The following is a 42,716-nucleotide window of genomic DNA, read 5'->3' as shown; positions in this document are numbered from 1 at the left end:
AGCTCGAGGAGCAGGATTACCGTGGCAAACGCTTCGCCGACTGGCCGAGCGACGTCAAGGGCAACAACGACCTGCTGGTGCTGACCCGCCCGGACGTGATTGGCGGCATCGAGAAAGCCTACCTGGATGCTGGCGCCGACATTCTGGAAACCAACACCTTCAACGCCACCCGGATTTCCATGGCCGATTACGGCATGGAAGAACTGGCCTACGAATTGAACGTAGAAGGCGCACGCCTGGCCCGCAAGGTCGCCGATGCGAAAACCCTCGAGAACCCGGACAAGCCGCGCTTCGTCGCTGGCGTGCTCGGCCCGACCAGCCGCACCTGCTCGCTGTCACCGGACGTCAACAATCCCGGCTACCGCAACGTGACGTTCGATGAGCTGGTGGAGAACTACACCGAAGCCACCAAAGGCCTGATCGAAGGCGGCGCCGACCTGATCCTGATCGAAACCATCTTCGACACCCTCAACGCCAAAGCGGCGATTTTCGCCGTGCAAGGTGTGTTCGAAGAGCTGGGCATCGAGTTGCCGATCATGATTTCCGGCACCATCACCGACGCCTCCGGCCGTACCCTGTCCGGCCAGACCACCGAGGCGTTCTGGAACTCCGTGGCCCACGCCAAACCGATTTCGGTCGGCCTTAACTGCGCCTTGGGCGCCAGCGAACTGCGCCCGTACCTGGAAGAACTGTCGAACAAAGCCAACACCCACGTGTCCGCGCACCCGAACGCCGGTTTGCCAAACGAATTCGGCGAGTACGATGAACTACCGGCGCAAACCGCCAAGGTCATCGAAGAGTTCGCTCAAAGCGGCTTCCTGAATATCGTCGGTGGTTGCTGCGGGACCACGCCGGGCCACATCGAAGCCATCGCCAAAGCCGTGGCCGGTTATGCCCCGCGCGAAATTCCGGACATTCCCAAGGCCTGCCGCCTCTCGGGCCTGGAACCGTTCACCATCGATCGCAACTCGCTGTTCGTCAACGTCGGCGAGCGCACCAACATCACCGGTTCCGCCAAGTTCGCCCGCCTGATCCGTGAAGACAATTACACCGAAGCCCTGGAAGTCGCCCTGCAGCAGGTCGAGGCCGGCGCCCAGGTGATCGACATCAACATGGACGAAGGGATGCTCGATTCGAAGAAGGCCATGGTGACCTTCCTCAATCTGATTGCCGGCGAGCCGGACATCTCCCGCGTACCGATCATGATCGACTCCTCGAAGTGGGAAGTGATCGAAGCCGGCCTCAAGTGCATTCAGGGCAAGGGCATCGTCAACTCGATCAGCATGAAAGAAGGCGTCGAGCAATTCATTCATCACGCCAAACTGTGCAAGCGCTACGGCGCCGCAGTCGTCGTGATGGCCTTTGATGAAGCCGGCCAGGCCGACACCGAAGCGCGCAAGAAAGAAATCTGCAAACGCTCCTACGACATCCTGGTCAACGAAGTCGGCTTCCCGCCGGAAGACATCATCTTCGACCCGAACATCTTCGCCGTGGCCACCGGCATCGAAGAACACAACAACTACGCTGTGGACTTCATCAATGCCTGCGCCTACATCCGCGACGAACTGCCGTATGCGCTGACCTCGGGCGGCGTGTCCAACGTGTCGTTCTCGTTCCGGGGCAACAACCCGGTGCGCGAGGCGATCCACTCGGTGTTCCTGCTGTACGCAATCCGCGCCGGCCTGACCATGGGCATCGTCAACGCCGGTCAACTGGAGATCTACGACCAGATCCCGGTGGAACTGCGCGACGCCGTCGAAGACGTGATCCTCAACCGCACCCCGGATGGCACCGACGCCCTCCTCGCCATCGCCGACAAGTACAAGGGCGACGGTAGCGTCAAGGAAGCCGAGACCGAAGAGTGGCGCAACTGGGACGTCAACAAGCGCCTGGAACATGCACTGGTCAAAGGCATCACCACGCACATCGTTGAAGATACCGAAGAGTCGCGCCAGTCGTTCGCCCGCCCGATCGAAGTGATCGAAGGTCCGCTGATGTCGGGCATGAATATCGTCGGCGACTTGTTCGGGGCCGGCAAAATGTTCCTGCCGCAGGTGGTGAAATCCGCTCGGGTGATGAAGCAGGCCGTGGCCCACTTGATCCCGTTCATCGAACTGGAGAAAGGCGACAAGCCGGAAGCCAAGGGCAAGATCCTCATGGCCACGGTCAAGGGCGACGTGCACGACATCGGCAAGAACATCGTCGGCGTGGTGCTGGGTTGCAACGGCTACGACATCGTCGACCTCGGCGTGATGGTGCCGGCGGAGAAAATCCTCCAGGTGGCCAAGGAAGAAATGTGCGACATCATCGGTCTGTCCGGGCTGATCACGCCGTCACTGGATGAAATGGTCCACGTCGCTCGCGAGATGCAGCGCCAGGACTTCCATCTGCCGTTGATGATCGGTGGCGCTACCACCTCCAAAGCGCACACCGCGGTGAAGATCGAGCCCAAGTACAGCAACGATGCGGTGATCTACGTCACCGACGCCTCCCGTGCGGTGGGCGTGGCGACCCAGTTGCTGTCCAAGGAACTCAAGGCCGGTTTCGTCGAGAAAACCCGCCAGGATTACATCGAAGTCCGCGAACGCACGGCCAACCGCAGCGCCCGCACCGAACGCCTGAGTTATGCCGCAGCAATCGCGAAAAAGCCACAGTTCGACTGGAGCACCTACACGCCGGTCAAACCGACGTTCACCGGCACCAAGGTGCTGGATAACATCGATTTGAAAGTGCTGGCCGAGTACATCGACTGGACGCCGTTCTTCATTTCCTGGGACCTGGCCGGCAAGTTCCCGCGCATCCTGCAGGACGAAGTGGTCGGTGAAGCCGCCACCGCGCTGTACGCCGATGCCCAGGAAATGCTCGCCAAACTGATCGACGAAAAGCTGATCAGCGCCCGTGCGGTGTTCGGCTTCTGGCCGGCCAACCAGGTGCGTGACGATGACATCGAACTCTACGGCGATGACGGCAAGCCGTTGGCCAAGCTGCATCACCTGCGCCAGCAGATCATCAAGACTGACGGCAAGCCAAACTTCTCCCTGGCTGATTTCGTTGCACCCAAGGACAGCGAATTAACCGACTATGTGGGTGGCTTCATCACCACCGCCGGTATCGGCGCCGAAGAAGTGGCCAAGGCTTATCAGGACGCTGGCGACGACTACAACTCGATCATGGTCAAGGCCCTGGCCGATCGTCTGGCCGAGGCCTGCGCCGAATGGCTGCACCAGCAGGTGCGTAAAGAACACTGGGGTTATGCCAAGGACGAAACCCTCGACAACGAGGCGCTGATCAAAGAGCAATACACCGGCATCCGCCCTGCCCCGGGTTACCCGGCGTGCCCGGATCACACCGAGAAAGCCACGCTGTTCGCCCTGCTCGACCCCGAGGCTGCCGAAATGCGCGCTGGGCGCAGCGGAGTGTTCCTCACCGAGCACTATGCGATGTTCCCGGCCGCCGCGGTCAGCGGATGGTATTTCGCTCACCCGCAGGCGCAGTACTTTGCCGTGGGCAAGATCGACAAGGATCAGGTCCAGAGCTATACGTCGCGTAAAGGCCAGGAGCTGAGCGTGACCGAGCGGTGGTTGGCGCCTAACCTGGGTTACGACAACTGAGGCTGATCCCGGGAGTCGACTCGTGCGACTCCCGGGGTTGTTTCAACGCTGCGGGTTTACGTTACAACCCCACCAGCGTCCGCTCTATTTCAGACAGTTCGCGCAACAGCTTTCCTTGCTCGAAGACAAGGTCTGCCTCGATCGCCTGCATGGCGATCTTGTACTGCTCCTGCGCGCCTTCGCCGTAATTCGGAAACTGCTCATCCACATCGTGCTCTCTTCCTGCGAAACCCTCACGCAACAGGGCAAACCGTTCAGGGTATTTTTCTTTCAAATAATCGCTCCAATATTGGCGGCCGACCAACTCATCAATCAATGCCGGTGATTGTTCTGCCGCGATCACTTCAGCATGGGCCGCCTCCAGCATGGCAGACGAAACGTTGCCGCTGTAGCGCATGCCTCTGGGTTGTCCCGGCAGTTCAAGTCGCTCGGCAAGGCCGATACGATAAGCCAGACGCACTTCAGCCGGATCAGTCGAGCGGCGCTGTGCCCGGCGCTGGGCAATATCGCGGTTGGCGATCTCCTCGACCTTGCCAAGTCGAAACAGATTCCTGCCGAGCCGGAACAAGACTTGGCCATGCTGCCCCGGTGCAATTGACTTCGAGGTTTCGAACTCGAAAACCTTGACCTCTATATTGCTGAACAGCAGGATTTGGCCATCGACGCAGGTTGCGCCGGCTCTCGCCAATTCGAAAATCGTATCCCTCAGACCTGCGTCGCTATCGGCCACCCTCAATACGGTGTGGACCCGCCGCACAAGATCAGCACGTCCTGTCATGAAGTCTGTCGTACCTTCCAGCCGGGTCAGCAGATTGAAAAAGAACTGATTGTTTTGCGCTTGCTCAAAATCATTCCAGATCCGTATCAACTCCTCGGCATCTGCAGCTGACGAATCGATCCAACGTTCACGAGCCTCGGCACCCGTCACCTCATCCATATCCACTTCAACGTCACTCACGATCGAGTCATCGCTATCGCTGTCGTCAACGCTGCTGCTTTCGCTACTGCTGTCAAACCGCTCCAGTGCCTCGTCAATCTCTGTTGAACGCCATCCCACTATCTGCTCGCCTTCCTGCACTTGATTATGCAGCATCAGCAAGCTTGTACCATCGAGCGTCTCGTTGCCGGCCAGATTGGTGCCCGCACGCAATACCCTGTGCGCGTCGGCCATCAGGGCTGGCGGAATGAACTCGATCATGTTGTCGCGCATATCCAGGGTGCTGAGTGAAGGAAGCTCAAGTGCACCCTGCGGCCAGATGACCAGACGATTGCCACTCAGATCGAGGGTTTGCAAACTTCCAAGGCCGCTGACATCCAGTGACTCGAGCCAGTTTTCTGAGAGGCTCAAAGACTCCAGGTTGCTCAATCCGGCAAGCTGGCGCTCAAGCTCAGCTGCATTGGAGAAACGGTTATTGGCCGCCGAAAGTCGCTTGAGGCGGCGCAAAGAGGTCACTGACGCTGGCAAGGCATCCATCGCGTTGGCATCCAGCGCCAGGGTATGAAGGTGAGTAAACGCGCCAAGAAATTCGCTTAGCCCGTCTTCACTCAGATACACATTGTTGAGGTTCAACTCACCGACATGAGCGAAGTCGGCAGTTAGCGTCGGGAGATGGCCCAATGGGATATCGGACAAATCAAGGGTAATGCCTGCCGATGTACCACGCAGGTTCTGCCTCCAGCACGCCATTATCCGGTCAGCTGCCTGGCGGCGTTCGGTGGCGGCGATCCACACAGGAGGTGACGATTCAACGCGGTGCTGTGGCGGGGTATCGATCCATGTGTTCAGGGACTTCGTCAATGCCTGGTGTTGGCTGTCCCACTTGGCCAATTGCTCGTACAGAGGGCCAGCCCCGCCATGGCGCGTGGCGAGCACATCGATGATCCGTATCGCCTCGGCCGCCGGCAAATCCGGATCAAGCCTTTGCAGGCGGGCTTGCGGGGTCAAGCGTGTCAGGTCATTGCCGGGTACAACGGGCAGCGGCAACAACAACTCCGGATTCTGCGCGACCAGCACCGGAAAATACTCGGGTTCGCCCTCTGTCATGCCTGTCTGCAAGCTGGCCCTGGAAATGCCCATGGGGTTTTCCGACGAACTGCTTGCCAGCAAATCGCTGCGGGCCTTTGCCGTCAATCGGCAACCCTGCAAATCGATTTTTGAAACGTGTTGAGCGGTCAGAGCCGTCTCGGGAATCGTCGTGATAGCGCTGTTGTTCAGCTCGATCCTGTCGAGGCTGGACAAGCCCCACAAACCCGATGGCCAGTCTTTGATGGCGGTATGCCCCACACGCAAAGTCTGTAAGCGGGACATGGCACTCACGTCCAGCGAATCGACCCGGTTATAGCGCAAGTCCAGGCTTTCCAGGGCAGATAACCGGTTCAGGCGCTGCTGCATGCTCGGGGTGATGGTCAGGTGATTGCGGCTCAGATTCAGCTCACTGAGTTTTGTCAGGTTGCCCAGTGTCGTCGGCAGACTCTGCAGCTGATTGCTACTCAGGTCCAACCGCCGAATGTCGGTGAAACCGCGCAAAAATCCACTGACATCTTCGGATGAGGCCATGACCCCCGACATTTGCAAGGTTTGCACATGAGCAAAATCTGTTGCCGACAACGTCGGCAGTTCAGGCAGGTCGCCCAGCGCCCAGCCTGACAAATCCAGATTCGATGAAATGATTTGTCCGGGCATGAGGGGCCATGAGCGCACCGTCGAAGGGCCGACCTCAGGTTGCGAAACCGGTACCTCCTGCGCGCCGCCATAACGTTTACGCAGGCCATCACGCCAGCACTCGCGGATTCGCCGGGCAATGACCTCCCGCTCCCGAAGGTTGACTTGCCGGCCATTGGCTTTTGTCGTTTGCTGCTGCCACCGCTCCAGTTGCAGGCGCAGCGCCTGTCCATCCTCGCGCAGCCCATTGATCCGTGCCAGCAATGCCCGCCCTGCCAACCCTTCTGCCTTCATTCGCCCAAGGGCAGCCTTTGAAAGCTCTTCGCTGGTTTCCAAGGCATCACTCAGCGTGCCTCGGCAATATCGATCGAGCATGTGCCCGCTATCCTGCAAATGCGCAGGATGCTCGTGCACATACTCATACGCCCTCACGAAGTCCTCGGTACTCAGCCTGGCCCAATTGAGTTTCATGCCGGGCCACAGTGCTTCGTGACCGGTAAGCCATTGAGCGGGGAGTGTCTTGACGCTTGAGTGAGTGAGGTCCAGCGCTCTGAGCTGAGGCAATTGCTGGGCGCCCTTGGGCCAAACCTCTGTCGTTCCGTACACACTCAACGAATGCAGGCGAGTCAGACCACTGACATCCAGTTCGCCCGCCATGCCGATCACGTCCAATTGTTGCAGTTGCGGCATGGCGTCTATCGCCGCTTGGACAGTTGCGCTGTACTCCTGCCCCAGCGGCCCGGCGATTCGCAAGTCATGTATGCCTGGCAATGCCTTCAGCTTCGCGGCCAACTGAACTCTGTCGACGCCATCCCGGACGCCCAACTTCAACGACCGGGCGTTGGGGAACTGACGTAAAAAGGCTTGCGGTGTCTGACTCAACATTGCACCCGCACTCATATGCAGTCGACTGACGTGAGGAAAGTTGCCAGCCAGTTCCGGCAAGCTGTCTGCAACACCGATATCCAGGTAAACACTGGCAGCGCCATCATAAATTCCCCGCTGCTGCCAGACGCCTTTGATGTTGCGCGCGACCTGATGACGGAGAGTATGCGGACCGCCGCTTTCAACCCACTGGTCCAGTTGCGCCGACAGCGTCTCGTACTCCTGGGCGCGCAAGTTCAGTAAATGGGCAATTTGCGTTTCGGTCATACCATCAAGCGCAAGCTGAATGACCATCGATTCCGCCATCTCATCGGAGACGTTCGGATAGACATCCCGCAACCTGGAGACCAACGACGGATTGACCATTGCGCCGGCACCTCGCCCGCTCATCGGGTAGCCGACCCTGCCGTCCGCCAGGCGTCGCGGCGCACGGAATCGTGAAGTGCTGGCGCCAGGTGCGAGGGTTTGCATCATCTGCTCACGGTGGCCCATGGCATAGGTGGTCACTGCCTCCTGCAACCTGGCACCCTGCGCGACATTGGGCATGCCCAACCGGGCGCGGGCATCGTCTGGTAACGCATGCATGAGCGAAGAAAAAAAGTTGTCGCCTGCTTTCGGTACGCTGTTCAACGAATTCTGGTGCTGGTCAAAGGCCTGGTACTGGTTGGCTTGATGATGCTGAGAGCCGTCCCTCACCAGGTATTTGACCTGTTCGGCGGTTTCGCTACCGATGCTGTCGAGCAGTTTTCCGTCGCAATGACCCAGACGCACTTCCAGACGCAGGTTGTTCGGCCAGCCGGGGAGCCGTTCCAGGCTGTGCAGAGCCAAACGCTGGCTGTCCAATGACGCCATGCTTTCCAGATGCAGTCCGGCCAAGGCTTTGTTCAGCCGAGTCACCCGGGCGCGCGCCCTCCCCTTGAGTAACAGGCTTGTGGGGAGCCGGCCGGTTTGATTGATGTGCAGCCGCTCCTTGGCTGTGGCATTGGCCAGGACTTCTTGCGCCGCGTCCGTCGACAGGCTCGGGAAAGTGCTGCGCAGTGCCTGAGTTTCACGGTCCGTCGACTTGGCGCTCTGGCTGAGTGTGTCGAACAACGCGGTTTTGTTGCCTGCAAGGTGATCGCCCAGCTGTTGTCGAAATACTGCTTCGCGCTCTGCCTCGACTCGCGCACCTTCACTCCCCAGCAAGCGAACAATTTCGCCCTCATCCAGTGCTGCAAGCACGCGTTCAGGGAGTTTCCCGGCAGACACATCCTCGCGGGAAATCCTGATGCCCGGCTTCGCCGGTAATGACGCCTTACCATAGCGGGACGAAGCTCCCGTCAGGCCTGGATTGTCGAACACGTCGATTACACGTCCATGGGGCCAACGGGGCATTGTGATCACTTGCGGCAAAACGTCGTTGTAACGGCTGTCCGGCACCGGCTGATCGATACGAATCTGTTCAATCAGTTCATTGAGCTGCCGGTCAGTCTGAAACTGCCGCAACGTATCGGACAACGCAGAGGGCAAGCTCAGGTGATCCATATGGATTTTGCGCAACGCGTCGTCGTCAACGCCGCTGATATCGGCAATTTTCTCCAGCGTCGCTGCATCGATACCTTCGGTGACCGGGCCCAGACGTCGCAGTAATGTCGCTCGATCCCACTCCAGCGGTCGCTCGAAACGATGGCGCCACGCGCCTCCTGCGTAGTGTTCAAGCACCGGGGAGTAAGCATCCGAGACTCTCGGATTTTTTAGTCGCCATTTGTTCAGCACGGGATCGAAGGTCTTTTCGTAGACGTTACCGTCAAGCCTGATATAGGTTTTGCCATCCACTTGATATTGCCCACGCTCGTTGGGCTTGAGGCCCACCGGCAAGACCCTGTCGCTCAAGTAAGGCCTCAAGCCAGGCCGCCACAACTGTTCGCTGCCAAACGGCAATTTGACTTTGACCAGGCCATCGGTGATGGGCGTCGACAGCACTTTCGGCACTTTACCGGCTACCGTACCTACCGCCGCCATGAAGGCAACGTTCACAGCCACCGACTTCAAGTAACTCCAGGCCTGATCCGTGTCGCCAATGCTCCACGCTTCAACGCCGTGATAAACATCCATGGTCAGTTGCACGGCCATCACGGCCATCATGACCTCGCCCAGGCCAGGGACGAAAAATGCTGCTGCGTTGAGTACGCTCAGCCCCCATTCGGCATACCGGGCGAGTCGTTCATACCAGGCCTCATGATCAACTTTGGCGGTCGGCACCGCCAATTGCTCGGCAGTCTCTTTCAGGCGCTTCTGATGCCGCCTGTACAGCTCGCCGAACAGTTCGGCATCAAAAAATTCTTCACTGATATCCAGAACCGGCTCGTCCCGATACACGTGTTCGTAAATGCCGTCGATGTGCCCCAGCACGGTTTGTTTGCGGTAAGGAAAATCCGGGTTCCATTTGAGCGTTTGCAGGGCGGTCTTGATCTTGCCGAGGAACTTCCCCGCATCACCGTGGGGAATCAGTCTGAGAAATGAGCGCTGATAATTGACATCGCGCAGCCTGTAGCACAGGTCATTTTCAAAGGACTTGAGCGAGGCATATTCCATGACCGGCGCCAATGGATCACCGGGAATACAGACGATGATCCGCGAGTCCTGATAACCCAGCACGTCAAACAGATTGACTCCCGGATTGCTCCAACCGAAATCGATCTTTTTACCTTTGCGCCGACGTGCACCGATGACAAACAGCTCACTGACAGGCGACCCCAACACATGCAACTGACTGCAAGTGACGCGCTCGCCGTCCAGTGTTGGCGAGGGCTCGCCATTGAGCACGGCCAGCAAAGTACGGTAGGCCGAAGGCGTGATCAGCGACTTGAGGTGAGCGATATCGGCGTGCACTCGCAGACTGGCCTTCCATGCATTGATGGTCTGGGTGCGCACGGTGGCCGCCCGGTCCCCCGCGTCAAACATCGCCGTCAGGTGTTCCTGATACTGTTTGCCGATATCCAGCTCCCGGCATAACGATGCAAAATCGGCAGGTTTTAGCGCTAGCGGCTTGATCCTGTAGCGCGTTGAAGGCCCCGTTTCCGGATAGTCCCAACCGTAAGGTCCTCCTTGAGTTTCCAGGTGGGCTGCGCGCAGTCCCCGCTCAGCAATGACGTCACCGGCATTGAATACCTGGTCTTCTTCAAAATTGCGCAATGCCAGCTGCAGGAGTGTCTGGTGCGTGATCAGAGAGCCTGCGAAAGGCTCGTAGAGCCATGTCTGCGTCACATCGACTTTGAGCCCGAACTTTTTTTGCAACGCCGCCTCAAGCAACGGTTGTGCGAATTCGGTGACGCCCTTGAGCCCGGTGAGGGTTTTTGCCAGGGTTTCGTTGCACGTTCGACTGCGCTTCTGCTGGTCTCGCACAGTGAGTCGTTGGTCACTGGTGGCCTTCTGAAACCATTGCGGCATGGCATCTTCGGCCAGCCCTCCGGGTGTTCTTGCCCGATCCAGAGCCCGGATGTTTGCCGGGGTCAAATGTCGTATGCGTTCGTGCAGCTTTTTTTTGATGAAATGGTTATGAAGGCCCTTTTCCTGGGCTTTTGGAATTCCACTCATGTGGCACTACCTGATGCTGTTGTATGAAGCATCAGTCAATCAGCGGGCCTGTCGTCCAGGGCGGTACATATTTATACCGGGGTAGCTCCCGACCGATCTTCTTTGGCGCGGGTTGTCTATGCTTGTTTTACTCAAACGGGAGACAAGGGTTTATGGACGATCCAGCCGATAACAAGCCGCCCACTTTCTGGCAGATGTTGCACAGCGTCATGGCGGCAGCGTTCGGGGTGCAGAGCGGCAAGAACCGGGCGCGGGACTTCACCCATGGCAAACCGAGTCATTTCGTGATCCTGGGGATTTTGTTCACCACGGTGTTTGCCCTGACGCTGTTCGGCATCGTCAAACTGGTGCTGCTGCTGGCAGGGATCTGAAACGGGTCAGTGCATCAGGGTTTGCAGGCTGAACGGATAGCGGTATGACGCGGGTCGTCCCTTGGCCGAAAGCTTGTGGAAATCCACCCCGTAGTCCTGCGTGCGACTCATTGCCAACAGTCGTTTGGCTTGCGAACGGTTGATCAGTTGCAACAGTGGAATCTGTCGGTCGCGACCGCCGTACTGGCTGATGTCGATCCCTTCGTCATAATCATGCAGTTCAACCAACGCCCAGCCGCCCAGGCTGAAATGCCCGCCAAGCAATACGCTCAAGCGATTGTCGAGCAGAGCCTGCAATGCCTCGGGTGAATTGTTGATGGCGCCGAACAACGCGTCCTTGCCCGGGACTCCCCCTGATTCGACATACGCCTGCATGACGCCAAACGCCATTTCGTCGTTGGCCGCCCACACCAGTGAAGTCTGCGGATAGCGCTTGAACAACAGCTTGGCTTGCTCGTAGGCGCGCTGACGGGTCCAGCCGCCATACACCAGCTGGCGCAAACGCACTTGCGGGTGTTCCGCCAGCGCCCGACGCATGCCTTTTTCCCGCAACTGCGCCGAGGGCGTCACTTTCAGCCCGGAAAAAGCCAGCAGATCAATCATTTCGCCCGGCGCTACCGGAGGATGCGAGCGGATCAGTTCCTTGAGCATCAGGTAACCGCCCTCCTCGTCATTGGGCACCAGGCTGCCGATCCAGTCGGGATACTTGTTCGGTCGGGCGCCGAGCAGTTTTATCTGATCCACCGTCAGGGCATTGTTGACCATGAATAATTTCACCCCGCTGCCTTGAGCCAGGCGCAGTACTTCGGGGGCGACCGATTGCTCGTTGACGAACACCAGATAGTCGGGGCGATCGCTGCCCTGCAGGGCTTCGCGTGCCTGCTTGATAATGTTTTCAGGAACCCGGTCGGAATACTGGATGCGCAGGTCCATGCCCAGATCAGCGGCGGCCGCCTGCATGAACTGCGAATAGCTGACCCAAAAGGCTTCCCTGGTGGTCCCCGGGTTGAGGAACAGCACTGACGCCGCTTGAGCACACGGTCCCGCGACCATGCCCAGCGCCAGCAATGCACCCCTTAGAAACTTCAACATGTGTCGTCCGAGCCCCCGGAAATTCGCCACGCATTATAGCCAGCGAACGTCCGCAAAACGGCGTTTATTGCGGTTTTTGTCCGACAATCGTCGGAACGAGGCTCGGTCGGGTCGGTTATTGATGACTTACCCAGAATACGGCGGTGCCGACCACAAGAATGATCAGGAACAGAATCGCCCAGGCATCGACTGTGCTGTCGCTTTTCCTTGCTTTGGTTGGGTTGCTCATTGCATCGCCTCTTGTCGGTTTTATCGGTGATTGCATAAGGACTCGACCACAGTTAAGACGATGATTGCCCGCACGACAAATGTGGGTTATCTAACAACCCTTCTCGTTAGGCGATTTGGTTCTTTATATATACTCAAACATCACTTTTGCGCATAACTGCAAACTGGTATCTTGCCCCGGCTCCATTAGGAGTGCGCGGCCGTGCGCGCAGAATTGCAGAGGCTCTTGGACTGCGGCAAGCAAAAAACGCAGCTGAATCCGAGCGACCCAAGCCTGAGAACAGGACTTATATGTACGTATACGACGAATACGATCAGCGGATCATCGAGGACCGCGTCAAGCAGTTCCGTGATCAGACCCGACGCTATCTGGCAGGTGAGCTGAGCGAAGAAGAATTCCGCCCCCTGCGCCTGCAAAATGGCCTTTACATCCAGCGTTTCGCACCGATGTTGCGAGTCGCGGTGCCTTACGGCCAGCTGACTTCGCGGCAAATGCGAATGATGGCCAAGATCGCCCGGGACTACGACAAGGGCTACGCCCATATCAGTACCCGGCAGAACGTGCAGTTCAACTGGCCGGCCGTGGAAGATATTCCGGACATCCTCGCTGAACTGGCCACCGTGCAGATGCACGCGATCCAGACCAGCGGCAACTGCCTGCGCAACGTCACCACCGACCAGTTCGCCGGTGTCGCCGCCGACGAACTCATCGACCCGCGCCCATGGTGCGAGATCGTCCGCCAGTGGACCACGTTCCACCCGGAATTCGCCTACCTGCCACGCAAATTCAAGATCGCCGTGAACGGTTCGACCTCCGACCGTGCCGCCATCGAAGTCCACGACATCGGCCTTGAGCCGGTGCACAACGCCGCTGGCGAACTGGGCTTCCGTGTGCTGGTCGGCGGTGGTTTGGGGCGTACCCCTGTGGTGGGCGCATTCATCAATGAATTCCTGCCATGGCAAGACCTGTTGAGCTATCTCGACGCCATCCTGCGTGTCTACAACCGCTATGGCCGTCGCGACAACAAGTACAAGGCGCGGATCAAGATCCTGGTGAAAGCGCTGACGCCTGAAGTTTTCGCGCAGAAAGTCGATGCGGAAATGGAGCACCTGCGCGGTGGCCAGACCACGCTGACCGAAGCCGAGGTACATCGCGTCGCCAAACATTTCGTCGATCCAGACTACAAGTCCCTCGACAACCAGAACGCTGCCCTGGCCGAACTCGACCAGCAACACCCGGGCTTCGCCCGCTGGCGCGCGCGCAACACCCTGGCCCACAAGAAGCCGGGTTATGTTGCCGTGACCCTGTCGTTGAAGCCGACCGGCGTAGCACCGGGCGACATCACTGACAAGCAGCTGGACGCCGTGGCCGACCTGGCCGACCGCTATAGCTTCGGTCAACTGCGCACCTCCCACGAACAGAACATCATTCTGGCCGACGTTGAACAGGACAAATTGTTCACGCTGTGGGGCGAGTTGCGCGAGAAAGGTTTCGCCACGCCGAACATCGGCCTGCTGACTGACATCATCTGCTGCCCGGGCGGCGATTTCTGCTCCCTGGCCAACGCCAAGTCGATCCCGATCGCCGAATCGATCCAGCGCCGTTTCGACGACCTGGACTACCTGTTCGATATCGGCGAACTGGACCTGAACATCTCCGGTTGCATGAACGCCTGCGGTCACCACCACGTCGGCCACATCGGCATTCTCGGGGTGGACAAGAAAGGCGAAGAGTTCTATCAGGTTTCCCTCGGCGGCAGCGCCAGTCGCGACGCCAGCCTGGGCAAGATCCTTGGCCCGTCCTTCGCTCAGGAAGACATGCCTGACGTGATCGAGAAGCTGATCGACGTGTACATCGAACAACGTACCGAAGACGAGCGCTTCATCGACACCTATCAGCGTATTGGCATCGACCTCTTCAAGGAACGCGTCTATGCAGCGAATCATTAAGAACAACGCCGTCGTCGACGAAACCTGGCACCTGCTGCCCAAGGATTTCAACATCGACGAGATCACCAACTGCGACGACTACATCGTCCCGCTGCAATTGTGGCGCGAACACAGCCGTATGCTCCTGGCCCGCGACGGCGGCCTGGGTATCTGGCTGGATGCCGATGAAGAAGCCGAGGAAATCGGAGAGGACGTCGAGAGTTTCCAGGTCATCGCCTTGAACTTCCCGGCCTTCACCGATGGCCGCAACTACTCCAACGCCCGTCTGCTGCGTGACCGCTACGGTTTCAAAGGCGAATTGCGGGCGATTGGCGACGTGCTGCGCGATCAATTGTTCTACATGCACCGCTGCGGATTCGATGCATTCGCGATCCGTGCCGATAAAGACCCGTACGAAGCCCTGGAAGGTCTCAAGGACTTCTCGGTGACCTATCAGGCCGCCACCGACGAACCGCTGCCGCTGTTCCGTCGCCGTTGACCGCTGTAGCCCTGCTCCCCATCGGGAGCAGGGCTATTGGCTACCCGCCCTTGAAATCCTTATTGCTGGATGGGAATCGGTTGCCCCAACGCCGCCCAGTCCCGGTATAACTGCGCACGGCTTTCCAATGCCGTGAACACCGCGACAGGGTTATCCAGAGCGCCCGCCGGAATCGGCGAATTGCGGGTCAAGCGCTCCAGCAGTTCATCCGATGCATCCGCATCGACCAGCAGTCGCCAGACCCGCGTCTGAAGATCCAGGTAATTGACCCGGAAATCCGCGGTGAGGGTCAGGGTATTCATCGTTCCTAAAAATCGCCCACCTCCCGGCCTGAGCGCCAGGCGCTGCCAGACCTCAAGCCGAGCGTTTCGCTGCGTTCCTTCAATCCCGTTCAACCAGGCCAGCGGATCCGAATACGCGGGGCCAGGCGCACCCAGCCACAAGTTGATGCCTGTTTGCTCCCGATGCGTGACCAACCGCCGCAAGGTGTCCTCATCATCCAGCGGGTTATTCCACAGCAGCACCCGATCCCTGGCGATGGCTTGATTCAGTACGGCCTGCGGCACTCGGCGAATGCCGTTGTTGCGCAGATCCAGGGTCGTCAGGTAGGGCTGATCCATGACCCCGATGGGGCACGTGGTAATGCGGGTGTTGTTCAAATTGAGCGAACGTAGCTTGTCCATTCCCAGTATCACCGGTGGAACGCGCAACGGGTTTTCGCTCAAGTCCAGCGATTGCAGATTGGTCAGCGAGCTCAACTGCGCTGCCGTGGTTTCCTCAAAGGTCAGTTGGGTGGCACGCAGATTCAAGGTTGTCAGATGCTGCAACTGGGCAACGGCCGGTGGCAACACAGATTCCAGTTCACCATCGAGGTTGAATAACCGCAGGTCAGTGTCTTGCAGATTGAGTGTCCGCAGGTTCGCAAAACACTCCAGAAAGCCATTGAGCGTCTCTCCTTCCGTCAACTGCAACTGCTGCAGATTCAGCCCGATGACATCATTGAAACGCACGTTGAGCGCCGGCAGCCGATGGTAGTCTTCGTGGCTCATGTCCATCACGAAACCATCGACATGATTGCCTGAATAGTGGCTATGTTCCTGCGGTGCGCGTTTTTTCCAGATGGCGATCAACTCTTCGGCCAACTCGTCACGAGTCGCCGTTTCCTGGCGCATGGTGTCCTGGATCATCTGTGCATTGCGCAAAGCAAGTTGCGCGTGGGTCAATCCTTCTGTTCCAGGATCGCCCATGTTCAGGAACGGGATATCCATTTCGTCGATATCCACTCCCACCTGATCGATCCAGGTATCGATGTCCATATGCAGTTGATGCATTTGCTGGCGTAACGTGTCGATGTGGCGTTGCGCACCACTGCCCAGAGGTAGCAGAACTGCATCGGCCTCACTGTCGGTGAATTCAGGATAGATCTCCCTGAGCTGCAACCTCATGATTTCGTGGGTCAATTGCGCGGCGTGGGGCGTATCCGGAAAACCTCCGCCTTTCAAGCCCTGTGCTTCGAAGGGCAAACCGGAGTCCATCCTGCCCAACCCCAGCATGAGCTCTGAACGGGGCAACGGTTGGTCACCGATCTTGAGTTTAAGTTGTTTGCCCGGGTCACTGGACATCAGCCCTAAAGCCGAGCGCTCATCCTCCGACAACAGCTCTGCAACCGCTGAGTAGACATCGGTGGTTGAAGCGGCTTGCGTGGACGGCAGATATCCCGCCTCCACCCTGATCAGGATCCGGCAATCCGGCGCTTCGAGCGGTCCGCTGCGATCCAGCAGGCGTCCGCCGATGGAAGCGTCGCGCACTTCGATGCGCAAACCTTTGGGCCAACCTGGCAGACGGCTCATTGAATGCAGGGCCAGGGTGTCCGACGCAGGATTGGCGATTGAGTGCAGATAAAGACCTTCATAGGCCCGGTTCAGGCGCACATGCTGCTGGTATTGACGAGCCTTGCCATCGAGTTGTCTGAACAGCCACCGGGCCTGGGAAGCGTCCGGTGCCGCCGTCAAATCAACCCCATAGCGATCGAGCATTTGTTCCACAGCCGTTCTCGGCATTTCGGGATATTGGCGCTGGAACAGCTTCACCCATTCGTATTCGGACTGCTGCAGCGCCTGATACCGCTGATAGAAAAGGTCAGCTGGCGCGGTGGATGAACGGGTTTGTGCCATGACTTCCTGATCGATGCTGAAGCGCTCAATGGTGTCCGCCAGCAACGGGGTCGGCGGCCGGCCAGACTGCATCAGGCGCAGCATGTCATTGTCGACCGCACTGACCTTGCCGATCTGTGCCAGCACCTCGTCACTGAATGTGCCCGCAGGCGCGCCGACGCCCCGCAGCAGATCCACCCGTGAGGGCATTGGCCCAGGTGGCGGTGCAGGCAATGCGGTGGGTTCGGGATGGGGTCCGGCTGCGGGTTCGCGCGGTAAGTCTTGCGACGGGATCAGCTTGCCAGCCTGAGCCTCTTCGCCAATGGCCGACGTGGCATCCGCAACCAGAGGCAACGCGTTGAGCAACCCGAAGACCGTGCGGGTCACACCCTCGGAACGCTGTTCGGCCGTTTCAGCACTTACTGCCTGATCCAGGCCATAGGCCGCATCGAGCAGCCCGGCCAGGGCCAGAAAACCCTCACCGCCCGGGACGAACAATGCCAGCGGACCGAATCGGTTGACCCATTGCACAATGGGTTCGATGACCGCGTTCAAATTATCGCGGTTGACCTGGGCGTCATCACGAATAGTATCGACGCTGGCCTGAGCGGCCTGTTTCATGCTCGATACCAGTTGCGCGAAAGGGTCGGTTCTCGGGGAAGCCAGGTCGAAGGCAATGTAATCATCGGGGTTCCAATAGCCATCGTCATTGAAGAAGCCGGCCTGCTTCGTCAACCGATGCTCCCTGGGGTATTGCGCCATGCCCTCCAGCGCGGTAAGTACACCGGCGTGAAAGGTGCCGTCGCTGCGATCCTCTTTGGCGAAGTGCGCAGCCAGCGCCTGCCTCGTTTCGGCGTCCCGCGCCTGGTCAACGACCCACCGGCGCAGCTGGGAGGTATCGGTAAACTCGTGCAAGGGTGAAGAGTTGCCCGGGACAAACATCAACACTCTGTCGCTGGACCGCTCGCGGTAACACCAGATATCCGTTGCGGTGTATCGGTAAAGCCTGAGACGGTTTGCCTGCACATTCGAAGGCATTCGCGTCACGGCTTGCAGCTGCTCGATCGTCAATGTCCCCCAGGTTTGGCCGACAGGCAAACCCGCCGCCTGCATCGCCAGCTCCAGGCCCTCTGGAGACAGGCTGTTTTCTTGCCGTTGCAGCCAGGAGGACATGACAAACGCGGCTTTGGTGGATGTTCTCAGGGCAACAGGTTCGGCAGCCGCAATCACCTCGTCGGTGGGCCACGCTTTGTCGACATAGTCCCTGTACAAATCCTTGAAAGACAGCTGCCAGACCCATTTCTTGAAATCTGCGGGCCGCACATTGATTTGGGTCTGCGGCCCGAAGGTTTGCGGCACTGTCTGCCGATAAATACCTTCATAGGTTTTGTGATTACCGCTGCCGTCCTCGGCGAATTCATCGACATGCTCAACGACGCGAACGGCCGGCCCGATATCCGGCGGCGTATACAGTCCGAAAGCCGTTTCACCGAAATGCCCGTCGCCGACGGTCTGGTAATTGCTGAGCAGCACCTGAACCAGGCTTTGCGAATTCGCGACCTGTCCCTGGTAAATGCCGTCCTGTGCAGGATGGCCGCGGTAATCGTAATCGAGGGTGACAAGCAGGGCATCCTGCGGGTCGATAGCCCATTTTTGCTTGATCAGATACTCGGCAAACTGGGTCGGGGTTTGTGGCAGCGTAGTGTCGACAGCGACCTTCAGCGCCTCGTACAGGGGTTGGAGAGGATACTCGTTCATTGCGCAGTCCGTTGCAGTGGAAGGATTTCACTCTAACCAATGTGAACGTTTTGCAATGTGGGAAGAAGCAGATAGCACTTGTAGGAGCGGGCTCGCCTTGTCCACCGTCACCCATAAATAAGTCTTGATGATGTTGATCATCAAGACCTTACTTGAACTTCGCTTCTAAAGAAGGGTTAAAACGCGACTTGCTGCAGTCCTCTTTTCTGAATGGCATATGCCAATGCAGCGACATCTTCAAATAACGTACCGTTCAAACTTCCCCAGTTTGCACCTACGATGAAAACCTTGAAGTCCGGCTTCGACGGACTGGGCTGATGGCGCCTGATAAGGGTGAACAGGATTTCACCATAGGATCGATGGACAACCTTGTGATCCTTTTTGGGCCGTAGATCGATAAGAAACATGGACTCTTCGGGCAATAGCTTTACAAAAAGAGCTAAGTCATCCGGATTACCATTGTATTGAGTGCTTATTTCCATTGTGCAACTTCCTTGCTGCTGATTAGGGAAAGCCGATTCTAATCAATGCACCTGACAAGTAAACGCCATTAATAAGCACAAAATATTTATTGGACTAGAGATTCTAATACTTAACTAACGCACTCAACTTTCCGCCCAAAATAAAACCGCAGCTAACGCTGCGGTTTTATTGAGTGCCGGTGTAGCTCATGCATTACCAGAATCGATTTTGTGTCAGGCGTCCCCACACGTTCATCAGCACACGCTCCACCGAACCACTGGCCGCCATGCCAATGCGTTCCTGCAGGCTTTTGCGTTCGGCATAGTGCAGGTGATAGAGCTCGGACTGCTTGGCACGCTCGGCCAGGTATTCGTCGCTGGTCTTGAGTTCGTCCACCAGTTGCTTGTCGAGCGCCGCGACACCCAGCCAGATTTCGCCAGTGGCGACTTCGTCGATGGCCAGTTGCGGGCGGTAGCGTGATACGAAGTTCTTGAACAGTTGGTGAGTAATGTCCAGGTCTTCCTGGAACTTCTCCCGGCCCTTCTCGGTGTTTTCGCCGAACACCGTCAAGGTGCGCTTGTATTCACCGGCCGTCAGCACTTCGAAGTCGATGTCGTGTTTTTTCAGCAGGCGATTGACGTTGGGCAATTGTGCCACCACGCCGATCGAACCGAGAATCGCGAACGGTGCGCTGATGATCTTCTCGCCTATGCACGCCATCATGTAGCCGCCGCTGGCTGCCACTTTGTCGATGCACACGGTCAATGGCACGCCGGCTTCACGGATACGCGCCAGCTGCGAAGATGCCAGTCCGTAGCTATGGACCATACCGCCACCGCTTTCCAGACGCAGCACCACTTCGTCTTTCGGGGTGGCGAGGGTCAGCAGTGCGGTGATTTCATGGCGCAGGCTTTCCGTGGCCGACGCCTTGATGTCACCGTCGAAATCCAGCACGAACACCCGTGGTTTGGCCTCGGGCTTTTTCTTCTGTTTTTTCTCGGTCTTGGCTTCGACCTTGCGCAAGGCTTTGAGCTGATCCTTGTCGAGCAAGGTTTGCTCCAGGCGTTCACGCAGCCCTTTGTAGAAATCATTGAGCTTGCTGACCTGTAACTGCCCGGCCGATTTACGTCGACCTTTGCTGCGCAAGGCCGCAAAACTGGCCAGGACCACCAGAATGGCGATCACCAGGGTCACAGTCTTGGCCAGAAAAATGGCGTACTCGGAAAAAAACTCCACAGGGACTCCTCAAACGATGCGCGACATCTACGCGCGCGGGATGCCTCCAGCATACCCATGCGCCAGCCTTGCGACCAGCCGTGAAACCTCTGGCAACACGGCTGGAACGAGCATTTCAAACAAGCGTATGTTTTTTCATTGACAGCTCACCGCCATCCTCATAACCTCGCCAAACCTTCAACGTACCGGGATGACGCGGACGTGGGCAGCATCTATTTGATTCGACATGGCCAGGCCTCCTTTGGTGCAGACGACTATGACGTCCTGTCGCCGACCGGTATCCGTCAGGCAGAAATCCTCGGCCAACACCTGGCCGAACTCGGTATCAGCTTCGATCGCTGCATTGCAGGCGACCTGCGTCGCCAGCAGCACACGGCCAACAGCGCCCTGGAGCAATTTGCCGCCGTAGGGCTGCCGGTTCCCATACTCGAAACCGATTCCGCATTTAATGAATTCGATGCCGACGCAGTGATTCGCGCGTTGTTGCCCGCCATGCTGCCGGACGAACCCGAAGCCCTGAACATTTTGCGCAACGCGGCGCAAAACCGCGGCGAATTTCAGCGCATTTTCGCCCTGATCATCGAGCGCTGGCTGGCGGGCACCTACGACACGGCGGGGCTGGAAAGCTGGCTGGGTTTTGTCGAGCGTGTACAGGCCGGCCTGCACCGGATCCTCGAACAGGCCGACAACACACAGAAAATCGCCGTGTTCACCTCCGGCGGCACCATCACTGCCCTGCTCCATCTCATTACGCAAATGCCTGCCAAACAGGCTTTTGAATTGAACTGGCAAATCGTCAACACCTCGCTCAACCATTTGAAGTTTCGTGGTCGCGAGGTGGCTCTGGCTTCCTTCAACAGTCATGCGCACCTGCAACTGCTGAAGGCCCCGGAACTCATCACGTTTCGCTGAGTCCGGACTATTGTGACCCTGGCTGTAATCACCCAGCTCTAATTACCCTGCTCTATCTATCAGAAAAAAGGATCAAACCATGACCTCCGTAGCAGATGCAGTACAAGCAATGAAAGCCAAGTTCAACCCAGCCGCTGCTGCCGGTCTGGACCTGGTCTTCGGTTTCCGCATCGACGACACCAAGAACTTCTCCCTGATCGTCAAGGACCAGACCTGTGAACTGCAGGAAGGCGAGAACCCGGACGCCCAGGTCACTCTGGTGATGGACGGCGAAACCCTGGAAGGCATCGTCAGCGGTGAAACCGACGGCATGCAAGCGTTCATGGGCGGCAAACTGCGCGCTGAAGGCGACATGATGCTGGCGATGAAACTGTCCGAGCTGTTCCCAAGCTAAGCATGTCGCTCCCGGCTTTTCGGGAGCACGCCTGGCTACAAACGAATCCCGCCCTGGTGGCGGGATTTGTCGTTTTCGGTGCCTGTAGCCTGCGCACAATTACGCTCTTACAATGCCTGCACTCTTCGCACCGGCCGCCCCATGGACATCGACCTAGCCCGCACCTTCCTGGAAATCGTCCGCCACGGCAGCCTTGCCGCAGCCGCCGAAAAACTTCACGTCACCCAGACCGCAATCACCGCCCGAGTGCAGAAACTCGAAAGCCAATTGGGCAGCACCCTGTTCGTGCGCAATCGCGCCGGCGCCCGGTTGACGCCCAATGGCGAAGCCTTCGTGGTGTACGCCAACCAGTTGGTGGAAACCTGGGCAGCGGCGCGGCGCGATCTACCATTGCCCGAGGGTTACCACGATGTGTTGCATATCGGCGGAGAGGTCAGCCTGTGCAACCCGCTGATGCTCAGTTGGGCCGCTGAACTGCGGGAAAAAATCCCCGGCCACGCCCTGCGCATGGAGATTCGTGACGGCGAAAACCTGCTGCGGCAGCTGGAACTCGGTGTGCTGGATGCGGCGCTGGTCTACCAACCCGAGTACTGGCCGCGTCTGCAAGTCGAGCAGATTCTCGAAGAAAAACTCATCCTCGTCCGCCATCCTGCGCGTCCTGACCCTTACGTGTATATCGATTGGGGTCCGGACTTCCGGCGCCAGCACGATGCGGCGTTACCGGAGAAAGCCAAGGCTGCGCTGAGCTTCAATCTTGGCCCGCTGGCCTTGCAATACATTCTGGAAAACGGCGGCAGTGGCTATTTCCGCACCCGCGTCGTGCAGAGCTATCTGGAAAGCGGCGTGCTGGAGTCCGTCGCGAAAGCCCCGGAATTCAGTTATCCCACCTACCTGGTCTACTCCCGTGATCGCGACTCGGAAACCCTGCAACAGGCTTTCGATCTACTGCGCGAAGTGATCAAGTCCGATGACGACTGGTCGCAACGCTGGAACCCGCTGACGTGAGTCCGGTTTGCACCGGATCATGGCCGTTGTGTCCTCAAGGTTCGGCGGGACAACCTGTCGAAATCGTCTAATCTGCTGGAGATAATAAAAACGACAGGTGATTGCAGTGAGGCAGACCACCGAAGCATTCCGCAGCCGCTACCGCGCCGACATCCACCCCCGCTACAACCCTTGGTTACATGGCATTTTTGTATTGTTGTTCGGCATGCTGGCCATCGCCATGTTCTGGACTAGCGTGCACCAGGTGCGCCCGCTGCAATGGCTGGCGGTGCCGTTGACCCTGCTGGCGTTCAGCTTTGGCGTTTACATCGTGCATCGGCATCTGGGGCATCACAAAAAAGCCTTCGCACGGATGTTCTATGCCCGCCATGCCGGCGACCATCACAGCTTCTTCGCCCCCGGGCACATGACTTACGACAACGCCCGCGACTGGCGGGTGATCCTGTTTCCCGCATGGCTGATCGTGTTACACACACTGGTGATCACCCTGCCCCTCTGGTGGCTGCTCAAGCAATTTGACGCCAACGTCGCCGGCCTAGTGGGCGGGTGCATGGTCCTCGGTTATCTCACCTATGAAGTGTTTCATGCCTGCGAACATTTGCCGCCGCACAATCCGCTGACACGCCTGCCGTGGATTCGTCAGATGCGTCGCCTGCATGAACTGCACCATCGCCGCGAGATGATGCAGGAGCGAAATTTCAACATTGTTTTTCCGTTGATGGATTACCTGTTCGGCACCCTTTACTGGGAACCGGAGCAGGCCTCCCCGTACCTGACGAGAACAGCCATGACCCGCATGCAGCACCAGATCGAAATTGCCGGCAACCCCATCGAGGTTCTCGCCTACGCCAGCACCGTGAGCCTCTGGCCGCAGTGGCATCCATCATCGTTGAAGATCAATGGCCAGAAAGGTTCGTTGCATGCCGGCGCCCGGTTCGAAGAAGACATCCGTGCCGGTGGCCGCGACGGGCATTTGCGTTGGGTGGTCGACGAGTATCTGCCGGGACGGCGTTGGATTGCCCGGGCTGATGGCGACAATGGACTGTCGCTGGTGGTGACTTACGAATGCGAGGCCCAAGGCGACAGCACGCGGTTTATCCGCACGCTGGAGTATCAATTCAGTGGTCTGGCGATGCGCATTGCCAATCGGTTGCTGCTCAAGCGGCGAATAGATCACGAGTCGGCGGCGTCGATGCTGGCTTTGCGCGAGATGGCACAAAAGCACCTGGCACAATCAGGAGTCGGCGCGTGAGTCGATCGATCAGGTTCCACCATTGGGTGTTGCTGCTGATCGTTGCCATTGGCGGGTTCCTGCTGCTGATGCCGACCAAGGTGCAACCGGTGGCCTGGACGCCGTCACCTGCTCCGCCCCTCACCACAGGTGTCTACGCCGACAATCAGCGCCTCAAAGGCATCGAGCGCGTGGGCGCAGTGGACATCGACGGCCCGGAAGCACTGCTGCTGGAAAATGATGCACTGATCAGCGGTTTGCATGACGGCCGCGTCATCCGCACCAGCCTGGATGGCAAGATCACCAAAATGCTCGCCGATACCGGTGGCCGACCATTGGGGCTGGCCCGCCATCCAAATGGCTTGCTGGTCATCGCTGATGCGGTCAAAGGCTTGCTGTCGCTCGATGCGCAAGGTCGACTGGTGGCGTTGACCACCGAGGCCAACGGTGTGCCCTTTGGTTTCACTGACGACGTGGTCATCGACAAACCGGGGCACTTTGCTTATTTCAGCGATGCTTCCAGCCGCTTTGGCTATGGCAAGGATGGCGAGGCAATCATCGAGCATGGTGGCGACGGTCGATTGCTGCGTTATGACTTTCAGACCGGTAAAACTTCGGTCCTGTTGGACAAACTGGAGTTCGCCAACGGCGTGACGTTGGGTCCGGAAGATGCCTACGTTCTGGTCAATGAAACGGGCGCCTATCGCATCAGCCGCTATTGGTTGACCGGACCGAACGCCGGTACCCACGAGATATTCATCGACAACCTGCCGGGCTTGCCGGACAACCTGTCATTCAATGGCCACGATCGCTTCTGGGTGGCGCTGTATGCACCGCGCAACGCTCTGCTCGATGCCACCGCACCTCACCCGTATCTGCGCAAGATGATCGTGCGAGCCATGACGATACTGCCCAAACCCGTGGAAAAACGTGGTTTTGTGCTGGGTCTGGATCTGCAAGGCAAGGTCATCGCCAACCTGCAGGACGGCAGCAGCGGCAACTACTCCCCGATTACCACAGTGCGCGAGTATGGAGACTGGTTGTATTTCGGTTCGCTGAAGGCCAGGAACATGGCGCGTTTGCCCTTGAGCAGCGCACTGCAATAACGCCGGAACAATGCGGGAGCGAGCAACCTCGCTCCTGCAACTCTTAAATCGTGATCAGGTCCGCGACTGCAGCTGTCTGACGATTTTGTCCTTGACCTCCAGGCGCTTGGCCTTGAGCTTCGTCACCGCATCATCGCTGGATTTGGCTTGCTCGGCCTTCACCACCTCGGCGTCTGCCAGGGAATACTTGTTGATCAGTGAATCCAGTAACGGATCCTTGGTGCGTTTCTGCTGGATTTCTTCCTTTGTGCAACTCAGATCCTGAAAAAGGTCGTGTGGCACCGGCATGGAACACCTCCGTTTGTTAATCGGCAGCGAACGCGACTGATTGCGCTCGCCAACTATCAGAATGGCCTCGGTTGGACGGTTCTGTCGACCACCTGTCAGACCAGCGGCGTCCGTTCGTCGTCCTGTCGCAAATGCGATAAAACCTTTGCCGGTAAATCCGCCTCCACAGCTTAACGATCACTGCGGATCGCCCATCAAACCTGACCTTGAAACCTGACCTTGAAACCAAGCGGAGAAAACCAATGGACGGATTCAAAATGCGCCACCTCGCCTTGGTCGTAGCCCTGAGCACCAGCATGGGCGCGGCATTCGCTGCCACTTCCAATGATTTCGTCGACAAAGCCGCAGCGGGTGGTATTGCCGAAATCGAAACCAGCCGGCTGGCGCTGGAAAAAAGCCAATCGGCGGACGTCAAGGCATTCGCCAACATGATGATCACCGATCATGGCAAGGCCAATGACGAACTGGCGGCCATCGCGAAGAAAAACGACATTGAAGTGCCAGACGAAACCACCTTGGTAAAGCAGGCCAAGGAAAAAATCCTCGACATGCGCGATGAATCGTTCGATGCGGCCTACGCAAACAATCAGGTCAAAGCCCACGAAGAAACCATCGAACTATTCAAGAAAGAAGCAAATACGGTAACGGATGACAAAACCAAAGGCGCCGTCGAACTCAAAGGCTTCGCCCAGAAAATGTTGCCGGGACTGCAAAAACACCTGGATATGGCGAAGAAACTGCAAGCTGCGCATGCCAAGTAAATGATCGCAGCGCAAAAAAGAAAGCCGCACGTTAGATGCGGCTTTCTTTATTTGCGGATTTCAGCCGCCATCGGTGTCGATATCGGCATCGGTGTCATCGCTGGGTTTTGGGCGGTCCGGGTTGGGTTTGAAGCCCGGGCTGAACTCATTGTCGTTATCGGTATGGCGGTTTTTCTGGTCAACCGCGTCATCGCCGCTTTGCGGCTGCGGGGTGTTTTCCACGGGTTCGCCAAGGTTGTCGCTTTGCGGTCGATCCTTTTGCGGCGTTATCGATTGGTCTTTCATGGTTACGTCCTCGTCACTGCATCCGCGCGGCCTGACTCAATAGCCGAGCCTTGAAGTTTCGAAGTCGGCTGAGCTTCAGGGTTCCTTCGGAGCACTGATTCTCCGTGAAAAACTACCGAAACGGCCTTCGCCGACTAAAGTCCATGTGCCGAAATGAAAAAAAGCCTTGGAAAACCAACAACTATTTCATCCGGCAAAGGTCATTCAACTGCGCCGGTCATTTTTTGGGGAGTCGGCGCTTAAACTCAAGGAGTAAAGTCTCATGGCGGCACTGCAATCCACCACGCTCGATGCAATGAAAAAGAACTCGGCACAATTGCTTGCCCAATGGACAAACGACCTCGAAACCAGTGGTGCCACACGCAATATCAAAGTCCAGGACCTGCAGCAGCAAACGTCGCAGTTCCTCGAGCTGATCATCTCGGGCCTGCAGAGTGGCAACACCCAGAATATCGCCGCCCCGGGCTGGGACGACATTCGCCAGTTTCTCGAAAAACTCTCCCATAGCCGTGCCCTGCTGGGCCACGACTCTCAGCAGACCGCCAGTTTCATCTTCGCCTTGAAAGGGCCGTTGTTTGCCCTGCTGCAAAATCACTATCAGGACAGTCCGGCGCTATTGGCCGAACAGCTTCTGGAAGTCTCCGAACTGCTCGACGCCCTGGGCCTGCACACTATCCGCACCTTCCAGAAATCCCGCGAGGCGGTGATCAAGCGTCAGCAGGAAGAACTGCTGGAACTGTCGACGCCGGTGGTCAAACTCTGGGATGGCGTATTGGCGCTGCCGATGATCGGCACCCTGGATTCGCAACGCACTCAGGTGGTCATGGAATCGCTGTTGCAGCGAATCGTCGACACCGGTTCGGAAATTGCCATTATCGACATCACGGGTGTGCCCACCGTCGATACGCTGGTGGCGCAACACCTGCTCAAAACTGTCACGGCGATTCGCCTGATGGGCGCCGATTGCATCATCAGTGGTGTGCGTCCGCAGATTGCCCAGACCATCGTGCACCTGGGCCTGGACCTGCAAGGCGTGGTGACCAAAGCCAATCTGGCCGATGCCCTGAAACTGGCACTGACCCGGTTGGGAATGACCATCAGCAAGGCGGTGTGAGCTTATGGAGCGCATCCCGATATTACAGATGGGCGACTTCTTGCTGGTGACCATTCAGGTCGACATGCACGACCAGTTGGCGCTGACGCTTCAGGACGACTTGTCCGAGCGGATCAGCCGCACTTCCGCCCGGGGCGTACTGATCGACATCTCCGCCCTGGACATGGTCGATTCCTTTATCGGCCGGATGATCGGGACGATTTCCGGTCTCTCGAAAATCATGGATGCCCAGACCGTGCTGGTCGGCATGCAACCGGCGGTGGCGATCACCCTGGTGGAACTGGGCCTGACCTTGCCCGGCGTCAGCACCGCGCTGAATGTCGAACGCGGGATGAAACTGCTTCAGGAACGAGTACGTGAACAATGATCGTACGCAGCAGCGGCACTCATCCGATTCACATCGAGCAGGACGTGGTCCTGGCTCGGCAACTGACACGCAAGCTGGCCCAGGAATGCGGCATGCGCCTTATCGACCTGACCAAACTGGTGACCGCTGTCAGCGAACTGGCGCGTAACACCATGGTGTACGGCGGAGGCGGCGACATGGACTGGCAGATCCTCGACGACCAGGCCCGTTGCGGCCTGCGCCTGGTTTTTCGCGATGAAGGCCCCGGCATTCCCGACATCAAGCTGGCAATGACCGATGGCTGGACCTCCGGCAGTGGTCTTGGACTGGGCCTGACCGGCGCCAAGCGGCTGGTCAACGAGTTCGAACTCGACACCGCGCCTGGTCAGGGCACTCGCGTGACGATCACGCGATGGACTTGAATATTGGCGGATCGATGACCCAGGTGCTGGTGATCGAAGACAGCAGTCAGATCGGGCACGCACGGCGCACCGCCCAACAACTCGCCGAAAAACATGACTTCGACAGTACCGATGCAGGTCGTGTAGCACTGGTGGCGACCGAGCTTGCCAGCAACATTCTCAAACATGCCACCCATGGCGAACTGCACCTGCGGGTATTACCCCGCGGGAAGAGTACCGGCATTGAAATGATCGCAATAGACCGCGCCAGAGGCTTTGACCTGCAAGCGTGCCTGGCCGATGGTTTCTCCACCGGCGGCACTCAGGGCATCGGGCTGGGCGCCGTTTCGCGTCAGACAGAAGTCTTCGACGTGTATGCAGACTCACGCGGCACCGTGCTGCTGACGCGCTTGTATCCACGCCAGGACAAGACGGCTGATCGCCGCGTCGGCATCAGCCAGCACTCGTTGCACAACGATCCGGCCTGCGGCGATGTCTGGCACCTGGCCTTCGACGGGCCACGCATCAGCGCGCTGGTGATCGATGGCCTGGGCCATGGCGAAGAAGCCGAACGAGCCGCCCGCGCCGGCGAAAAAACCTTCGCACTGGCGCCATTTGCTTCGCCGGTACTGGCGCTGCAAGAAATGCATCTGGCCATGGTCGGTACTCGCGGCGGTGCAATGGCCATTGCGCAGTTCGATGCTGGCAACGATGCGTTGAAATTCGTCGGCATCGGCAATATCGGCGCCTGCCTGATTGCAGCGGACAAGTCTCGCGGACTGGCCTCTCATCCCGGCATCGTCGGCGGCCAGTATCGAAAGGCACAAGCCTTTGACTATGCTCAGGTCAACGGACAGTTGCTGATCATGTACAGCGACGGCCTGCAGTCGCGCTGGAACCTGCAGGATTACCCCGGCCTGGTGCATCGCCATCCCGCCGTGATTGCCGCGATTTTGCACCGCGACTTCTGCCGTGGACGGGACGACGTCACGGTATTGGTCATTGCTCTGGAGGCCGCTCATGCCTGACGCACCTGCGACTCAGATTGACGAACAAGCAGCACTGATCGCCCAGTTGCAGGGGGAAGCCGATGCCCTGCGCGCCGAACTCGATGAAACCAACCAGGGTGTATTGGCGCTGTACGCGGAACTCGACACCCAGGCCGAACAATTACGCCAGGCCTCGGACTTGAAAAGTCGCTTTCTGTCGTACATGAGCCATGAGTTTCGCACCCCATTGGGCTCGATCCTGAGCATCGCCAGTCTGTTGACCGATGAGCTTGATGGCCCTTTGAGCGCCGAGCAACACAAGCAAGTGGCATTCGTCAGCAATTCTGCGCGCGAGCTGAGCGATATGGTCGACGACCTGCTGGATCTAGCGAAGATAGAAGCCGGGCGCATCACCATATCGCCGGCCTGGTTCGATATGTTCGACCTGTTCGCCGCGCTGCGCGGCATGTTTCGACCGATTGTCGACGCGACCGCCGTGGACCTGATATTCGAAGAACCGGTGGGACTGCCGCGCCTGTACACCGATGACAAGAAACTCGCGCAGATCCTGCGCAATTTCATCGCCAACTCGCTGAAATTCACCACCCATGGCGAAGTCCGGGTCTCGGCACGCCTTGAAAACAGCTCCCACGTGCGTTTTGCCGTCAGCGACACCGGAATAGGTATCGCTCCGGAGCTACATGGCGCATTGTTCGAAGACTTTTCCCAGGTCGATTCACCGCTGCAAAAGCGCCTGCGCGGAACCGGGCTCGGGCTGTCCCTGTGCAAACGCTTCGCCGGTTTGCTGGGCGGCGAAGTCGGCGTCCAGAGTACGCCAGGCACGGGCTCGACCTTTTACGTGATCATCCCGCTGGCGATCGCCACGGAGTACACCGATGAAACGTGACCTTCGCTTATTGATTGTCGACGACAATGTCGCCACCCGCTACGCCCTGCGTCGACGCCTTGAGCGCCATGGCTATGAAGTGCTCGAAGCCGGCACCGGCAACGAGGGCCTGGAGTTGATCGACAGCGTCAACTTCGATGCATTGATTCTCGACGTCAATCTGCCGGACATGAGCGGGTTCGACATCGTGCGCAAACTGCGCTCCGATCCCGCGACCGCCCTGCTTCCGGTGATCCACGTATCAGCCGCCTCGATCCAGACCGGGGACATCATCACCGGCCTCGACGCGGGCGCCGATGCCTACCTGATCCATCCAGTAGACCCGGACGTGCTGCTGGCGACGCTGCGCACCTTGTTGCGGGTGCGCGAAACCGAGAATGCGCTACGCGAAAGCGAGGCGCGTTTTCGCGAGATCTTCGTCAACGTGTCGGCGCCTATCGCGGTGCTGGATGCCGGGCTGAAGATCCATGAGTGCAACCATGCCTTCGCCCAACTGACCGTGGACAACCTCGCGTCCGATACACTTCACGAGTGTTTCGCCGACGATCAGGCCTCGATCATCAACGAACTGCGTTTGCGGCTGTCATACGGCGAACGCTGGAAAGGCACCCTGAACATGCGCGTGCAGGGCCAGATCCGTGAAACCGAGTGGCAGATTTCGCCGTATCGCACGCCGCAACTGAGCCTGGTGTTTGTCGAGGATGTCACCGAGCACCGCCATCGCGAGCGCTCACATCTGGCACGACTGGACGACGCCACCACCCAGTTGGCCAAGGAAGTGGCGGAACGCGTGCGCACCGAGGCGCAGTTGTTGCAGGTGCAAAAAATGGATGCGCTGGGCAAATTGACCGGCGGTATTGCCCACGACTTCAACAACTTGCTCACCGGCATCATCACCAGTCTGGAACTGATCCAGAAGCGTGTGGCCGATTCACGCACCGACAAGGTCCAGTTCTACACCGAAGCGGCGTTGAACTCGGCGATGAGTGCAGCTTCCCTGACCCATCGCCTGCTGGCATTTGCCCGGCAGCAACCGCTCGATACAAGGCCAGTGGACATCAACGAGCACATCCGCTCCCTTGAGGAACTGCTGGTGCGCACCATCGGCGAACGCATTGCCCTGAAGCTTGAGCTGACGAGCAAAGCGGCGATTGCCCTGGTCGACCCGATCCAGCTGGAAAGTGCCGTCCTCAATCTGGTGATCAACGCGCGCGACGCTCTGCCACAGGGTGGCAACATTTGGGTCAATACGTATGCCGCGTATTCCCACGGAGATCCCAACCTCGCCGATGGCGCTTATGTCGCCTTGTCCGTGCGTGACGACGGCACCGGTATTGACCACAGCGTGATCGACAAGGTGTTCGATCCGTTCTTCACCACCAAACCGCTGGGCCAGGGGACCGGGCTCGGATTGTCGACCATCTACGGTTTCGCCAGGCAATCCGGTGGCGATGCACACATTCGCAGCGTGGCCCGGCGCGGCACCGAAGTGACCATCATGCTGCCGGCCAGCTCCGACCCTACCTCCAATGAAATCCTGCCCACTACCGTCGACCCGCAAGGGGCGGGCGAACACATATTGATCGTCGAAGACACTCCGTCGGTGCGCATGTTCGTCGCCGAGGTTTTGGTGGACGCCGGTTATCGCTGCACGCAGGTCGCCGAGATCGAGGAAGCCCTGGAGCGCTTGCAGAATGATCAATCCATTGACTTGTTGCTCACCGACGTCGGCCTGCCACGCATGACCGGTCGGGAGTTGGCCGATGTTGCCCGTGGATGGCGCAGTACCTTGCCGATCCTGTTCATGACCGGCTACGCCGAAACCGCAATCAACCGCCAGGTGTTCCTCGGTGACGGCATGGACATGCTGATCAAGCCGTTCCAGATCAAGGAACTGCTGGACAAGGTGCGGCGTACGATCGACGGCACCTGATACGCCTCAATTTAGGAGACCACGGATCTCCTGTAGGAGCCGGCTTGCTGGCGATGGACTCGAGAACAGCGCGGGGAATCAGGCTTGCCGCGTAATCGTTGACGACCATCGCCAGCAAGCCGGCTCCTACAGGGGTAGAGCTCGGGCCAAAAACGGCGCTGTCCGGCTCTTTTTGTTCTTCGCGACTTTCTGCGGCGTCCCTGCCACGACAATCTTGCCGCCCTGATCTCCGGCTCCCGGTCCGATATCGATCACCCAGTCACTCTGCGCGACCACACGCATTTCATGTTCGACAACGATCACCGTATGCCCGGCCGTCACCAGGTTGTTCAACTGTTCCAGCAGGCGATCGACGTCCCGCGGGTGCAGGCCGGTGGTCGGTTCATCGAGCACGTACAGCGTCGCCCCGCGTTGATTGCGCTGCAACTCTGTGGCCAGTTTGATCCGCTGCGCTTCGCCGCCTGACAGTTCGGTGGCCGGTTGGCCGAGACGCAGATAACCGAGGCCGATGTCGCGCAGCACTTCCAGTGAGCGTCGAATTGCAGCTTGCTCGGCGAATACTTCCACCGCCTCGTCCACGGTCAATTGCAGCACCTGGGCAATATTGCGGCCCTGCCAACCGATCGCCAGCGTTTGCGGGTTGTAGCGCGCACCGTGGCACGTCGGGCAAGGCGCATAGACGCTGGGCATGAACAGCAACTCAACGCTGACAAAACCTTCGCCTTCACAGGTTGGGCAACGGCCCTTGGCGACGTTGAACGAAAACTGCCCGGCGTCGTAACCCGCCGCCTGAGCCTCAGGTGTGGCGGCAAAGAGCTTGCGCACGTTGTCGAACAGCCCGGTGTAGGTCGCAAGGTTGGAGCGTGGTGTGCGGCCAATGGGTTTCTGATCGACTTGCACCAGTCGCTTGATCGAATCCAGGCCTGCGCTGACCTGCCCGCCACTGACTTGCGGCGCGTCGTCTTCCAGGCTCAGTTCTTGCGGATCATGGTCGACCGTTGGGCGTCCCAGGTGCGCGCCGACCAGTTCCAGCAGCGCCTGGCTGACCAGACTGGATTTGCCAGACCCTGAGACACCGGTGACCGCGGTGAAGCAACCCAATGGAAACTCAACACTGAGGTCGTTGAGGTTATTGCGCGTGATGCCCTCCAGGCGCAGCCAGTCGCTGGGCTTGCGGCTGGCTTGCGATTGGCGGGTTTTGTCGGCGAACAGATACGCACGGGTTTGCGAGTCAGCAACGTCGGCCAAGCCGGCCGGCGCGCCGCTGTACAGCACGCGACCGCCAAGCTCACCCGCGGCCGGGCCGACGTCGATCAACCAGTCGGCGCGACGCATGGTTTCCAGATCGTGCTCGACCACAAATAACGTATTGCCCGCCGCTTTCAAGCGTTGCAGCGCCTCGAACAGCGCCTCGCCATCCGCTGGATGCAGGCCCGCAGAGGGCTCATCCAGCACGTAGATCACGCCGAACAGTTGTGAGCCCAGTTGCGTCGCCAGGCGCAGACGCTGCAATTCACCCGAAGACAGCGTCGGCGTACTGCGCTCCAGCGCCAGATAACCAAGCCCCAGATCGGTCAGGGTGCTGACCCGTTCCAGCAGATCCTGGGCGATCCTTTGTGCAGCCAGGCGTTTCTCCACCGACAGGTTTGGCGTGTGGCGCACATCCGGGGCGTTGGCATGACCGCTGGCCCCGTGGGCCACGCGTTGTTCCCGGGCCTGGCGGGTCTGGTCGTGAGTCAGCACTTCCCCTGCCTCCTCGCCTTCTTCCAGGTAGTGTTGGGCCGCCACGGGCTTGAGCACTTCAGCGACTTGCAACAAGGGCATCTGCGACAGTTCGCCGATGTCGTAGCCGGCGAAGGTCACCGACAACGCCTCGCGCTTAAGGCGTTTGCCTTCACACAAAGGGCAAGGGCTGCCGAGCATGAATTGCGAAACACGCTTCTTCATCAGCGCACTTTGCGAGTGGGTAAACGTGTGCAGGATGTAGCGCCGCGCGCCGGTGAAGGTGCCCTGGTAACTCGGCTCCATTTTGCGCTTGAGGGCGACCCGGGTTTCTTCCGGCGTAAGCCCGGCATACACCGGCACCGTAGGCGTTTCTTCAGTGAAGAGAATCCAGTCGCGCTGTTTTTTCGGCAGCTTGCGCCAGGGAATATCGACGTCATAGCCCATGGTCACCAGAATGTCCCGCAGGTTCTGGCCCTGCCATGCCAACGGCCAGGACGCCACGGCACGCTGGCGGATGGTCAGGTTCGGGTCCGGCACCATCAGCGCTTCGGTGACTTCATAGACCCGGCCCAGCCCATGGCACTCAGGGCAGGCGCCTTGCGGTGTATTCGGGGAAAAGTCTTCGGCATACAGCATCGGTTGCCCCGCCGGGTAGCTGCCGGCACGGGAATACAACATGCGGATCAGGCTCGACAGTGTCGTTACGCTGCCCACAGAAGAACGTGTACTCGGCGTGCCCCGTTGCTGCTGCAAGGCGACGGCGGGCGGCAAGCCTTCGATAGAGTCCACGTCGGGCACGCCGACCTGATCGATCAACCGCCGCGCATAAGGCGCCACCGATTCGAAATAGCGCCGTTGCGCTTCCGCATACAGTGTCGAAAACGCCAGAGATGACTTGCCCGACCCGGATACCCCGGTGAACACGACCAAGGCATCGCGCGGGATATCGACGTCGACGTTCTTGAGATTGTGTTCCCGGGCGCCGCGCACCCTGACCATGCCGGAGGTTGGGTTGGAGGTGCGCGTTGAAGTCATCGGGTAGCCTTGAAAAGTAAGGTCGCGAAAAAATCCGGTGTCAGCCGTTGAGGACCGTGCGAATCATCCGGGTCAGCGCATCCGGGCTGTAGGGTTTGCTCAGCAGATGGGTATCGGGGCTGAGCTGGTGATTACGCGAGATGATGTCACGGGTATGCCCTGAGGTGAACAGCACCGCCACCGGAGGATTTTGCACCTTGGCCCAGGCGGCCAGGTCCGAGCTCTTGATCAGGCCAGGCATGACCACATCAGTGAAAATCAGGTCAACCGATACCCCTTCCAACAGCATTTGCATGGCGACATCGGCGTTCGCGGCGGTCAGCACCTCATAGCCCTCCTCTCGCAGCAACTCCACCGACGAAGCACGCACCGCGTCGTTGTCTTCCACCACCAGCACCCGCTCGTGTCCGCCACGCTGCTGCACGTCCGGCGTGCTGCTTTCGCTGTCCATCGGACGCAGGCTGCGCGGAAAATAAAGGGCCACCCGCGTGCCCTGGCCGACGACGCTGGACATCTCGATATGGCCGCCACTCTGCTTGACGAAACCGAACACCATGCTCAGCCCCAACCCCGTTCCCTGTCCGTCGGGCTTGGTGGTGAAAAACGGTTCAAATGCCTGGGCGAGCACCTGCGGCGCCATGCCGCCCCCGGTGTCGGCCACGCTGACTTGTACATAGTCACCGGGCACGATGCCTTTGCCGGTACAGAACTCATGGTCCAGGCGAATGTTGTCGGCGCTCAACTCGATCGTCCCCTCGCCTTTCATTGCGTCGCGGGCATTGATCACCAGGTTGAGAATGGCGTTTTCCAACTGATTGCGGTCGACAAAAACCCGCCAGGGCTCAGCGGGCGCGGTCATATGCACCAGGATGGTTTCGCCCAACGCACGCTGCAACAATTCGCCGAGGCCGTCAAAAATCTGCTGCGGCGTACAAATCGCCGGGGAAAGCGGTTGACGACGGGCGAAGGCCAACAGCTGCGAAGACAATTTTGCACCGCGCTCGACAGCGGCAAGCGAGGAATTGACCCGACGTTGCACGTTGACGTTGTCCGGTTCGTGGCGCGCCAGTAAATGCAGGTTGCCGGCGATCACCTGCAACAGGTTATTGAAGTCGTGGGCCACGCCACCGGTGAGACCGCCAATGGCTTCGAGCTTCTGCGACTGGCGCAACTGCTCCTCCGCCACCAGCCGCGCTTCGACTTCATAGGCCACGCGCTGCTCCAGATCCCGGGTGAACTTGAGCAAGGATTCTTCGGCGATCTTGCGTTCGTGAATGTCGATCAGCACACCGGGAAAACGCAAGGGCTGATCCTGTTCATCGAACTCGCAACAACCGCTGGCCAACACCCACAGGAAACTGCCGTCAGGACGCAACACCCGGTATTCGGCGTTGAAAGGCGAGCCGGTCTGCATCGATTGTTTGACTTGTTCCTGAACCCAGGCGAGATCGTCGGGATGGATGCGCGCTTCGGCAATTTCCTGCGGCAGGTTGTCCAGGCTCTGCCCGGCAGGATAGGAAAAGGTGCGGGCAAAGCGATCATCGCCACTCAACACGTTGGACTTGATGTCCCAGACAAATGAGCCGAGCAAGGCTCCGGCATTGAGTGCCAGACGTACCCGTTCGTTGTCGGCGCGATAGGCATTTTCCGCGGCTTGGCGCAGACGCTCGGAAATCACCAACTCGGTGGTTTCCACCACCATGGCCATGACCCCGCCGGGGTAACCGTCATCGTTGGCGACCGGGCTGTAATAGAGATCCAGCCAGACGTCTTCCGGCACACCGTCGCGCAGCAATACCAGTTCCTTGTTGCGATAGGACAAGGTGCCGCCCGCCAGGCAGGTATCGACCACGTGCCGATTGAATTCGGCAACTTCCGGCCAGCCCAGCTCAACCGGTGACCCCAACAGATACGGATGACGCCCGCCGGCAAACTGCGAATAGGCGTCGTTGTAGATCATGTAGCCTGGCCGGCCCCAGAGCATCACCATCGGCAACGGCGAAGCAAGCATCAACTGCACCGTGCCGCTCAGGCTTTTGGACCAGTTTTCGATCGCGCCCAACTCGGTCCCGCTCCAGTCGAACGTACGAATGCGCTCGGCCATTTCGCCGTTCCAGCCAGAACACCCATGGCTATCTTCTAGAAATTGCATAGGCTGACTCTACGCCCCGGTTACTGCACCCGATTGTTTCGAGCATCGTGCGCGCCATTCGTTTCATAGAGGTATAGCTGATTCTCACGGGCCAACCTCCGGCCCGCAAACGCCTCAATCCCTGTAGGAGCCAGCCTGCTGGCGAAAAATCTCAAGACACTGCGATCAATCAGTCAGGGAACGTTATCGTTGACGTCCATCGCGAGCAGGCTCGCTCCTGCATCGATCTGCGTTGAATTCAAACCTCTATTAAATGCTTGAGCGGGTTGTAGCTGCTCTTCAAGGTCGCGGCCACGTCGAGGATCGCTTTCTCGATGCCATTCAAATGCATGCAGGTCAGTTCGATAGCGGCGCTCTGGTTGCCGGCTTCGATGTATTCGATCAGTCGCAGATGTTCATCGTCGCGGCAGGCTTCATGACTGTCGTCGTCCAGCGCTGCGGCGTACAGAGAAGCGCGGGATATCAGCTTCTGGAACCAATCGAGCAGCACCGGGTTGTTCAGGCTGCGAGCCAGTTTGATGTGGAACTCGCCGAGCAGATGAATCAGCCGTTCGTGATCGCCGCTCAGGTGCGCTTCATCTTCCAGCAACAAGTGATCGCGCAGGTCCTGTGTCACCGCTGTATCGCGCCGCCGACACAGTTCACTGACGATGCCGATTTCGATCAAGCGCCGGGTCTCGAACAGCGAACGGATCTCTTCGTCACTGGGCAGCGACACCGATGCACCTTTATTGGGTTCGGTGGTGACCAATCCGTCAGCCTCCAATTGCTTGAGCGCGGCTCGGACTGACGTACGGCTGACATTAAAAAGCTCGGCCAAGGAAGCCTCGCCGAGTTTCATTCCCGGACGCAACGAACGCTTGCTGATCGCTTCGTAAACCCCTTGGTAGACGCGGTCGACCGTGGTTTCCAGTTTCTTTTCAGTCATTCATCAACTCCTAGCGCCCTGTGCAAACAGCCCTGGCGAAATAACCAGCCATTGAAAAAGGGGCTTGCACCGGCAGGTTAATCCGGGTATTTCTAAATTGCATCCAGATTTTGCATACAATAATTAGAGGAATGCACCATTATGGGTCATCCAGTTGCAATTGAAGTGCGAAACGTCTCCAAACGCTATTCCGACGATCCCGGTCTGGCTCCAGCCCTGGACAACGTCTCGGTCGATATCGCCGACAACGAATTCTTTACCCTGCTTGGCCCTTCTGGCTGCGGCAAAACCACCTTGCTGCGCACCATTGCCGGTTTCGAGCACGTCAGCGACGGTGAAATCCGCCTGGCCGGCGAACCGGTGAATGACCTGCCGCCGTTCAAGCGTCGGGTCAACACGGTATTCCAGAGCTACGCGCTGTTTCCACACATGAGTGTTGCGCAGAATATCGCCTTCGGCCTGGAGATGCAGGGCCTTGATCGCAAACTGATCCCGCAACGCGTCGATGAGATGCTGGCGCTGGTGCAAATGCAGCACCTGGCCAAACGCAAACCGGCCGAACTGTCCGGCGGCCAGCAGCAACGGGTGGCTCTGGCCCGCGCTCTGGCGCCAAAACCCAAAGTGCTGTTGCTGGATGAACCGCTGTCGGCGCTGGATCTCAAACTGCGCAAGGAAATGCAGGTCGAACTCAAGCGCGTGCAAAAAGAAGCCGGGATCACCTTCATTTTCGTCACCCACGATCAGGAAGAAGCACTGACCCTGTCCGATCGCATTGCGGTGATGTCGGCCGGGAAGATCTTGCAGATCGGCACACCGAATGACATCTACGAGCGTCCGCAGCACCAGTTCGTCGCGCAATTCATCGGCGACATCAACTTCCTTCCCGGCCACCTCAAGCGTGGCCAGCAAAATGAAAAACTCTTCGTGCCCAACGGCATGCCGGTTGAGATCCCCTGCCCGGCCCAAGGCTTCGACGGCTCCAGGGTGCAACTGGCGTTTCGCCCCGAGCGCTCGCAACTGGTCGATCCGGCGCAACCGCATCACCTGCGCGGCGTGATCGAGGCCGTGTTGTATGTCGGCACTGCAACCCTCTATCAGTGCCGCCTGAACAATGACATTAAAGTCATGCTGCGCGAGAACAACGAAGGCCTGAACCATGGCCGAGTGGTCGGCGATCGCGTCGCGGTCAACCTGCCGCCCCACGCCTGTCTGTTGATGGAGGCCTGAGATGAGCGTCAGCAGTACTTCTCCCGCCCTCAACCGTGCGTTATTGCTCAGCCCGGTGGTCCTGACCCTGCTGGCGCTGATCGCCATCCCGCTGGGCATCATGGGTTACATCAGCCTGTTGCCGCGCAACGTCTACGGTGGCGTTGACTGGCAGGCCGACTGGCAATTGCAAAGTTACGTGCAGCTGTTTTTCCAGGAGGGTTTCGATGGCGAACTGGAGCTGAACTGGGTCTATGCCCAGGCGCTGATCCGTTCGGTGTTCCAGGCCGGTGGCACCACCATCCTGTGTTTCCTGTTCGGCTTTCCGGTGGCGTTGTGGATGTCGAGCCTGACCCCGCGTCGACGCAACCTGATGGTGTTGCTGATCACCATCCCGTTCTGGACCAACCTGCTGATCCGCAACTACGCCTGGCTGATCATCCTGCGCGAACACGGCTGGGTCGCCCAAGGCCTCAACGCGCTGTTGCCCCAGGCCGGTGGCATCACCCTGCTCTACAACGACTTCGCGGTCAGCGTCGGGCTGGTCTACAGCTTCCTGCCGTTCATGATTCTGCCGATCTACTCGACTCTGGAAAAACTCGACTGGCGCCTGGTGGAAGCCGCTTACGACCTTGGCGCCAATCGCTGGCACGCGTTGCGGCGGATCATCTTGCCACTGTCGATGCCGGGCGTGATAGCCGGCTCCCTGCTGGTGTTCGTGCCGAGCCTGGGCGCATTTATCACCCCAGCGATTCTCGGCGGTGGCAAGACCTTGATGATCGGCAACCTGATCCAGCAGCAATTCGGCACCGCGCGCAATTGGCCGCTGGGCAGTTCGCTGTCGTTCCTGTTGCTGGGAATTCTGCTGCTGTCGCTGGTGCTCTACGCCTTGTATAGCCGCAGCGCCGCCAAAACCCTTCGTCGGGGAGCTACCGCATGATTGCCTTGCACCTGAAAAAACTGCCGCTGACCCGCGAAGTCAGCCTGTTGATCCTGGCCTACCTGTACCTGCCGATTTTCGTGTTGATCGCCTACAGCTTCAACGCCAATCGCTCGGCCACGGTCTGGACCGAATTTTCCTTCGCCTGGTACGGGCGCATCCTGGCCAACCCGTCGATCCAGACGGCGGCGCTGAACTCGATCATCGTCGCCAGCATCGCCACGGTCTGCGCCACCGCGATTGCGCTGCTCGCGGCACTGGCGACTTACCGGCCGTTCTACGGACAGAAAATGGTCGAGGGCGGGATCAACCTGCCGTTGATCCTGCCGGAGATCGTCACCGCGGTCGCCACGCTGCTGCTGTTCATGGCCCTGGGGATCAAGCTCGGTTTGCTGACGGTGATCGTCGCGCACATCGGCTTCTGCATTCCCTTCGCCTATTTACCGATCCGCGCACGCCTGAATGACCTGGACAAGAGTCTGCTGGAAGCGGCCAACGACCTCTACGCCAACCCATGGCAGGTCTTTCGCCGGGTCACGTTGCCGCTGTTGTGGCCGGCGGTGTTGTCCGGAGCGGTGCTGGCGTTCGTGGTCAGCCTTGACGATTTCATCATGACCTTCTTCGTCGCAGGCCCCGGATCGACGACGCTGCCGGTGTACATCTTCTCGGCGATCAAGTCCGGGGTAACGCCGGAGATCAATGCGATCTCGACCCTGATGCTGGTGATTTCCATCGTGCTGGTGGTTCTGGCTTTCTGGCTGGGACAGCGCGGCAAACAACAATGAGCCTGGAGCCTTCTGATATGAACAAGAAAGTCAAAAGCATGCGTTTCGCCGTTGCCGGTCTGGCCTTGAGTTGCTTCACTGCTTTCAGCGTCCAGGCTGCCGAGCCCAAGGAGCTGTTCTTCTACAACTGGACCGATTACTACCCGGTCGAGTTGCTGGCCAAGTTCGAAAAGGAGACCGGCATCAAAGTGACCATGGACGGCTACGACAGCAACGAAACCCTGCTGGCCAAACTGCAGGCCGGTGGCGCGGCCTATGACGTGATCGTGCCGTCGCAATCGATCATGCGCACCCTGATCAACCAGGACTTGCTGCTGGAAATCGACGCCTCGACCCTGCCCAACTTCCAGTACGTCAAACCGGCGTTCCGTGACCCGAGCTTCGACCCTGGCCGCAAGTTCTCCGCGCCTTACCTGTGGGGCACCACCGGGTTTTCCTATGACAGCGCCCGGGTGCCTGGCGGCAAACTCGACGACTCGTGGAAAGAGTTCTTCGAACCGCGCAAGGAATTGCAAGGCCAACTCGCCGCCCTCGACACCTCCAGCAGCGTGATCAACGCCGCCAGCCACTACCTGAACGTCGACGAGTGCAGCGAAAACCCGCAGGACGCCAAACGCATCCTCGAACTGCTGCAAAAGCAGAAACCCTTCCTGAAAATGTACAGCTCGGACAACACCGTCGACCGCATGGCCTCCGGTGAAGTGATCATGATGCAAAACTGGAACGGCTCCACCGCCCGGGCCACCTTGCAGAAGAGCACGATCAAGTACGTCTATCCGAAGGAAGGCCTGGCGATGTTCCAGGACAACTTCGCCGTGCCGAAAAGCGCACCGCATCCCGGCAACGCGAAAATCTTCATCGACTGGATGATGAAGCCGGAAAACGCCGCCGCCGTGTCCAACGCCATCGCCTACGCCAACGGCATTCAGAGCGACAAGTTGATCGACGCCAAATGGCGGGTCATGGACGCCATCAACATGCCCGACGAATTCGCCTCGCGCCTGCGTCCCGAGAAGGAATGCAGCAACAAGGCGCGGGAACTGCAGGACCGGATCTGGGCCAAGCTCAAGGGCTGATCGCCCGGTTTGAAACCGAGTCGCGGCCATCGCTGGCAAGCCAGCTCCCACAGGGTTTGAAGGTGTTCACACGTTTTGTGATCAATGCAAATCACTGTGGGAGCTGGTTTGCCAGCGATGAGGCCCGCGCAAACACCAAAAATTTTGAGGTACGCAATGACCCAACCTCGCTGGCTGCGCAACGTGCGGCCCTACGGTTCGACCGCCTTGGACCTGCTGATCGAAAACGGCCGGTTCAGCCAACGCCGCCCGGCCTCCTCCAGCGAACTGCTGGCGACCGACATCGATGGCCAGAACCAACTCCTGACCCCGGCACTGGTGGAAAGCCATGTGCACCTGGACAAAACCCTTTGGGGCCAACCCTGGCGTCCAAACAGCGCCGGTCCGACACTCAAGGACTACATCGCCAACGAACGGCGCATTCTGCGCGAGGTCACGACACCCATCGCGCAACGGGCCGGCGCGCTGCTGGAAAACTGCATCGCCCGTGGCTCGCTGACGATGCGCTGCCACGTCGACATCGACCCGGAGTTCGGTTTGCGTCACGTCGAGGCCATGCAGCAATTGCGCGAAAAATACCGTGACCTGATCGACCTGCAACTGGTGGTATTCCCGCAAACCGGGCTGATCAGCCGCCCCGGTACGGCCGAACTGATGCGCGAAGCCATGGCCCTCGGCGTGGAAAACGTCGGCGGGCTCGACCCGTGTGGCATTGACAATGATCCCGTCGCGCAA

General features: G+C 58.8%; 30 protein-coding genes and 1 pseudogene. 21 read left to right on the top strand and 10 right to left on the bottom strand.

The features are described from left to right. A partial coding sequence (gene metH / locus D8U69_RS13805; protein WP_130907502.1) for a methionine synthase occupies positions 1 to 3,611 on the top strand: 3,611 nt, incomplete at its 5' end. A 61-nt stretch (positions 3,612 to 3,672) separates the two neighbouring features. Here metH and D8U69_RS13800 read toward each other — a convergent pair. Then, on the bottom strand, positions 3,673 to 10,734 hold the full coding sequence (locus D8U69_RS13800) for an NEL-type E3 ubiquitin ligase domain-containing protein (protein WP_130907501.1): 7,062 nt from the start codon (positions 10,732 to 10,734) through the stop codon (positions 3,673 to 3,675). Between the two features lie 152 nt (positions 10,735 to 10,886). Between D8U69_RS13800 and D8U69_RS13795 the strand changes: the two genes are divergently transcribed. Beyond that, positions 10,887 to 11,105: a DUF2970 domain-containing protein gene (locus D8U69_RS13795; RefSeq protein ID WP_056852822.1), complete on the top strand. Its 219-nt coding sequence runs from the start codon at positions 10,887 to 10,889 to the stop codon at positions 11,103 to 11,105. A 6-nt stretch (positions 11,106 to 11,111) separates the two neighbouring features. On the opposite strand, the gene D8U69_RS13790 is transcribed toward D8U69_RS13795, so the two are convergent. After that, entirely contained in the window at positions 11,112 to 12,197 is a 1,086-nt protein-coding gene (locus tag D8U69_RS13790; protein ID WP_056852823.1) for an ABC transporter substrate-binding protein, read from the bottom strand. A 519-nt stretch (positions 12,198 to 12,716) separates the two neighbouring features. Between D8U69_RS13790 and D8U69_RS13785 the strand changes: the two genes are divergently transcribed. Then, positions 12,717 to 14,375: a nitrite/sulfite reductase gene (locus tag D8U69_RS13785; protein ID WP_130903437.1), complete on the top strand. Its 1,659-nt coding sequence runs from the start codon at positions 12,717 to 12,719 to the stop codon at positions 14,373 to 14,375. After that, positions 14,359 to 14,853, top strand: a complete 495-nt coding sequence (locus D8U69_RS13780; protein WP_056852825.1) for a DUF934 domain-containing protein — start codon at positions 14,359 to 14,361, stop codon at positions 14,851 to 14,853. Before D8U69_RS13785 ends, D8U69_RS13780 begins: the two co-directional genes overlap by 17 nt. 59 nt (positions 14,854 to 14,912) lie before the next feature. Here D8U69_RS13780 and D8U69_RS13775 read toward each other — a convergent pair whose 3' ends face one another. The 3 genes from D8U69_RS13775 to sohB form a co-directional block, all read right to left on the bottom strand. Then, entirely contained in the window at positions 14,913 to 18,764 is a 3,852-nt protein-coding gene (locus D8U69_RS13775; RefSeq protein ID WP_130907500.1) for a DUF6543 domain-containing protein, read from the bottom strand. A gap of 176 nt (positions 18,765 to 18,940) precedes the next feature. Then, on the bottom strand, positions 18,941 to 19,246 hold the full coding sequence (locus D8U69_RS13770) for a hypothetical protein (RefSeq protein ID WP_130907499.1): 306 nt from the start codon (positions 19,244 to 19,246) through the stop codon (positions 18,941 to 18,943). Positions 19,247 to 19,439: 193 nt separating this feature from the next. Further along, positions 19,440 to 20,462 carry a protease SohB gene (gene sohB / locus D8U69_RS13765; protein ID WP_130903439.1) on the bottom strand — a complete coding sequence of 341 codons (1,023 nt, stop codon included), beginning with the start codon at positions 20,460 to 20,462 and terminating at the stop codon, positions 19,440 to 19,442. 201 nt (positions 20,463 to 20,663) lie between these two features. Here sohB and D8U69_RS13760 point away from each other — a divergent pair, with 201 nt between their 5' ends. The 5 genes from D8U69_RS13760 (at position 20,664) to D8U69_RS13740 (ending at position 25,110) form a co-directional block, all read left to right on the top strand. Continuing rightward, positions 20,664 to 21,374 carry a histidine phosphatase family protein gene (locus D8U69_RS13760; protein ID WP_130907498.1) on the top strand — a complete coding sequence of 237 codons (711 nt, stop codon included), beginning with the start codon at positions 20,664 to 20,666 and terminating at the stop codon, positions 21,372 to 21,374. Positions 21,375 to 21,453: 79 nt separating this feature from the next. Continuing rightward, positions 21,454 to 21,768: an SCP2 sterol-binding domain-containing protein gene (locus D8U69_RS13755; RefSeq protein ID WP_007987439.1), complete on the top strand. Its 315-nt coding sequence runs from the start codon at positions 21,454 to 21,456 to the stop codon at positions 21,766 to 21,768. A gap of 141 nt (positions 21,769 to 21,909) precedes the next feature. Then, entirely contained in the window at positions 21,910 to 22,773 is an 864-nt protein-coding gene (locus D8U69_RS13750) for a LysR family transcriptional regulator (RefSeq protein ID WP_056852830.1), read from the top strand. 106 nt (positions 22,774 to 22,879) lie between these two features. Further along, a complete protein-coding gene (locus D8U69_RS13745; RefSeq protein WP_130907497.1) occupies positions 22,880 to 24,025 on the top strand; it encodes an SRPBCC family protein in 1,146 nt (381 codons plus the stop codon). After that, a complete protein-coding gene (locus D8U69_RS13740; protein ID WP_130907496.1) occupies positions 24,022 to 25,110 on the top strand; it encodes an SMP-30/gluconolactonase/LRE family protein in 1,089 nt (362 codons plus the stop codon). Before D8U69_RS13745 ends, D8U69_RS13740 begins: the two co-directional genes overlap by 4 nt. Positions 25,111 to 25,164: 54 nt before the next feature. Here the strand turns inward: D8U69_RS13740 and D8U69_RS13735 are convergent, their stop codons facing one another. Further along, positions 25,165 to 25,398, bottom strand: coding sequence for a DUF465 domain-containing protein (locus D8U69_RS13735; RefSeq protein ID WP_056852833.1), 234 nt, complete (start codon positions 25,396 to 25,398; stop codon positions 25,165 to 25,167). A gap of 242 nt (positions 25,399 to 25,640) precedes the next feature. On the opposite strand from D8U69_RS13735, the gene D8U69_RS13730 reads away from it, so the two are divergent. Further along, the gene (locus D8U69_RS13730) at positions 25,641 to 26,159 is read left to right on the top strand and encodes a DUF4142 domain-containing protein (RefSeq protein ID WP_056852834.1); all 519 of its coding nucleotides are present in this window, start codon (positions 25,641 to 25,643) and stop codon (positions 26,157 to 26,159) included. A gap of 60 nt (positions 26,160 to 26,219) precedes the next feature. Here the strand turns inward: D8U69_RS13730 and D8U69_RS13725 are convergent, their stop codons facing one another. Next, positions 26,220 to 26,444 (bottom strand): hypothetical protein, encoded by a 225-nt coding sequence (locus D8U69_RS13725; protein ID WP_130903445.1) that lies wholly within the window; start codon positions 26,442 to 26,444, stop codon positions 26,220 to 26,222. Positions 26,445 to 26,706: 262 nt separating this feature from the next. On the opposite strand from D8U69_RS13725, the gene D8U69_RS13720 reads away from it, so the two are divergent. From D8U69_RS13720 to D8U69_RS13695, 6 genes are read left to right on the top strand one after another with little or no spacing between them, the layout of a single operon-like run. Then, positions 26,707 to 27,558, top strand: a complete 852-nt coding sequence (locus tag D8U69_RS13720; protein ID WP_130907495.1) for an STAS domain-containing protein — start codon at positions 26,707 to 26,709, stop codon at positions 27,556 to 27,558. Between the two features lie 4 nt (positions 27,559 to 27,562). After that, positions 27,563 to 27,925 carry an STAS domain-containing protein gene (locus tag D8U69_RS13715; RefSeq protein ID WP_056852837.1) on the top strand — a complete coding sequence of 121 codons (363 nt, stop codon included), beginning with the start codon at positions 27,563 to 27,565 and terminating at the stop codon, positions 27,923 to 27,925. Further along, entirely contained in the window at positions 27,922 to 28,326 is a 405-nt protein-coding gene (locus tag D8U69_RS13710) for an anti-sigma regulatory factor (protein ID WP_056852838.1), read from the top strand. The genes D8U69_RS13715 and D8U69_RS13710 overlap by 4 nt, the downstream gene beginning before the upstream one ends. Next, complete coding sequence (locus D8U69_RS13705; protein WP_177336553.1) at positions 28,317 to 29,333, top strand: ATP-binding protein; 1,017 nt, start codon at positions 28,317 to 28,319, stop codon at positions 29,331 to 29,333. The genes D8U69_RS13710 and D8U69_RS13705 overlap by 10 nt, the downstream gene beginning before the upstream one ends. Beyond that, a complete protein-coding gene (locus D8U69_RS13700; protein WP_130903447.1) occupies positions 29,326 to 30,201 on the top strand; it encodes an ATP-binding protein in 876 nt (291 codons plus the stop codon). Before D8U69_RS13705 ends, D8U69_RS13700 begins: the two co-directional genes overlap by 8 nt. Then, a complete protein-coding gene (locus D8U69_RS13695) occupies positions 30,191 to 32,134 on the top strand; it encodes a response regulator (RefSeq protein ID WP_056852840.1) in 1,944 nt (647 codons plus the stop codon). The genes D8U69_RS13700 and D8U69_RS13695 overlap by 11 nt, the downstream gene beginning before the upstream one ends. Before the next feature lie 126 nt (positions 32,135 to 32,260). Here the strand turns inward: D8U69_RS13695 and D8U69_RS13690 are convergent, their stop codons facing one another. From D8U69_RS13690 to D8U69_RS13680, 3 genes are all read right to left on the bottom strand, one after another. Then, entirely contained in the window at positions 32,261 to 34,894 is a 2,634-nt protein-coding gene (locus D8U69_RS13690) for an excinuclease ABC subunit UvrA (protein WP_130907494.1), read from the bottom strand. 40 nt (positions 34,895 to 34,934) lie between these two features. Then, positions 34,935 to 37,046, bottom strand: coding sequence for a PAS domain-containing hybrid sensor histidine kinase/response regulator (locus D8U69_RS13685; protein WP_130903450.1), 2,112 nt, complete (start codon positions 37,044 to 37,046; stop codon positions 34,935 to 34,937). A gap of 238 nt (positions 37,047 to 37,284) precedes the next feature. Beyond that, a complete protein-coding gene (locus D8U69_RS13680; protein WP_130903451.1) occupies positions 37,285 to 37,974 on the bottom strand; it encodes a GntR family transcriptional regulator in 690 nt (229 codons plus the stop codon). A 141-nt stretch (positions 37,975 to 38,115) separates the two neighbouring features. Between D8U69_RS13680 and D8U69_RS13675 the strand changes: the two genes are divergently transcribed. The 5 genes and pseudogenes from D8U69_RS13675 to D8U69_RS13655 form a co-directional block, all read left to right on the top strand. Beyond that, entirely contained in the window at positions 38,116 to 39,201 is a 1,086-nt protein-coding gene (locus tag D8U69_RS13675) for an ABC transporter ATP-binding protein (RefSeq protein ID WP_056852843.1), read from the top strand. A gap of 1 nt (position 39,202) precedes the next feature. Continuing rightward, a complete protein-coding gene (locus D8U69_RS13670; protein WP_056852844.1) occupies positions 39,203 to 40,120 on the top strand; it encodes an ABC transporter permease in 918 nt (305 codons plus the stop codon). Continuing rightward, complete coding sequence (locus D8U69_RS13665; protein ID WP_056852845.1) at positions 40,117 to 40,905, top strand: ABC transporter permease; 789 nt, start codon at positions 40,117 to 40,119, stop codon at positions 40,903 to 40,905. The genes D8U69_RS13670 and D8U69_RS13665 overlap by 4 nt, the downstream gene beginning before the upstream one ends. A gap of 17 nt (positions 40,906 to 40,922) precedes the next feature. Then, complete coding sequence (locus tag D8U69_RS13660) at positions 40,923 to 41,981, top strand: extracellular solute-binding protein (protein WP_130907493.1); 1,059 nt, start codon at positions 40,923 to 40,925, stop codon at positions 41,979 to 41,981. A gap of 156 nt (positions 41,982 to 42,137) precedes the next feature. After that, positions 42,138 to 42,716 (top strand): annotated as a pseudogene (locus D8U69_RS13655) (cytosine deaminase); the annotation flags it as partial.

Source organism: Pseudomonas sp. Sample_16, from assembly GCF_004307665.1.
Classification (GTDB): Bacteria; Pseudomonadota; Gammaproteobacteria; order Pseudomonadales; family Pseudomonadaceae; genus Aquipseudomonas.
This window is presented reverse-complemented; position numbering and strand designations above follow the sequence as displayed.

What these genes read in the sequence shown, in the direction of transcription:
- D8U69_RS13675 (WP_056852843.1), top strand. Translation starts at nt 38,116, where the DNA reads ATGGGTCATCCAGTTGCAATTGAAGTGCGAAACGTCTCCAAACGCTAT.
- D8U69_RS13725 (WP_130903445.1), bottom strand. Translation starts at nt 26,444, where the DNA reads ATGAAAGACCAATCGATAACGCCGCAAAAGGATCGACCGCAAAGCGAC.
- D8U69_RS13790 (WP_056852823.1), bottom strand. Translation starts at nt 12,197, where the DNA reads ATGTTGAAGTTTCTAAGGGGTGCATTGCTGGCGCTGGGCATGGTCGCG.
- D8U69_RS13705 (WP_177336553.1), top strand. Translation starts at nt 28,317, where the DNA reads ATGGACTTGAATATTGGCGGATCGATGACCCAGGTGCTGGTGATCGAA.
- D8U69_RS13690 (WP_130907494.1), bottom strand. Translation starts at nt 34,894, where the DNA reads ATGACTTCAACGCGCACCTCCAACCCAACCTCCGGCATGGTCAGGGTG.
- D8U69_RS13800 (WP_130907501.1), bottom strand. Translation starts at nt 10,734, where the DNA reads ATGAGTGGAATTCCAAAAGCCCAGGAAAAGGGCCTTCATAACCATTTC.
- D8U69_RS13660 (WP_130907493.1), top strand. Translation starts at nt 40,923, where the DNA reads ATGAACAAGAAAGTCAAAAGCATGCGTTTCGCCGTTGCCGGTCTGGCC.
- D8U69_RS13730 (WP_056852834.1), top strand. Translation starts at nt 25,641, where the DNA reads ATGGACGGATTCAAAATGCGCCACCTCGCCTTGGTCGTAGCCCTGAGC.
- D8U69_RS13720 (WP_130907495.1), top strand. Translation starts at nt 26,707, where the DNA reads ATGGCGGCACTGCAATCCACCACGCTCGATGCAATGAAAAAGAACTCG.
- D8U69_RS13780 (WP_056852825.1), top strand. Translation starts at nt 14,359, where the DNA reads ATGCAGCGAATCATTAAGAACAACGCCGTCGTCGACGAAACCTGGCAC.
- D8U69_RS13695 (WP_056852840.1), top strand. Translation starts at nt 30,191, where the DNA reads ATGAAACGTGACCTTCGCTTATTGATTGTCGACGACAATGTCGCCACC.
- D8U69_RS13700 (WP_130903447.1), top strand. Translation starts at nt 29,326, where the DNA reads ATGCCTGACGCACCTGCGACTCAGATTGACGAACAAGCAGCACTGATC.
- D8U69_RS13750 (WP_056852830.1), top strand. Translation starts at nt 21,910, where the DNA reads ATGGACATCGACCTAGCCCGCACCTTCCTGGAAATCGTCCGCCACGGC.
- D8U69_RS13665 (WP_056852845.1), top strand. Translation starts at nt 40,117, where the DNA reads ATGATTGCCTTGCACCTGAAAAAACTGCCGCTGACCCGCGAAGTCAGC.
- D8U69_RS13735 (WP_056852833.1), bottom strand. Translation starts at nt 25,398, where the DNA reads ATGCCGGTGCCACACGACCTTTTTCAGGATCTGAGTTGCACAAAGGAA.
- D8U69_RS13670 (WP_056852844.1), top strand. Translation starts at nt 39,203, where the DNA reads ATGAGCGTCAGCAGTACTTCTCCCGCCCTCAACCGTGCGTTATTGCTC.
- D8U69_RS13680 (WP_130903451.1), bottom strand. Translation starts at nt 37,974, where the DNA reads ATGACTGAAAAGAAACTGGAAACCACGGTCGACCGCGTCTACCAAGGG.
- D8U69_RS13775 (WP_130907500.1), bottom strand. Translation starts at nt 18,764, where the DNA reads ATGAACGAGTATCCTCTCCAACCCCTGTACGAGGCGCTGAAGGTCGCT.
- D8U69_RS13685 (WP_130903450.1), bottom strand. Translation starts at nt 37,046, where the DNA reads ATGCAATTTCTAGAAGATAGCCATGGGTGTTCTGGCTGGAACGGCGAA.
- D8U69_RS13795 (WP_056852822.1), top strand. Translation starts at nt 10,887, where the DNA reads ATGGACGATCCAGCCGATAACAAGCCGCCCACTTTCTGGCAGATGTTG.
- D8U69_RS13715 (WP_056852837.1), top strand. Translation starts at nt 27,563, where the DNA reads ATGGAGCGCATCCCGATATTACAGATGGGCGACTTCTTGCTGGTGACC.
- D8U69_RS13710 (WP_056852838.1), top strand. Translation starts at nt 27,922, where the DNA reads ATGATCGTACGCAGCAGCGGCACTCATCCGATTCACATCGAGCAGGAC.
- D8U69_RS13755 (WP_007987439.1), top strand. Translation starts at nt 21,454, where the DNA reads ATGACCTCCGTAGCAGATGCAGTACAAGCAATGAAAGCCAAGTTCAAC.
- D8U69_RS13785 (WP_130903437.1), top strand. Translation starts at nt 12,717, where the DNA reads ATGTACGTATACGACGAATACGATCAGCGGATCATCGAGGACCGCGTC.
- D8U69_RS13770 (WP_130907499.1), bottom strand. Translation starts at nt 19,246, where the DNA reads ATGGAAATAAGCACTCAATACAATGGTAATCCGGATGACTTAGCTCTT.